This is a genomic window from Pseudomonas arvensis (assembly GCF_056688935.1).
On record NZ_CP162038.1, the window covers coordinates 286,958 to 344,628 of the forward strand.

35 protein-coding genes, 1 tRNA gene and 3 pseudogenes (2 of these 39 running past the window's edge) are annotated in these 57,671 nt (G+C 57.2%); 10 read left to right on the top strand and 29 right to left on the bottom strand.

Annotated elements, in window-relative coordinates; all coding sequences use genetic code 11:
- A protein-coding gene (locus AB3G88_RS01355) for an OprD family porin (RefSeq protein WP_099584434.1) crosses the window boundary here: on the top strand, positions 1-1,089 show its 3' portion. It extends 204 nt beyond the left edge of the window; the window shows 1,089 of its 1,293 coding nt (coding positions 205-1,293); its start codon lies off the left edge, out of view; the stop codon is at positions 1,087-1,089.
- 73 nt (positions 1,090-1,162) lie between these two features.
- Here AB3G88_RS01355 and AB3G88_RS01360 read toward each other — a convergent pair whose 3' ends face one another.
- From AB3G88_RS01360 to AB3G88_RS01390, 7 genes are all read right to left on the bottom strand, one after another.
- Positions 1,163-3,292, bottom strand: a complete 2,130-nt coding sequence (locus AB3G88_RS01360; protein ID WP_480452897.1) for a M48 family metalloprotease — start codon at positions 3,290-3,292, stop codon at positions 1,163-1,165.
- Positions 3,293-3,497: 205 nt separating this feature from the next.
- Positions 3,498-3,788 (bottom strand): type II toxin-antitoxin system RelE/ParE family toxin, encoded by a 291-nt coding sequence (locus AB3G88_RS01365; protein ID WP_480452899.1) that lies wholly within the window; start codon positions 3,786-3,788, stop codon positions 3,498-3,500.
- The gene (locus tag AB3G88_RS01370; protein WP_400527470.1) at positions 3,751-4,017 is read right to left on the bottom strand and encodes a CopG family ribbon-helix-helix protein; all 267 of its coding nucleotides are present in this window, start codon (positions 4,015-4,017) and stop codon (positions 3,751-3,753) included. Before AB3G88_RS01370 ends, AB3G88_RS01365 begins: the two co-directional genes overlap by 38 nt.
- Before the next feature lie 347 nt (positions 4,018-4,364).
- Positions 4,365-4,958 (bottom strand): LysE family translocator, encoded by a 594-nt coding sequence (locus tag AB3G88_RS01375; protein ID WP_480452901.1) that lies wholly within the window; start codon positions 4,956-4,958, stop codon positions 4,365-4,367.
- A 46-nt stretch (positions 4,959-5,004) separates the two neighbouring features.
- Positions 5,005-5,622: a LysE family translocator gene (locus AB3G88_RS01380; RefSeq protein ID WP_400527468.1), complete on the bottom strand. Its 618-nt coding sequence runs from the start codon at positions 5,620-5,622 to the stop codon at positions 5,005-5,007.
- 29 nt (positions 5,623-5,651) lie between these two features.
- The gene (locus tag AB3G88_RS01385; protein WP_480452904.1) at positions 5,652-6,968 is read right to left on the bottom strand and encodes a serine hydroxymethyltransferase; all 1,317 of its coding nucleotides are present in this window, start codon (positions 6,966-6,968) and stop codon (positions 5,652-5,654) included.
- A 46-nt stretch (positions 6,969-7,014) separates the two neighbouring features.
- Positions 7,015-7,779: a HalD/BesD family halogenase gene (locus tag AB3G88_RS01390; protein ID WP_480452906.1), complete on the bottom strand. Its 765-nt coding sequence runs from the start codon at positions 7,777-7,779 to the stop codon at positions 7,015-7,017.
- Positions 7,780-7,856: 77 nt separating this feature from the next.
- On the opposite strand from AB3G88_RS01390, the gene AB3G88_RS01395 reads away from it, so the two are divergent.
- Positions 7,857-8,429, top strand: a complete 573-nt coding sequence (locus tag AB3G88_RS01395; protein ID WP_250926120.1) for an Lrp/AsnC family transcriptional regulator — start codon at positions 7,857-7,859, stop codon at positions 8,427-8,429.
- 477 nt (positions 8,430-8,906) lie between these two features.
- Here AB3G88_RS01395 and AB3G88_RS01400 read toward each other — a convergent pair.
- The 14 genes and pseudogenes from AB3G88_RS01400 to AB3G88_RS01465 all read right to left on the bottom strand — a co-directional run.
- Positions 8,907-9,091: pseudogene (locus tag AB3G88_RS01400) on the bottom strand (integrase domain-containing protein); the annotation flags it as partial.
- A pseudogene (locus AB3G88_RS01405) lies at positions 9,091-9,207 on the bottom strand (integrase domain-containing protein); the annotation flags it as partial. The pseudogenes AB3G88_RS01405 and AB3G88_RS01400, both read right to left, overlap by 1 nt.
- Positions 9,208-9,301: 94 nt before the next feature.
- Positions 9,302-10,233: pseudogene (locus AB3G88_RS01410) on the bottom strand (ATP-binding protein); the annotation flags it as partial.
- Positions 10,234-10,667: 434 nt separating this feature from the next.
- Positions 10,668-10,937 carry a hypothetical protein gene (locus AB3G88_RS01415; protein ID WP_176152394.1) on the bottom strand — a complete coding sequence of 90 codons (270 nt, stop codon included), beginning with the start codon at positions 10,935-10,937 and terminating at the stop codon, positions 10,668-10,670.
- Positions 10,938-11,142: 205 nt separating this feature from the next.
- A complete protein-coding gene (locus tag AB3G88_RS01420; RefSeq protein WP_139372179.1) occupies positions 11,143-11,946 on the bottom strand; it encodes an HNH endonuclease in 804 nt (267 codons plus the stop codon).
- Positions 11,939-14,251 (bottom strand): AAA family ATPase, encoded by a 2,313-nt coding sequence (locus AB3G88_RS01425; RefSeq protein WP_176152395.1) that lies wholly within the window; start codon positions 14,249-14,251, stop codon positions 11,939-11,941. Before AB3G88_RS01425 ends, AB3G88_RS01420 begins: the two co-directional genes overlap by 8 nt.
- 622 nt (positions 14,252-14,873) lie before the next feature.
- Positions 14,874-16,304: an IS1182 family transposase gene (locus AB3G88_RS01430; RefSeq protein ID WP_078827614.1), complete on the bottom strand. Its 1,431-nt coding sequence runs from the start codon at positions 16,302-16,304 to the stop codon at positions 14,874-14,876.
- Between the two features lie 122 nt (positions 16,305-16,426).
- Positions 16,427-16,558: a hypothetical protein gene (locus AB3G88_RS01435; RefSeq protein WP_017337405.1), complete on the bottom strand. Its 132-nt coding sequence runs from the start codon at positions 16,556-16,558 to the stop codon at positions 16,427-16,429.
- 62 nt (positions 16,559-16,620) lie between these two features.
- Entirely contained in the window at positions 16,621-17,103 is a 483-nt protein-coding gene (locus tag AB3G88_RS01440) for a toll/interleukin-1 receptor domain-containing protein (protein ID WP_480452909.1), read from the bottom strand.
- Positions 17,104-18,466: 1,363 nt separating this feature from the next.
- Complete coding sequence (locus AB3G88_RS01445) at positions 18,467-19,795, bottom strand: tyrosine-type recombinase/integrase (protein ID WP_480452911.1); 1,329 nt, start codon at positions 19,793-19,795, stop codon at positions 18,467-18,469.
- 164 nt (positions 19,796-19,959) lie between these two features.
- Positions 19,960-20,035: transfer RNA gene (locus tag AB3G88_RS01450), tRNA-Thr, on the bottom strand.
- Positions 20,036-20,156: 121 nt separating this feature from the next.
- Positions 20,157-21,533, bottom strand: a complete 1,377-nt coding sequence (locus AB3G88_RS01455; RefSeq protein ID WP_480452913.1) for an HlyD family type I secretion periplasmic adaptor subunit — start codon at positions 21,531-21,533, stop codon at positions 20,157-20,159.
- Positions 21,523-23,676, bottom strand: a complete 2,154-nt coding sequence (locus AB3G88_RS01460) for a type I secretion system permease/ATPase (RefSeq protein WP_112193005.1) — start codon at positions 23,674-23,676, stop codon at positions 21,523-21,525. The genes AB3G88_RS01455 and AB3G88_RS01460 overlap by 11 nt, the downstream gene beginning before the upstream one ends.
- Positions 23,677-23,721: 45 nt before the next feature.
- Positions 23,722-25,074 carry a TolC family outer membrane protein gene (locus AB3G88_RS01465; RefSeq protein WP_480452916.1) on the bottom strand — a complete coding sequence of 451 codons (1,353 nt, stop codon included), beginning with the start codon at positions 25,072-25,074 and terminating at the stop codon, positions 23,722-23,724.
- Positions 25,075-25,421: 347 nt separating this feature from the next.
- Between AB3G88_RS01465 and AB3G88_RS01470 the strand changes: the two genes are divergently transcribed.
- Both AB3G88_RS01470 and AB3G88_RS01475 read left to right on the top strand, forming a co-directional pair.
- Positions 25,422-43,163 carry a retention module-containing protein gene (locus AB3G88_RS01470; protein ID WP_480452918.1) on the top strand — a complete coding sequence of 5,914 codons (17,742 nt, stop codon included), beginning with the start codon at positions 25,422-25,424 and terminating at the stop codon, positions 43,161-43,163.
- Between the two features lie 124 nt (positions 43,164-43,287).
- Positions 43,288-43,626, top strand: a complete 339-nt coding sequence (locus tag AB3G88_RS01475) for a tryptophan synthase subunit beta (RefSeq protein WP_158879018.1) — start codon at positions 43,288-43,290, stop codon at positions 43,624-43,626.
- A gap of 52 nt (positions 43,627-43,678) precedes the next feature.
- Here AB3G88_RS01475 and lapD read toward each other — a convergent pair whose 3' ends face one another.
- Both lapD and lapG read right to left on the bottom strand, forming a co-directional pair.
- Positions 43,679-45,625: a cyclic di-GMP receptor LapD gene (gene lapD / locus AB3G88_RS01480; protein WP_480452920.1), complete on the bottom strand. Its 1,947-nt coding sequence runs from the start codon at positions 45,623-45,625 to the stop codon at positions 43,679-43,681.
- Positions 45,626-45,636: 11 nt separating this feature from the next.
- Complete coding sequence (lapG, locus tag AB3G88_RS01485; RefSeq protein ID WP_099583885.1) at positions 45,637-46,353, bottom strand: cysteine protease LapG; 717 nt, start codon at positions 46,351-46,353, stop codon at positions 45,637-45,639.
- Between the two features lie 267 nt (positions 46,354-46,620).
- Here lapG and bcsQ point away from each other — a divergent pair, with 267 nt between their 5' ends.
- Complete coding sequence (gene bcsQ / locus AB3G88_RS01490) at positions 46,621-47,580, top strand: cellulose biosynthesis protein BcsQ (protein ID WP_099583884.1); 960 nt, start codon at positions 46,621-46,623, stop codon at positions 47,578-47,580.
- A 241-nt stretch (positions 47,581-47,821) separates the two neighbouring features.
- On the opposite strand, the gene AB3G88_RS01495 is transcribed toward bcsQ, so the two are convergent.
- From AB3G88_RS01495 to AB3G88_RS01515, 5 genes are all read right to left on the bottom strand, one after another.
- Positions 47,822-49,009, bottom strand: coding sequence for a methyltransferase (locus AB3G88_RS01495; protein WP_480452923.1), 1,188 nt, complete (start codon positions 49,007-49,009; stop codon positions 47,822-47,824).
- Positions 48,990-49,679: an ABC transporter permease gene (locus tag AB3G88_RS01500; RefSeq protein ID WP_099583882.1), complete on the bottom strand. Its 690-nt coding sequence runs from the start codon at positions 49,677-49,679 to the stop codon at positions 48,990-48,992. The genes AB3G88_RS01495 and AB3G88_RS01500 overlap by 20 nt, the downstream gene beginning before the upstream one ends.
- Positions 49,679-50,371, bottom strand: a complete 693-nt coding sequence (locus AB3G88_RS01505; protein ID WP_099583881.1) for an ABC transporter permease — start codon at positions 50,369-50,371, stop codon at positions 49,679-49,681. The genes AB3G88_RS01500 and AB3G88_RS01505 overlap by 1 nt, the downstream gene beginning before the upstream one ends.
- A gap of 74 nt (positions 50,372-50,445) precedes the next feature.
- Positions 50,446-51,198 (bottom strand): ABC transporter substrate-binding protein, encoded by a 753-nt coding sequence (locus tag AB3G88_RS01510; RefSeq protein ID WP_480452925.1) that lies wholly within the window; start codon positions 51,196-51,198, stop codon positions 50,446-50,448.
- A gap of 13 nt (positions 51,199-51,211) precedes the next feature.
- Entirely contained in the window at positions 51,212-51,985 is a 774-nt protein-coding gene (locus AB3G88_RS01515; protein WP_065925764.1) for an ABC transporter ATP-binding protein, read from the bottom strand.
- A 553-nt stretch (positions 51,986-52,538) separates the two neighbouring features.
- Between AB3G88_RS01515 and gabP the strand changes: the two genes are divergently transcribed.
- Positions 52,539-53,930, top strand: coding sequence for a GABA permease (gene gabP, locus AB3G88_RS01520; protein WP_112193011.1), 1,392 nt, complete (start codon positions 52,539-52,541; stop codon positions 53,928-53,930).
- A 72-nt stretch (positions 53,931-54,002) separates the two neighbouring features.
- Here the strand turns inward: gabP and AB3G88_RS01525 are convergent, their stop codons facing one another.
- Positions 54,003-54,416, bottom strand: a complete 414-nt coding sequence (locus tag AB3G88_RS01525) for a hypothetical protein (RefSeq protein ID WP_099583879.1) — start codon at positions 54,414-54,416, stop codon at positions 54,003-54,005.
- Between the two features lie 309 nt (positions 54,417-54,725).
- On the opposite strand from AB3G88_RS01525, the gene relB reads away from it, so the two are divergent.
- From relB to AB3G88_RS01545, 4 genes are all read left to right on the top strand, one after another.
- Positions 54,726-54,941: a type II toxin-antitoxin system RelB family antitoxin gene (relB, locus tag AB3G88_RS01530; protein ID WP_480452928.1), complete on the top strand. Its 216-nt coding sequence runs from the start codon at positions 54,726-54,728 to the stop codon at positions 54,939-54,941.
- On the top strand, positions 54,907-55,185 hold the full coding sequence (locus tag AB3G88_RS01535) for a type II toxin-antitoxin system RelE/ParE family toxin (protein ID WP_112193012.1): 279 nt from the start codon (positions 54,907-54,909) through the stop codon (positions 55,183-55,185). Before relB ends, AB3G88_RS01535 begins: the two co-directional genes overlap by 35 nt.
- A 50-nt stretch (positions 55,186-55,235) precedes the next feature.
- Complete coding sequence (locus AB3G88_RS01540) at positions 55,236-56,201, top strand: arsenic resistance protein (protein WP_480452931.1); 966 nt, start codon at positions 55,236-55,238, stop codon at positions 56,199-56,201.
- Positions 56,202-56,288: 87 nt separating this feature from the next.
- A protein-coding gene (locus AB3G88_RS01545) for an ArnT family glycosyltransferase (RefSeq protein WP_480452933.1) crosses the window boundary here: on the top strand, positions 56,289-57,671 show its 5' portion. Its footprint extends 222 nt past the window's final position; the window shows 1,383 of its 1,605 coding nt (coding positions 1-1,383); the start codon lies at positions 56,289-56,291; the stop codon falls past the right edge of the window.

The window sequence follows — 57,671 nt, forward strand, 5'->3', positions numbered from 1 at the left end:
TCCGGCTTCACCCAAGGCACCGTCGGTGTAGGTGTGGATGTGATCGGTCAATACGCGATTCGTCTGGACGGCGGCAAAGGCCGCAGCGGCGCGGGCGGTATCGACTTCTTCAAGAAAGGCGCCAGCGGCGCGGCAGCCGACGACCTGTCCAAAGGCGGCGCGGCGGTGAAGTTCCGCGTGTCGAACACCGTGCTCAAGTACGGCGATCAAATGCCGGCCGTGCCTGTGCTGCAGTACGACAACTCGCGTCTGTTGTCGGAAACCTACACCGGCACCTCGATCGTTTCCAAAGAGATCGAAGGTCTGCAACTGGATGCAGGTCGCTTCACCAAGGAAGCTCGCAAAAGTGCTGAAGGCACCGACAGCGGCAACCTGAAAAACATCAGCTACCTGGGCGGCAGCTACAAGTTCACCGAAAGCCTGTCCGCTGCGCTGTACGCGTCCGACATGGAAGACGTGCTGAAGAAGCAATACGTCAACGTGAACTACGTACTGGCCCTGCCAGAAAAGCAGTCGCTGACGTTTGACTTCAATGGCTACAAAACCAAGCTGGACAAGAGCTTTGCCTCGCAGCGCGGTGATGAAGACGCCCGCGACAACAAAATCTGGAGCCTCGGCGCCACCTGGGCTGTCGGCCCGCACACCTTCACCCTGGCCCACCAGCGCAGCACCGGCGACACCGGCTACCTGTACGGCGGCTATCGCGACAACACCCGCGACACCGGCATCGGCGACGGTGGCAACACCATCCTGCTGGCCAACTCCTACTGGTCCGACTTCAACGGCAAGGACGAGCGTTCGTGGCAAGCCGCGTACGGTATCGACTTCACCACCTTCGGTGTGCCTGGCTTGAGCTACAACGTGGCCTACGTGCGCGGTACCAACATTGACGACGGCAGCGGCCGCGGCAATGGCACCGAGCGTGAAATCTTCAACCAGTTCAAATACGTCGTTCAAAGCGGCCCGGCTAAAGACTTGAGCCTGCGTGCTCGCGCCTCGTGGTTGCGCGTTTCCAACAACGCCAGCAACTACAACGTTGGTGGTAACGAACTGCGTCTGTTCGCCGACTACCCGATCAACGTTTTCTAAGTGATCGCACGTCGCGCCTGATTCAAGGCGATAAAAAACCCCGACTGGTTCGGGGTTTTTTTATGGGCGCGGATCAGTCCTCGCGGCTCTGTAAAATACTGCGGGCCAGCGCCGCATTTTTGTAATCGAGCATCAAGGACAGCCCCTCGTAGGGCTCGATCTTTTTATTGTCGATACAAAGTTGTGCCATCAGCAGCAACACCTGGCGTTTCTTCTTATTGATGCGCACACCGGGTACGCCGAACGCCGCTTTGCGCGTCGCAGGTAAGGGCGCCTCAGGCGTCAATTGCAGCGTTATCCAAATACCCTGCACGAATTGCAGCGAGATCTCTTCGATATGTTCGATGGGCAGCGGCTGCGCCAGGTTATTGAACACAAAATGCTCAGGCGTCAGGCGCAATGCGGTCTGCGGCGCACGCTTGAATCGACGGATGCCCAGCCACAGGAGGCCCAGCCCGATAACACCCAGGCACGCACCTGCGCCGACCGCCGACAACGGCGTGCCTTTCAAACGCTCCGGTGCGAGCCAGACCCGGCTCAGGATAAACACCCCACCCAGCACAAAGGGCAGCCCCGCCAGCGCCATCAACGCGCCTCGCCATGCGCTGCCCTCATGCAATGCACGCTCGCCTTCGGCCGACGCGGCCAGGGTTTCCAGCAGGTGGGTATGCTCGGCGTTCTCCGACACTGCCACTTCCATCACATCGCCAGACAACTGCTCGCGCAGTGCCCGTGGTGCGCTGAAGCAGGCATCGATCTGCGCATTCGCCGCGTCGCTGTCCACCGTGCGGGTTGCGCTGCGCAGGGCATCGTCCAGCGACACGTTCAGCGCCTGCAGGCGTTCGCCGTTGGACGGATGGGAGTCGGTCGGATGGGGTTGATGAATCGCCAGGGCTTCGGGCGGCAGTTGCAATGGGCACTCACGCAAGGCCGCGAGCACGGCGTCGGGCAGATCTATTGCCGACCCGGCTTCACACACCGCCAACAATGACTCCTCAACGTGCGGCTGCAACACCGACACCCGCAACAGCGCCGACGCCGCCGCGGCATTGCCGACCAGCCGCGCACCGGCCGCATCCGCCAGCAATTCGCGCTCACGGCTCCAGTGGTTCACCGCGTCATCAAAGCGCTGCATGAAAAACACACCGAACATGAACGACGGCCGCATCAGCCGTCCCTGGACAAAATCGCTGGCCAGCATCGTGTCCAACAGCGCTTCCAGGCTGCGATTGACCCCGTCGTAGATTGGTAAAAAGCGCAGGCTGTAATCCGTGTCCTGCCCCGCAAAGTGCGCCAGCTCATGGCCGATCACCGCGCCGACTTCCTCGTGGCTCAACAGGCCCAGGTACAGCAGCGGCAGATGCAAGGTGCGCCCGCGCAGCGCCGTGTTCGCCGGTTGCACAGTGGCCTCGCTGGACGTCACGTAAAAGCTCTGGGCCAGGCTCACCACAATATGATCCGGCGGCAGCGCGCCGAGTTTGCCCGCCAGTTCATTCACATGGCGCCACAACCCTGGCGCCTGTTCGGGCGTGACCACCTGCCCGAACATCTCCAACGGTTCAGGCATGAACATCCCCAACATGTGACGCAACTGTTTAAGCAACTGCCAGATCGAGTACAAGCAAAACGCCGCAACCACCCCCAGCACCGCCATCAGTTTGACCTCGCCACTGCCCAGCCGGCCGATATGCCACATCGCCAGACCTTCGTAGCTCAACGCCAAAGCAACCGCTGCCGCCATTGCCACCACATGGCTGACCAGCACGTAAGGCAACAAACGGCTGCCCAGGGAGAACACGTGCAGCAACCTTTCCCGCGACTGCCGCGCCCGGCGTCCGGCCCAGTGCGTGCTGGCCAGCGCTGCCACACCGATCAATGCCGCCAGCAGGCCCAGGCCTATGACGCACGGTGCGACGGCGCGTAGCACGCGGTTGATCTTATGGGCCGTGGGCAGTTCGGATTCGATTTTTTCCAGGCGCGAGAGGGCCAGCTGTACGCTGATTTTTTCATGGGTCAGATCGAGCATGGTTGCCGGATCCTTGGCCGCCAGCGCCTGGAGTTGCTGTTTAGCGATGTCCACGGTGATGTGGTAATCGATCATTGCAGTGGTGGTTTCGTCAGCACGCTGACGCTCCCAGCCACCGAGGGCGGCCAGCAACAGCGGGAAAACGACCAGGAGGCAGATCAGTTTCAGGGCGTTCATGGGAGTCCGTTCACGACGCGGAGGGTGTTCAGGTTTATACCGAAAAAAGCGCCCCAAGCCGAGGCGCGCTTCTGTGGGATTGGGTATCTACACAACGCTCGAAGGCTGGCCCACAACTCTGTGGTGAGAGGGCAATACCATGGCTCGCCACCGAGCCGATGGACATGCGCGCCGAAGGCAGAAAAAGAGCATAACGGGGCAGAGATCACCAATCCTCACGACGCTCGGAATGCTGGTGAAGAATCCGAAAGACCATCACCCGGTCACCCTTCAAGCTATAGGTCGCTCGATACGCATACGTGGTGGTAATCAGCTCACGGCAGTCGGGCACTGGAGACGCTTTCCCTGCATTAGGAAAACGCTCCAGCATCTCCAGGCAGTGGAGGATGTGGAAGACGGCTGCCTCCCCCAATACCGCGCCGACTAAATCCTCGTAATGCTCGTAAATTCCATCCAGATCACTTTCCGCTTTGCTGCTTAACGCGATCTTCGGCACGTTTTGCCCACTTAGCCTTTACGGCATCCAAATCAGTGACGTTGCCGGCCTCAGCATCTGCAATGCCTTCCTGCACGGCTTTGAAATGCCAGGATTCATCGGCCACGTAGCGGCTCAAAGCCCGCTGCAGGTGATATTGACGATCTCGGTCGGTCGCCTTCGCCAGTTGATCCAACTCGTTGGCAAGTTCGGGCTTTACTCGGAAAGACAGAACGGGAGAGGCTGCCATAACGTTGCTCCGTACATTATCTGTATACGCTGTGTACACGGTATGCAGACGTTATGCTTCGGCTTATGGTGGGTCAATAGCGGTTTGTCGGTTTGGGGAAGGAGAAGGATTTACAGGCGAATGTCTGGGTTGTGTTGAACCAGAAACAACAAAGCCTCTGCATTTTTGCAGGGGCTTTGTCTTATATGATGCGGCACCAGGAGTCGAGGTTATTGATAATGATTTTTTAAAGTTTCTATATTTATTGAGGAGCTATCCTACCCCTATTCCTTATCCCTAATTGTATAATTGCCGGCGTTAGATATGCATCGTCGTACGGGTGGTTTGGGTATTTGTGAGAAAAAATACTAACTGAACGTTGAATCAGCTAGACGGCCAATTATAATCGAAGCAAAGCAGAAGATGGCGAGTGCCGTGACTCGATTTATCTTCAGTGCCGTACGTTGCGACTGTTTAGGGTCTTTGAATCGAGCTCCAAGATATATCCACGCAAATCCCACCGTAAAAGTCACAAACAAAAGCGCCACCATAAATTTTACGTAATTTCCCAGTTCAGTGAACGTACTGTCGTGTGCAATAAATGAAACAATCAGGAGGCCTTTGGGGTTGATCAGTGTAAGCAGAAAAAAGTGCTGCCAGGAAAATTGATCCTTGTCTTCTCCAAACGTAATATTTTTATTTCGCCATAGTGTATAGGATGTGAAAAAGAGATAGCCGGCTGCGCATACTTGTATAATTTTTATAGCCCAAGGGGCATATGCTGATACATAAAGTAATGCAACGCCCCATAGCGATACCTGAATCATATAAGCAATGGATTCGATAAAGGCAAGACGCCGAGACGAGCTGAATCCAAACATCATCCCCGCACGGAACAATAGGGTGTTAGTCGGTCCTGGTATTATTAGCAATAGCAAGAGTGCAGAGATAGTATCTAACATACGGGTAGTCCTCGGTTGGCCTATGCTTCTGATCTTATCGATAGATTTACACCGCCAGCATGAATGACCAAGCAACCGTCACTACCATTAAAGCTGCGAAGCTCACATTAAGTATTCGGCTCCAAGTGCGATGGACGAATAATTTGCGTAGCTTACTTCCGGCAAAAAGCCATAAGAAATCGAACACTACACAAACTGCCAGACAGATTGATGCTTTGGTAAACGGCTCCCATGTTGGCGTAATGCCTAGTGTAAAACTGCCTAGTAATGCGGCAAAGGCAGCATACGCTTTTATGTTCGCTACACCTAGCACGAAACCCGCACCAAGCCCCGGGCTTGTTGCTGTTTGCTCGTCATCGATTGGTGGCGCCGTAGCGATGGAATATGCTAGATAAAGAATATAAAGAATGGATACCCCTGTGAGCGTCACCCCCAGAAGAGGAAAGCTCTGAATAAAGATATATAAACCTGTAGTGACCAGTGCTAAGGCGATGATAAGTCCCACAGTAATGCCCGCGAAGAACAGGAGCGAGCGTCTCATGCCATATGCAGCGCCACTCGCTGCCAAGGCCAGTGTGGCCGGACCAGGACTGGCAAGTAGCGCGATGGCAGCAATGGTAAACGTGAACGTCGCTTGAAAAACAGACGGTAGGGTTTCGGACATGGTGCCTCCTTTGAACCACGAAAATACGGCTATTTGGGCAATCCATGTTCGTGGCAGTAGTACACGTTTCTATAGTTTTTCATGAAGTCGATCACCCCGTTGGCTACAGCCATCGGGTCCTCCCGGCGTAGCAATACCTTGGCAATTTGCTCGGCGATCCACCCCATCTCCATCTCTTTCATCCCTAGGCGGGTAATTTCAACCGTACCTAGACGAATACCTGTTTCTCTGTAAGGGTCGATATCCCAAGGCAATGGCATTTCGTTGGCAATAATGTTGGCGGCCTCCAGATGCTGGACCGCATCCCGGCCACACTCAAAGGGTTTTGAATCGATAACGATTTGATGAGTTTGGGTATAACCTTGCTCTCGATAAAATACCGTTACCCCTTGGTTCTCCAATGACCTAGCAAGCGCTTGGGCATTGAGAACCACTTGTGTCATGTAAGAGGTGCCGTACTCAAGCAATTCGGTTGTAGCTACTGCAAGCGCAGCCACGCGATTGATTTGGTGGCTGCCGGTCAATGTGGGGAAAATCGCTGTGTTGATGGGCACTGTTAATTCAGGATCGTTCCAGACAATGACTCCTCCTTGGGGGCCACTGAATGTTTTTCCCGAAGACCCGGTCATTAAGTCCGCCCCCTCTTTTAGTGGGTCTTGAAAAAGCCTGGCGGTAATCAACCCTAGCTGATGGGCAGCGTCGAAATAGACCTTCCCACCCCAGGGCGAAACGATATCCTTCATCTCCTTGATTGGAAGCGCAAATAGTGTGAGCGTCATTCCCAACCCGATTACCTCTGGTCTCAGGTCACAGGCGATCTCACTAAACCGATTAAGGTCTATCTCGCTTGTTTTGTGGATAAAAGGGATGTCCCAGACCTTCAGTCCTCTGACGCCAGGCGGTCCATTCGTCCTGTTGCTAGTGTCTCCGCCTCTGATTACCGGCACTGTCATGACGTTATCTTCAGGTCGAGCCAATGCAGTGTAGGCCGCTAGGACCGCGGCCATTCCACCCATTAATCTATGGTCGGCATACTTGGCATCAAATGCCATCTTCAGCAGTTCTACGCACAACGATTCCAGTTCGTCGATATTTTTCATGCCCGAGAAAAACCGGCTTTCACGACCGATATGCCCACCTGATGCGCGAGTACCCACTTCACTGGAAAGAAGTGCGCGCACGGATGGGCTAGTTGGGGACTCAGCCGCCACAAGATTGATGCACTGTTGCCCACGCCACTGTTCATTTCGTGTAACGGCAGCTCTTACTAGGTCGGCCATGGCGGAGTACGACTGAGCTTGTCTTAATAAATCGCTGGCGTTCTGGAGGCATTGGGCATCGTGCATGTTCTGAATCCCGTGAGGCCTATGGATAATGGGTAAGAGCCTTGCTTCAAGTCAGGCTTTTAGCGGCTTCAGCATGCTGGTTCTCCCACCAGCGATCATTGCCGTGCAGGTTCCGATCGAGATATTTTTCATCTGCCCATGTCATGTTCAGGATGATTCGAATAGCGTCTTCGTTGAGCGGAATCGTGCGATGGAGTGTCGTATCAGTACGAAGAAAATATATATCGCCAGTTTCAAACCCGTACGTTGCAATCGGGTTGTTGCACAGGATTTCATGGATTCGGGGGTTGGATTTATCCCAGGTAGTGTGAGGAACGCATTGCAGCATCCCGCCTTTGGATATCGGCGGCGTCTCGATTATCCAGATCAGTGCGAAACTGTAGTCGCCCCAATGCCAGCCATGAGTGTCACCTTTACGCTCCTGCTTCGTGATTAGGTATTCCTCGTCCTTGGAGACTGAAGCAATAATTTTGGTATCAGCGATCAGGGAAAGTATATCCAGCATGATTTCTGATTTGGATAATGTACTAATTAATTCGCTATTTTCCGCTATGAACTCGCTGCGCACGACGCTCATATATCGCGGCGTATTATCAGTGGTCGCCAGATGTAGATCTCTTCGCTCAATTTGGCGATCAATAAGCGCTTTTACCTCACCGGTAACTTGTTGGCGCAAGACGTCATCTACGACGTCACGCAATTTGATAAATCCATTTCGAGAGAACTCGTTACGCAGTGAAAATATCCTTTCTTCAGGGAAATTTTCTTTGTAATGCTTTTGCAGGATGGCCTTATCAAGTGTGTAATTCATTTCAATTCCTATAAAATAAACTGAAGCGGATATGGAAATGTTTAGATGCAAACTTTCATTTGAGCAGGTGGCGCTACGTGCGACCGCTCGAAAAAACAATAGGAGCCATTTTCGAAAAAATCTATGATTTTTTCATCGATCTATGGTATGTAAGTTTTTTAAGTGTTTTCTTCACTTTTCGTAAGGTTCGCCCGATGAAAAAGCTTACAAAAAGCGGTCAAAAGTTAGACTCTATTGATCGCGCCCTAATTTTGGCTCTCTACGAAAACTCCCGGACTTCCATCAGAGCGCTCAGCCGTCAAGTGGGGCTGTCAGCTCCAGGTTGCAGTGAGCGCATCAAGCGTTTGGAGATGGCAGGTGTAATTTCCGGATTTAGTTTGGAGTTAGACGCGCAAGCCCTAGGCTTTGCGCTGCAGGCACTGGTTCGGGTAAAGCCACTGCCAGGAAAGTTCCAAGAAGTTGAAGGGTTGATCAAGGTGCTTGAAGAATGTGTTATCTGCTACAAAATCACAGGTGACGATAGTTTTGTCTGCCATCTTTACATTGATTCTGTGCGTCATTTGGATGAAACCCTTCAGCAGATCACGCAATTAGCTGACACAAATACATCAATAATAAAAACAGTTGAGCGGAAGCTACCTGCGCTGTGATCATTAATTGAAGAGCGTAGGTGCGTAATATCGGTCCGCCCAGAATGTTGGGTGAACATTTAGTGTTGCGCTATGCGGCATGCGGTGTTTCTAATAGCAAGTACGTAGTAGTATCCAGCTCCTGAATATCCAAAGATGGTTTCCATACGTTCCTGTGTTGATTACTGTCGCTCATACATACAGTAACTTAGAATTAAAATGTGTTGCTTAGCTTAAACTGCCAAGGTTTTCCTCAGCGCTTTGGGAGTAAGCGCGTCGTCAGCAGATAGGGCTGGCATGTTGATTGGGAATGATCGTCCAGCTGACGATTTAGGAACCATACGAGATGTTTTCTCTGCCGAGTCCAAGGATTATTAACGTGCCAGCGTCCAAAAATAGCAATCTGAATAGCTTTAGCTTGGCGGCTGTGTCGCTGTCGAGTCGCGTGCGCGCCCGTCAGTATTCCGGCCATGAACACTTCCATATCAAATGTCTTAGTCATACGCGACTTCCAATGTAGGAAGCTACGACGTCGACTCTGCCATGCCCCAGTTCGTAGCTGATTTGCTAACGGCCACTTGATCAAGGTCTGGGTCAAGCCGACTGCAATTGCCACCGTTGACCGGGGCAGGATATTTGGTGAGCTGCTTGTAACGTTCACACGTGAATGCCGCACGTAGTTCGCTTTACTCGGACTCGGGACCTTCATGTACTGATCACCGCGAAGCGCTGCCATTGTCCGGTTAACGCTAGATAGCCGGTTCTGCGCGGTGGCGATGGCAAGGTCGCTTCGCTCGACCAAATTACAGTTGCGTGGGCTTTAGATTAGGTGAGGTCCATTCAGCATGGCGGCTTTGCAGCCCTGCTTGGATGGAGCCTCTTGGGCAAGCGGGTCAGCGAGATTTCGCATAAATCCCGCGCCCACGCCGCATGATGATGTTCTCCGCCACCAGCGCAATCGCCACGGGTTGAATTTCTTCAACCCGCACCTCGCGACCAACCGTCTTGGAATATTCCGCAGTTGCATCGGTAGAGAAAATCCCCGAGCATCGCCTTCCGTAGCCGCGATCCTGTTGAAAATCGCCTGAGCCAGGCTGGCCAGCTGTTCGACTTTTTCAAGCTCAATACTCGCCGCTGCCGAGCGTAAGGTGCTGGCGATTACGGGTAGGAAAACATCGGGTTCACCGTCCTGCTGCAAGAGTTGACGCAATGCCTTGAGCATTTCTTCAGGTCGATTGCCCAGGGTATTGAAGGTTTCGACTGCCGCCCCAAGTGAAGGGAGCTTTTCCTTCTTCACCGTCATTGCCAGTCGGTTGAGCAGGAATTCAACGTAATTCCCCTTTAGCAGCGGATACGCGGCTGATGTCGCGCTGGAAAACGCTTGGTTGCGTTTGGCGGTCAGCTCGCTGACCTGGGCTCTGTGGGAGCCTGTGCCGATGAAGAGGAAGTAGCCCGGCGTATTCGGGCGGGGGTTGATTGCGTCACGGGCAGCCTTGAGTGCCAGGAGCAGTTGGTTGCCATCGTCGGAGGAAATGGCCTGTTGCACCTCGTCGATGATCAGCACGAGATCGGTCTTGGCTTGGTCGACAATCTCTGTGAGTGCTTGCGCCAATGTGGTGCCGCCGGGGTTGCCGATTCTGTCGAGTTTGAAACCAAACTTGAATCCTGCTGCGCCTAGATCGACATTGCTGACGCGCTTGAGCGTTTCCAAGATTGAAGAGCCCGGCGTTTGCAGTTCTTTGAGGGTTTTGTGGATGGCGTTGTGCACGAGCGTCGCCGGGTTGGCCAGTGTGTCGCTCCAGAGGTCGACGTAAATGACCAGGGCGCTGAAATATGCGGCGCATGCAGTTATCCCTTTTTATGGATACCCCATAATTCTTGCCAATACATAATTCGGCATAAAGGATGAAATCTGGAGTTGTGGCCGAAAAGACGTGATTCAAAAGGAAACGAGGTGAAGCGGGAGGGGGGATCGAGGATGAATATCCCAGAAACAACAAAGCCCCTGCATTTCTGCAGGGGCTTCGTCTTATATGGTGCGGCACCAGACGAAGGGTATGTTTCTGCGGGGCTAGGTTTTTCGGGCGTCTGGAGTTCACTAGAAAATTCGGCGTACCCCAACTAGTAACTATAAATAAATCAGCTAGTTATGGCGCTTGGTGGAATCGAATTCGGGACTTTTAGATGTGAGCACATTGTCGGTCTGTAAGTAATTCAGAGCCGCATACGAATGGTAAACCCCCCTGAATTTGAACGTTGTCAATCATCTCTGTCGTAGAGAATAGGCAGAAATCCGCCAAAAGCTGTCGTGGCGACAGGCAGCAGACGGCCGATTCTGTTGAAAAAGTCGGCCATGATTTCCGCAGCTGAAAAGTACGCGTCCGAGATTGAAATCTTTACTTTCGGCAGAGGATGCCAGGCGCAGATTTCACGTAGCAGCGTGTAAAAAAGGCGTTTTCGCCGGTCAATGATCAGGCAGTTTTGGATAACCGACTTTTTCAACAGAATCGGCCAGAAGCGGTCATTCACTACTGAGGTGCTAAACCTTGATCAAACAAAGATAAGCAGACGACGACTTCGCGACCTCAGAAAGGAATTCGGTTTGGTTTTTAGCTTAAAAATTCGGCCCTTAATAGCAGATTAGCCACCGTCCCGAAGGCACTTATGTTTAATGTGTAAGTTACCGCTTATTTTCAATTGGTATGGTTTTAAATTTTGCGGGTTGTGCAAGAGATTAGACGCTCGCAGTCGTGAAGTTCAGCGATGTCGCTAAAGCCTTCTCAAATTGCTCCAACTCATCTCTACAAGATGCTCGGGCGTGGTCACTAACAGACTTTATTTCAGCAATGCTTTCAGCAAGACTTATATTATTTGTCAGCAGCATTTCTCTAGCAGCCACATGCGAGAGAAGATTTAAACATAAGCTTTTACCTTGATCGGTGACCCCTAAAAAAGTGACTGAATGATTTGTATTGTTTTGCTTGCGATCAAATATTATGTGTTCTTCGTAATAATGAAAGCTAGGGTGGAACATTTCTACAAAAGATTCGGGGCGGGGGTAATGTTTTTTCCCTGACTTTGAACTGTGCGCCCAACTGGTGGCGCTTTTTATATCATTGCAGCGATAACAGGCTACTGCCAAGTTAAAAAAGTGGAAAGTATACTGAACAAAGTGCTTTCTCGGTAATATGTGCTCAATAGGCTTTGCATGTGCGGTTCCAAGTAGTGGTGTTCTACAGTAGCAGCATTTCCCATGTTGGGCTTCTTCAAGTACAGCGCGAATTTTTTTTGTTATGAATTTTCCAGCAACACCTGAAGTGGCGTCCTTATTATAGTTTGAAAGCTCGCTCCACAAATCTCGTTTAGATGCGATTCGAGTGCTTGAACGGCTCTCGAACTCCTTAATCGCTAACCAGTACATGTCTTCTAGGAATTGAAGTGACGCTGCGCGGTGTTTTTGCACAGGGTGGCAAGTGCTTTTGTAAGACTTTAACCGATCGCGAAGATCCTTCCTGGTTCTGACGGTGTAGTTAGACATTGTGCATTGCTCTTTTCTCAGCTAGTGCCAAGATGGCAGCCATGGCCGTGCTAATCAATTGCTCATCACTTTCTTGACGTGCTTCAGCCTGTTTGTTGCCAGTAAGCTTGATAATCTCCTCTAATCTTTTGAGTTCTCGAATCGAGCTTGGAGCAATCGATTCGATACTTGATGGAACTTCGTTTGCCGCACGTATGGCTGAAGCAACAAGTTTTGCGCATTGCTCTTGAACTTGCTTGTTGCGCGGTGTATATGTTTCAAAGCCATCCATTAGAATTGTTTCGACGGACTGTTTGCTCTCAAGAGATATTTCTCTTAATTGCCCATTATTCATCCCAAAGCAAAGACTTGTATTTTTGCTATTTGCGATCAAGATAGGCGAGTGAGTGGCAACTATAAATGAGCAGCTTAACTCCTCAGAAAGACGACTCAGCATTTCTGGAAGTTTTTGTTGCCAGCGAACATGCAAGCTATTTTCGGGCTCGTCTATTAAATAGACTGTGTCCGGTTTGTGAGAGTCAATGATTTTAGTTGTAAGCATTATAATACTTTGCTCGCCAGAGCTTAGCTCAGAGAATATTGTTATTTTATGAGTGTCTTTGTTTTTTACTACCCCGAGCTGGTAGCCCACAGTGCGTATATTAATTAAGGATTCTTGGTTTTCTTTCGCAGTACTACTTAAAGGGATGAGGTGCCTTTTAGACGACTCGGCTTTAGACTGGTTTGGCGCAAGGAAGTAGCTAGTTCTGTATTCGAGGCAATCCATTGCTCGAAGAAAAGCATCTAGGAGCACTTGGTTTTTAAAAATATTAATGACCGATATGGATGCCTCTCTTTCAATTTTTTCCATGGTCACCGCCTTGTTTGAGGTTTTCAATCCCTTGTAAACAAAGCTTTTTGAGCTCGTTGACATTTCAAAGGGAAAGCGGTCATGTATAGAGGTAGATATGCCAACAACGGGATTTTCCAAAGTGCTAAGAGAGTTCGCTATATCTTTCAATAAAAGGCTCTTGCCAGCGCCATTATTGCCAATCACGTATATAATTTGTTTTCTTTGCTCCTTTAAAAGTGACGTAATTGGGGACGAATTTATTGAGATTGACGGTTGAGAGTCAAAGGGTGCGGGTGTGGGACGTTTCTTTTTAGTAAGAATGAGCAAAAGCTCTGATTTCGTATCGTAGTCGAATGATGTGCACAGATTAGCAACATTCTTGAAGCCGTATTCAAAAAGATTATCAGAAATTCGCTTAACGAGATCTGGAATTGGCTGCATAGCTTGTCTTCTGACGCCAAGCCATTTTTTATATATTAAACCCGCTAGAATAGAGCGTTCCAGAGCGTCAAGCCCCTCAATATTTTTGTTTTCACGGGTGATGTCAATGTCCAGAAAGTTATTCTTTTTAACAATATCGTCTGGCTGAATAAAGATCGCAATATACTTCTGAATTTTTTTGTCGTAATCGACGGATGTAAACGAGATTCGTGCCTGGATTGTGAGACTCGAATTAAGCAAAGCACGTATGTCAGCATTCTGCTGTCTTTGAGGAGAATCTTCATATTTATATATATATATATACGTGCCACTAGTGCTGTTGTTCGCAAACTGTTTTACAGCCGAAAATCCGGAGCGATTAGGTTTGCTGCTGGGAAGCTCTGTACTCAACAACTGCTCATCTGGAGGGTCAATAAGGTATATATTTGTCGCACTAGAGTTCAATCCAGTATGCTGTAGCCCCAAAAAATTTGCTTTTAGATTAAGCTCTTTAAACTTAAGCTCAAGGAGTGCTTTTTGAGGTTGCGTGTTGCCGTGAATCATTGGGAATGAGGAGCTATTGGTAGACATGCTTCGACTGACTGAAATTTCACCAGTATTAGGATAGGTATCAATCAGTTTGACGCGGCGCTCATAAATTATTTCACCAACAAGGGATGCCACAATTTTACAGTGCATGGGGTTGACTTTTATCGCATCCGCTATCATGTAGTCGATGTGCAATAGTAACGTGCTTGTTATATGACTATCACTAGTTTTCTTAAGGATGCTTGAAGCGTGCTGTTCGAAAAGTACAAGTTTAGGGATGTCTTTACTGCTAAACTTTTCAATATTATATGTTTCTGTAAGAAGCTTGACAGTGTCCGCAATTTTAAGATTTGGAGATTTTAAGTTTTTTTGATTGTAGGAATAAATTATTACGAATAAAGCCCAGTTTAACTTCTCCTCACTCCAGCGCGGCAGCTTTGATTTTATCTTTCGTATGGCTGTTAAAATTGAATTTGCCGTGACTTCCCGTTCATCATTATACATGTAGCGATTCCTAGCGTAGGCTCCATAATTTAGGAAGGCTATCAAAATGCCATCCCGCATGTCTAGATCTAGCCACTATAACTCGTAATTTCATTAGAGTAGTTAAGGTATTTTACCTCTCAATCCTTTGAATTTTGGGAGTCCTTGCGAGGCGAGGCTTGCGATCAGATTGAGCTGGGGGCATTTGTGGATCAGACACTGATAGATTTTGAGGCATGGATGGCTGAGACTGACCGTGAGGCCAGACGTTAGAACTTATATAACCTATTGTGAGCTATCAAAATCCGTGAATGAGTACGAAATATCCCCGCTCAGAAAATAATTTGATGAGCTCAATAACTCTAATTAGTTCTCAACCTCATCAATAGTTAACTTTACGTCTTATACGCTCTCATCAATTATTGGTAGGAGCAGTATTACTGCTCCTGCTCGAAAGCTACCGATCATGAACGGCAGCATGCGGCCCAGAGTGTGTAAAAACGCTTTGACCTCATCGTTTTGGATCATCGACCTTCGTTGGCTGAGCGATCGCACGGTCAATGCTACGGGTCGCATCGGTCGCGACCTGGAACACGTCAACGCTGTTTTTACAACCTCTGGGATGGGCCAAAATCAGCCTTTTTCAGGCCGTCAGCGCTTTTATCAAACCGTTGGCACCGATGATTTTCATAACCCGTTTCAAGTTGTAGGCGAGCACATTCAAGCTCATCTCCGCGCTCACCCCAGCTAGCTTTCGCGTCAGGAAGTGCGTTGCACCCATCCATTGTTTGAGCGTCCCGAAGGGATGCTCAACCGTCCGTTTTCTGACTCGCATCATCTCTGGTGCTTTGCTCAGCCGACGCTGCATTTCCTCCAATACGGCTTCATGCTCCCAGCGTCGAACTCGTCGCTCCGTGCTTGGTGTGCACTGTGCTTTTAACGCGCAGCCCTGGCATTTCGAACTCCAGTAGCGATGCAACTTCAAGCCTTTTTCAACGTTGGAATAGCGCCAGATCAGCGCCTCTCCGGCCGGGCAAATGTATTGGTTTTTTGCCGCGTCATAGATGAACGCATCGTTATTGAAACGCCCGTCAGCCTTGGCTCCAGAGGTCATCGGCTTGGGCACGTAGGCGGTGATGCCAGCATCGTGACAAGCCAGGATTTGTTCGCTTTTGAAGTAACCTCGGTCAGCCACTACCGACAACGTTTCTGACGCTATGGTCTCGCGGGCCTGCTTGGCCATTGAGCTGAGTTGATCGCGGTCGGAACCGACGTTGGAAACCTCATGTGCAACGATCAAATGGTGCTGCGTATCGACCGCTGTCTGCACGTTGTAGCCGACGATTCCCGTGCCGCGCGTCATCATGGAGCGGGCGTCTGGATCGGTCAGTGAGACCTGTTTATCCGGCGATTCATTGAGCTGGATTTCGATCGCCTGAAGCTCCTTCATTTGAGTTTTGAGCTTGGCGATTTTCTCTTCCAGCCGCATGGCACTGGGCTCTGAAGCTGTGGGTTCTTGCCGATCGGCAGCATCGAGTGCCGCCAGGTAACGGTTGATGCTCGATTCAATTTCTTCCATGCGCCGTTTCAGTTTGGCGCTGGTGAAATTGCGGTCGCGATTGTTGACTGCTTTGAATTTACTGCCGTCGATGGCGACCAGATTTTCTCCAAACAGTCCCAACTGCTGACACAGCACAACGAACTGGCGACAGACGCCTCGGATGGCCTTGCTGTTGTCTTTTCGGAAGCTGGCGATGGTCTTGAAATCCGGCATCAAACGTCCGGTCAACCACATCAGTTCGACGTTGCGTTGAGCTTCTCGCTCCAAACGGCGGCTTGACTGGATGCGGTTGAGATAGCCGTAGATGTAGATCTTCAGCAGGATCGCGGGGTGGTAAGCCGGCCGGCCAGTATCGGCGGGAATGGCACCTTCAAAACCCAGATTGACCAGGTCAAGTTCGTCGACAAAGACGTCGACTACGCGCACCGGATTGGTATCGCTGACGTAGTCGTCGAGGCTCTCGGGAAGTAAGGTGCCTTGGCCTCGATGTTCACCTTGGATAAAGCGCTTCATGGGCGATCCCTGCGATGACATCCTAAGAAATCATAGCAAGGGTTCGCGAAGGCGTTTTTACACACTCTGGACCAGAAGCGGCCTAACCTACGTGACTCGCCCCCCTCTCACTGCTTTTAAGGTCAGTCACCTTTTTTGTGTTTATGTACTTCCAGATCAGGATGTTTGGGTTTGTTTTCTTCAGTAACACGACGGCGCTGGTCCTTTTTGCCGGTGGATTCAGCGATCGGTTTGGGGCCGGGTTTAATACTCATGTGTTCAACTCCTTCGATTGATAACGGGTCTGTAAGTAAAGCCGTAAGCATGGACAGTGAAGCTACGGGGCGACCAACTCGGAAAGCTTGGCCGCGATATCTGCAAACGTATCTTCAGCAGTGCTCAGGCCGCTTCTCGAACCGAGTAGAGGACTGACTTCGCGCAGCGATTCGTATGTTGTGTCGTGAATGATGGGAACCAGCAGATCCCTTGCGAGGAGCGCGGAAAGCTCTTTGTCGGCGATGCCTTCGGCTGCTAGGCGGCGCAGCAAAGCAGGGGTGACCAGCACAATTCCTACTCGAGACTTCGCCAATCCCCTATCAATTTCACGCAGTAACGAAGAGCCTAGAAGGACATCTTTCTCGCTGAACCAAACGGAAACACCGAGCGATTCGAGTACATCATGCAGTTCCTTCGCGGATCCTTTCCGGTCGTCCCAGGCGTGACAAAGAAAGACGTCACGTAGATCAGGTACTGTCGCACGCCTCTCGACATTTTCGCGTACCGGCGTGAGCGTTCGTACCTCGGCGGAGGTGTAGGCCACAGAGGATCCGGGTTTCGACCAGCGCGGCTTTGCGCTGCTGGATGAACCGCCGCTACTGCGACCACCCCCGCCAAGAGACGGGGACGAATAGGATGGTGCGTAGGACGAGGATGAATACGATCGCGATCCGTACCCGCTATATCCGCTGCCACATGCGGGACACGCTGCCCTTGCGCTTGCCGAACGATGACCATGTACCGGTGCTGTACATCTAGACATGTCGTAAACCTTCCGTTTGTAGCTGCTCGCCCAAGAGATGATTAAGCAGCGGCTGTACCGAGCCATCAGCTTTTGAAAACACCGCAGCCCATCCTTATTGGCTCGAAATCACCTGCGCTTCAGATCGTGATTCCAATATGCTGGCACAAACGATAGCCCATAGCGCGAATTCCGCTAGCAGGCGTAGCGTGAATGTTCGCTAGCGGCTTCCGTTACAAATGCTCGCCTACCCACCAATCTCATGATCGAACTCCTCTTCAAGCCAAACCTCTTAAGTCTTTCCCCACGTCATCCCGCCAAGAATGCTGAGTGTTATCAGGGATCAAGGCCCCTGCGACCTGTGAGGGTTGTCCACTAACGCGGGACTGACGGCTCTTTACGACCGGGAGCTCGGGCATCTCATGATCTGGCCTCCTGAACACTTCCAAAGAAGTGGGCGGGTGGAGGCTGCACTGGCTGACGAGACCAGCGCCGCGAGATCCTGAGTCGGGTGAAGGCAGTGAGGCGATGACCGGGGCGTGCCTGACTGTCAGTCAGGTGCAGTCCATTCCTTGGACTGCGGCACCATCATCTGCATCGCTGTTGCTGGTGACTTCGATGTTTGTCACGCCGATTGTCACGAGGGGAAATGCCGCAATGCCTTGTACGAGGTGGGCTGCAGCAGTGGTAGGAGTGCCCGTCTCTTTCCGGAAGAAAGAGACGGGCGCAGGTTGGCGCAGTGGAATGGCCAAGCGGATAGGTTGCTGCAGGGCAGCTGGGGGATGTATTTGCCGCAATGGCAACGATCTGAAGTAGGCATCCATCACTCGGTGAGTGACTGTGCGAGCCGCCGGACACTAATCGCACTTTGGGAGAACCACCACGGTGTGGCGTAGCCTTAAAGGTTCTGGCTACCTGGGTTGCTGTCAACGACAGCGCTTTGCCCGATCTTTTCTACGCCTGTGGATAATTTGGGTCAAGGCTCGAATTTTCTGGAGTTCTGCGGCTGTGGATGAAATTATCCACCGGTGGAAATCTATGGTTTTCCACAGACAATTTGCGTGGGCTTTAGATTTTTTAAATGAGGTCCATCCAAGCAGGGCGGCTTTGCAGCCCCGCTTGGATGGACCCGCGTGGAAGGGCGGACAACGGTGATCTCACAGGCTTATCCACGTTTGGATGCGCCACGGCTATTTTGTAGGGCCGTGATGTTGTCGCCGACTGGGTGAGCGAATTCGTGAGGCGTTACATGGCCGCTACGATTGGCATCAATGTAGTTGCTCCACCACGCCATGATCAGCCGGCGCTGCTCCAGAAATTCAGCTTTGTGGATATACGCGGCGCGCACGCGGTTGCGTTCCTTATGACTCATTTGCCGTTCGATGGCTGCGTCGATCCATAACCCGGACTCCAGCAGGGCGCTACAGGCCATGGTCCTGAAGCCGTGGCCGCACACGTCCTTGCTGGTGTCATAGCCGACGTTGCGGAGCATGGTGTTCACCGTGTTCTCGGACATGGGCTTCCAGTACTTGTGGTCGCCCGGTAGCACCAACTCTGAAAAGCGACTGAGGCTGCGCAGGCGCTCCAGTATTTCGATGACCTGCGGTGATAGCGGAACCATTTGAATGTCGCCGTTCATCTTGGTCCCGCGTGTGGAGTTGCGTACCCCTTCAATCGGTGCGCGTGTATCGGGGATTTCCCACATGGCGCGTTGGAGGTCGAACTCACTCCATCGAGCGAAGCGCAACTCGCTGGAGCGGACGAACACATGGAGAGTCAGCAGCACGGCAAGGCGCGTCAGCTCGCGGCCGTTGTAGTTGTCGATACGGTGTAGCAGTTCGGGTAGGCGGTTGAGGGAGAGGGCCGGGCGATGGACTGTGCGCGGTGCGTGAATCGAGCCTGCCAGATCCAGTGCAGGATTCATGGTGATCTGCCGAGCCCTTTTGGCCCCGCGCATGATGGTGGATAAGTAGTTCTGTACCCGTAACGCCACATCCATGGTGCCGCGTTCCTTGATGCGCTGGGTGATCTCTAGCAGGTCATGGGTATCGAGTTCAGCGATGGGTCGTTGGCCGATCAGCGGGAAGACGTGAGTACGCAGTCGGCTCATCACGGTTTTTGCGTGTCCTTCGGTCCAGCGACGGGACATGTCGGCGTGCCACTCCAGAGCAACGGTTTCGAAAAGCAGTGCCGCTCGCTGGGCTACGATCTTGGCCTTCTTCTTTTCTTCCATTGGGTCGAGGTTGTCGAGCAGCAACGCCTTGGCTTCGTCTCGCTTACGTCGTGCGACGGAAAGGGTAACGATGGGGTAATTGCCGATGATGAGCGTACCTTCCTTGCCGTTGGGCTTGGTGTACTTCAAGCGCCAGGTCTTCACGCCATTGGGTTTGACGAAAAGGTACATGCCGCCACCGTCGAACAGCTTGTAGGCGCGCACGCGGGTTTTGGCCGTGCGGCATTGCAGGTCGCTGAGAGGGATCGCTAGACGTGGCATAGGGGTACGCGCTCCTGACCGGAAAATCGCAGTACCCCTAACATACCCTCGGGGAAGGGGGATTTTGTTGGATCCCGACAGAGGGTCCTGGAACGAAAAAACCCGCCAAAGGGCGGGTTTTCGGGGCTTCCAGAGCATTCAGTGGAATGCAATGGAGCCTAATGTGGTGCCGGCACCAGGAGTCGAACCCGGGACCTACTGATTACAAGTCAGTTGCTCTACCAACTGAGCTATACCGGCGTGTTAGGGCGACGATTATAGCGACTGCAAAGGTTCTGTAAACCCCTGAAATCTGACTATTTTTGCGAAAACCCAAGTTTTCGCAAATCTCCCCGCATTTATGCGCGTCACCCGCCCAAAATCAACGCTCGTGCATCGCCTCTGCGCGGGATTTGATGATGGGTTTGAGCAGGTAGCTCAGGATGCTTTTCTTGCCGGTGATGATGTCCACCGAGGCGACCATGCCGGGGATGATCAGCAGCGGCTTCTCATCGGTGCCCAGGTGGCTGCGGTCGGTGCGTAGTTTGATGATGTAGTAGGTGTTTTTCTTCTCTTCATCCATCACGGTGTCGGCGCCGATGGTTTCGAGTTTGCCTTTGAGGCCGCCGTAGATGGTGTAGTCGTAGGCGGTGAATTTGATCATGGCTTCCTGGCCGGGGTGCAGGAAGGCGATGTCTTGTGGGCGGATTTTTGCTTCGACCAGCAGGGTGTCGTCCAATGGGACGACTTCGGCCATGTCGCTGCCGGGCTGGATCACGCCGCCGACGGTGTTGACCAGCATCTGTTTGACGATGCCGCGTACGGGCGAGGTGACCATGGTGCGGCTGACGCGGTCTTCCAGGCCTTTGGACGTGGCCTGCGCCTTGCTCAGGTTGGTGCGGGCTTCGTTCAACTGGGCCAGGGCTTCGCTGCGGAATTTGCCGCGCGTTTCGTCGACTTTGCGCTGCACTTCGTTGATGGCGGCCTGGGCGCGGGGGATGGCCAGGGTGGTGCCGTCGAGCATGCCGCGGGTTTCAACTTCCGAGCGTTTGAGGCGCAGCACTTCGACCGGCGAGATGGCGCCCTGTTGCACCAGGGGTTCGGACATGCCGATCTCCTGGCGCAGCAGGTTCAGGCTGTTGCGGTACTGCTCCTGCTTGGAGCTGAACTCGCGCAACTCTTGCTGGCGTTGCAGCAGTTGTTGTTGCAGCCCGCCAATCTCGTCTGCCAGTTGCTGGCGGCGGCTGAGGTACAGCGATTCTTCGTTCGAGGCCTGGTTGGGCACGGCTTTGCGTGCGGCATCGGTGATGTTCAGTGGGCGGTTGTCGACTTCCGCACTGAGACGTTCCACGCGCAGTTCCATGGCCACGCGGTCGGCTTCGGTTTCGCCGACGTTGGAGGCAAACCGGGTGTCGTCCAGGCGGATCAGCGGCGCGCCGGCTTCGACGATCTGGCCTTCGTGCACATAGATCTGGGCGACGATGCCGCCCTCCAGGTTCTGGATCTTCTGGATGCGCGACGACGGGATGGCCTTGCCTTCGCCCTTGGTCACTTCGTCGATGATCGCGAAGTGCGCCCACAACACTAGGAATACGAAAAAGCCGATCACGGCCCAAATGGTCATGCGCACGATGCGGGGTGCGTCGTCGATCAGTGCCTTTTCGACTTCGGGCAGTGGCTGATCATCGAGCGAGTCGCTGCCCTTGAAGTAGCGGAAGATAACGTCTTTCCAACGGCCTGGGCCGGACTTAAGCAACACTGATCTGCCCCTTTTTCAGCGCTTCCATAACGGCCGCTTTTGGACCGTCTGCGAGGATCTGGCCACGGTCGATCACCAGCAGGCGATCAACCAGGCTCAACAGCGAAGCACGGTGGGTGACGAGAATCACCGTCTTGTTTTCGATCACCGACTGCAAGCGCTGCTTGAGGCGCTCTTCACCGGTGTTGTCCATGGCGCTGGTCGGTTCGTCCAGCAACAGAATCGGCGGGTTCAGCAGCAGCGCACGGGCCAGGGCGACGTTCTGGCGTTGACCGCCGGAGAGGTTCTGTCCGCGCTCGCCCACTTGCAGCTCGTAACCTTGCGGGTGCAGCCTGGCGAATTCATGCACGCCGGCGAGTTCTGCGGCTTGCAGCACCATCTCGTCGTCCACGTAGCGGGCGCCCGAGACCAGGTTGTCACGCAAGGTGCCGGCCAGCAGTTGGATGTCCTGGGCGACGTAGCCGATGTTATGGCGCAATTCGCTGACGTCGATCTGGCGGATGTCCACACCGTCCACCAGCAACGAGCCGGAGTCCGGTTGATACAGGCCCACCAGCAGCTTGGCCAGGGAGCTTTTGCCCGAGCCGCTGCGGCCGATGATGCCGATTTTTTCGCCAGGGCGGACATTCAGGTTGATGCCGCGCAGGGCCAGGTTTTGCTGGTTCGGGTAAGTGAAGTCGACCTCGCGGAACGTCATCGCGCCTTGCAGCGTTTTGCGGCTGAGCGGGCGTTCGTCGAAGTTGCGTTCCTGTGGCAGCTCCATCATCTGGTCCACCGAGACCATCGTCACCTTGGCTTGCTGGTAGCGTGTCAGCAGGCCCGACAGCTGGGCCAACGGGCCGAGTGCGCGACCGCTGAGCATGTAGCACGCCACCAGACCGCCCATGCTGAGGGTGCCGTCGATGATCTGGTACACGCCGAAGATAATCATCGCCACGCCCGCCACTTGCTGGATCAGCAAGGTGATGTTCATCGCCAGGCCGGACAGCACTTTGACCCGCAGTTCGAGGCGGCTGAGGGTGCCAATGGTTTGTTCCCACTGGTACTGGCGTTCGCTTTCGGCGTTGTTGACCTTCACCGCGTCCAGCCCGGCGAGGGTCTCGATCAGGCTCGACTGGCGCTCGGCGCCCAGGGCCATGGTGCGCTCAAGTGTCGCGGTCAGTGGCTTTTGCAGGAAATGGCCGATACCCAATGCCAGCGGGAAGGCGACGATGGGAATCCATACCAAGTGGCCCCCCAGCAGCGCGATCACGCCGAGGATAATCAGGGTAAAGGGCAGGTCGATCAGGCTGGTGAGGGTCAGGGAGGTGAGGAAGTCACGCATCCCCTGGAACTCGTGGATGTTGGAGGCGTAGCTGCCGACGCGCGCCGGGCGCATTTTCATCGACATGCCGACGATGCGCTCGAACAGCGTCGCGGAGATAATCAGGTCGGTTTTCTTGCCCGCAAGGTCCAGGCACAGGCTGCGCATCATCTTGAGCAGCAGATCGAACAGGTACGCGCCACAAATACCGATGGCCAGCACCCACAAGGTGGCGGTGGCCTGGTTCGGCACCACGCGGTCGTACACGTTCATGACAAACAACGGCGCAGCCAGGGCGATCAGGTTGATCACCAGGCTCGCAGCGATGGCGTCGGCGTACAGCCAGCGGGAGCGTTTGAGGGTGTCTTTGAACCACGAGCGTGCGCGGGGGATCAGCGTGCCGCTGGTGACGTCAAATTTATGCTGTGGTTGGGCGAAGAACACCCGACCGTTGTAATCCTGAGTCAGCGCCTCGCGGGTGACCTGGACTTCGCCGCCGTCGCTTTCGCTGAGCAGCAGGCGGGCGGTATCACCTTCCCATCCCAACAGCACCGCACTGCGTCCTTCCTTTAATAGCAGCAAGGCCGGCAATGCGATGGACGGGATCTGCTCCAGCTTGCGCTGCAGCAAACGCCCCTGCAAACCCGCCCGGGCTGCTGCGCGCGGCAGCAAGTCGGGGCTCAGGCGCTGCCCCGCCAAGGGCAGGCCGGTGGTCAGCATGGCTCGGCTGGCAGGCTTGTAATGCAGCGAGCAGAGAGCCAACAACCCATCTAGCAATGGGTCGTCATGCTGAGCGCGGGGGTCATGGTGAAGTGGCGCCAAACCTATTTCAGAATCCAAGCTGACTCTCTCTTAAACGGTTGTGTGGTCCAACGCCGTCAAGAATCAGTTCATCCCTGGCAGGTTTACCGACGGTTTAATATCGTTTTGCACAACTGATGCCATCGGAGCAACGACGCCCTGGCTTCTCAGCAGTTGGCCCATGTCAGCCTTGATACGGTACTGGGTGTAAACGTAGAGGCTTTTGATCTGTGCCAGACGCTGCTGAGCGGTGAACAGTTCGTTCTCGCTGTCGAGCAAGTCGAGCAGTGTACGCTCACCGAGGCTGAACTGCTGCTGATACGAGGTGCGCACTTTGGTGCTGCGGTCGACGTACTGCTGCGCGATGGGCACTTGCTGGCTGGCATTGTTGTAAGCGTTCCACGCCAGGCCCAGTTCTTCGTTCAACTGGCGCAGGGCGTTGTTGCGGATATCCAGCGCCTGGGTGGCTTGGGAAGCCTTGGACTGCAGGCTGGCCTTGTCGCTGCCGCCGTTGTACAGGTTGAACTGCATGTTCAGCATCGCGGAGTAGCCATTGTCATGGCCTTCTTCGCCGCCGATGTTGTTGTTGGCCGAACGTTGCAGCACCGCATCAAAACGCGGGTAGAAGGTCGACTTGGCAGCTTCGTACTGCTTCTCGGCAGCAGCGATGTCCGATTCGGCCGAGCGCAGTACCGGGCTGTCGGCAATCATCGCGCGGCGTGCTTCATCCAGGCTGCCGGGCAGGGCGGTCACGATGCCCATTGGCCTTTCCAACTGGTCGGGCTCTTTGCCGACAACGCTGAGGAAGTTGGTGTTGGCGTCTGCCAGGTTGGTCTGCTCGGTGATCAGGTTGTTCTGCGCCTGCGCCAGTCGGGCTTCGGCCTGGTCCATGTCCGCCATTCTTCCGACGCCACGGCTGGTGCGCAGTTTGATCTGGTCAAAAATGCGTTCGTGGCTCTTCAGGTTGTCTTCTGCCAGCTGCACCATCTCGCGACGGGTCAGGACATCCAGATAAACCTGGGCGACGGTCAGCGCGGTGCGCTCGGAAGTATTGAGCAGCGCATACCCACGGGAATTGGCGGTGGCTTGTTGGCGACCGACTTCATTGACGGTGCCAAAACCCTGGAACAAATTTTGTTGCAGGCGGATGGTCGACTCGCCGCGGTTCAGGGTTTTCCAGTCATGGCTGTTGCTGGCGGCACGGGTCGACGTGTTGTCCGAGCTTTCGCGGCCATAGCCGCCCAGCAGGTCGACTTTAGGCAGGTAGCCGCCCTGAGCCTCTCTGACCTGATAGTCAGCGGCAATGCGCGCATTGATTGCTGCCTGGATCTCCGGGTGGTTTTTCACCGCATCTTGCATGGCTTCGGGCAGGGTCTGAGCCTGGACGAAACTGGCGGCTAGAGCAAAAGGCACAGCTTTAAGAAGGTGCAAACGCATTCTGATGTTTCCCCGGGGATTGGTTGCCTGAAAAACCGCAACAAACTTGGAATATTGCATTGGAGTGGCAACTCGAAATGCCCGTTTTTCTAGGGCGCCGGAGGGCGCAAACAGAAAGTCGCGAGGCCGCATAAATATCAATGTGACATTACCTGGCGGATTGTTTAGGATGACGCCCAATAGGTCAATACCTTGACGGAAAAGTAATTTTTCTGACGAGACAACAAAATATTGACGCCAAGGTTTTTTCCAAGAAATTAAGTACTCCAGCTACTGAATCGGCACCAGCGAAAGGGCCGGTCTCCTTGATGGATACCCCCTGAACGGTAATACACGGAGAGTCTTTTATGAGCAGCGTTGCGGTCGTCAAAAGCATTGTCGGTCAAGTGTTCGCGGTTTCCCCGGAAGGGATTCGTCGCCTGCTTGTAGAAGGGGATCGCCTGTTCGCGGGTGAGCAAGTCGATACCGGCGCATCGGGCGCTGTCTCGCTGGAACTGGCCGACGGCCGGATCATCGATTTGGGTCGCGACACTCAGTGGAGCGCAAACGCTCCTGATTCTGTCACCGACCTGAGCGCCGCCACTGCTCAAGCCGCACCGTCCGTTGCCGAACTGCAGCAAGCCATCGCTGCCGGCGCCGACCCGACCCAAGACCTCGAAGCCACCGCTGCCGGCCCGGCCGCCGCAGGCGCAGACGGTGCCGTGGGTGGCGGCCACAGCTTTGTCGTGCTGGAAGCCACCGCAGGCGTGGTTGACCCGACCATCGGCTACCCCACGACCGGCTTGAATGCCGGTGACGCCGTAGGCACTACCCAAACCGGCGCCGACAATAACGGCGTCGATCCGCGCAACGTCACCATCACCCTGACCGCCACGCCGAGCATCACCGAAGCCGGTGGCGTCGTGGTTTACACCGTATTCATCACCCAGGCACCGACCAGCGACCTGACCGTCACCTTGTCCAACGGCCTCTCCGTTGTGATCGCCGCTGGCCAGACCTCGGGCGTGCTGAACGTCACCTTCGCCGGCAATGACACGCCTTACCTGGACGCCTCGTCGATCTCCGCCACCATCGCCGGCACCTCTGGCGGCGGCAACCTGATCATCACCACCGACCCGGCGGCAGCAGTCACGCAGATCGCGGACACCATCGACACCACCACCGTCACCCTGACCGCGACTCCGTCGGTGAACGAAGGCGGCCAGATCGTCTACACCGCCACCGTGACCAACGCGGCGCAGACCGACGTTGTGATCAAGCTGTCCAACGACCTGAGCATCACCATCGAGGCCGGTAAAACCACCGGCACGGTCACAGCCGACACACCTGCCAACCTGGCAGATGGCAAGGACCTGGCCGTCAGCGTCACGATCACCGAGGCGACCGGCGGTAACTACGAAAACCTGGCAATCAATCCCGCGCCAGCCACTTCCACTGTGGTTGCTGTGGATGATCCAAGCGTTTTGGTCGCCGATACCAACACTATTGCCGAAGATGGCGTCGCTACCGGCAACGTGCTGAGCAACGACAGCGACATCGATAACGTGCTGACTGTCGCCACCTTCACAGTAGGCAACACGACCTACAACGCGGGCCAGACGGCTGACATCGAAGGTATCGGTTCCGTCACCATCGGGACTGATGGCGCGTACGTGTTCACCCCGGTCAAGGATTACAGCGGCGAAGTGCCGCAGATCGGTTACACCACCAATACCGGGTCGAGCAGCACGCTGACGATCACCATCACGCCGGTCAACGATGCGCCGGTGATCGACGTGACGGGCACGACCCTGGTCGAAAACACCGCCGTCGCGGGCAGCGTGGCAGGCACGTTTGTTATCCGCGACGCTGAAACGCCGGCTGGCCAACTGACGGTCACGTTCACGGGCGACAACAACAAAGATGGCTACTACGCCATCGTCGACAACACCGTTGTACTGACGCAGAAGGGCGCTGACTTCGTCAACGCCGGCAATCAGCTGCCGCAGATCGACCTGACTGTTACCGACCCCGAAGGCCTAAACTCCAACGCAGCTGGCCAGCCGACCGTGACCCTGGTCAACGACGTGCCGGTGATTGAAATCACGGCTAACACCATTGTTGAAGAAACGGCGGTGGCGGGTACTGTTGCGGGCACTTTTGTTGCCACAGACGAAGAAACGCCGCGTGAAAACCTGACGATCAGCTTCACCGCTGGCACCAACGCTGACGGCTATTACAGCCTCTCCGGCAACAATGTCGTGCTGACCCAGAAAGGTGCTGATTTCGTCAATGCTGGTAATCAGTTGCCGAAGATCGACCTGACTGTCACTGACGCTGGTGGCCTCAGCTCCACCGGTGAAGGGCAGCCGACCGTAACTTTGGTCAACGACGTACCGTTGATTGATGTAACGCCGACCACCATCGTCGAAAACACCGCCGAAGCAGGTACCGTCGCCGGTACTTTCAACGCCCGTGACGAAGAAACCCCGCGCGAAAACCTGACCATTAGCTTCACCGCCGGCACCAACGCTGACGGCTATTACAGCCTCTCCGGCAACAATGTCGTGCTGACCCAAAAAGGCGCCGATTTCGTCAACGCTGGCAACCAGCTGCCGAAGATCGACCTGACTGTCACCGACGCCGGTGGCCTCAGCTCCACCGGCGAAGGCCAGCCGACTGTGACCCTGGTTAACGACGTTCCGTTGATCGACATCACACCGACCACCATCGTCGAAAACACCGCCGAAGCAGGCACCGTTGCCGGTACCTTCGTTGCTAAAGACGAAGAGACCCCACGCGAAAACCTGACCATCAGCTTCACCACCGGCACTAACGCTGACGGCTATTACAGCCTCTCCGGCAACAATGTCGTGCTGACCCAAAAAGGCGCCGATTTCGTCAACGCAGGTAATCAGTTGCCGAAGATCGACCTGACTGTCACTGACGCTGGTGGCCTCAGCTCCACCGGCGAAGGCCAGCCGACCGTAACTTTGGTCAACGACGTGCCGTTGATTGATGTAACGCCGACCACCATCGTCGAAAACACCGCCGAAGCAGGCACCGTCGCCGGTACCTTCAACGCACGTGACGAAGAAACCCCACGCGAAAACCTGACCATTAGCTTCACCACCGGCACCAATGCAGACGGCTACTACGCCATCTCCGGCAATAACGTGGTCCTGACTGCAAAAGGCGCCGAATTCGTCAACGCTGGCAACCAACTGCCGAAAATCGACCTGACTGTTACCGACGCCGGTGGCCTCAGCTCTACCGGCGAAGGCCAGCCGACTGTTACCTTGGTCAACGACGTTCCACTGATCGACATCACACCGACCACTATCGTCGAAAACGCCGCCGAAGCAGGCACCGTCGCCGGTACCTTCAACGCCCGTGACGAAGAAACGCCACGTGAAAACCTGACGATCAGCTTCACCGCTGGCACCAACGCAGACGGCTACTACGCCATCTCCGGCAATAACGTGGTCCTGACCGCTAAAGGCGCCGAATTCGTAAACGCGGGTAATCAGCTGCCGAAAATCGACCTGACTGTTACTGACGCTGGTGGCCTCAGCTCCACCGGCGAAGGTCAGCCGACCGTAACCCTGGTCAACGACGTTCCACTGATCGACATCACACCGACCACCATCGTCGAAAACACCGCCGAAGCAGGTACCGTCGCCGGTACTTTCAACGCCCGTGACGAAGAAACCCCACGCGAAAATCTGACGATCAGCTTCACCGCTGGTACCAACGCCGACGGCTACTACGCCATCTCTGGCAACAACGTCGTACTGACCGCCAAAGGCGCTGAATTCGTCAACGCGGGTAACCAACTGCCGAAGATCGACCTCACCGTCACCGACGCGGGTGGCCTCAGCTCCACCGGCGAAGGCCAGCCGACTGTGACCCTGGTTAACGACGTTCCGTTGATCGACATCACACCGACCACCATCGTCGAAAACACCGCCGAAGCAGGCACCATCGCCGGTACCTTCAACGCGCGTGACGAAGAAACCCCACGCGAAAACCTGACCATCAGCTTCACCGTCGGCACCAACGCCGACGGTTACTACGCCATCTCCGGCAATAATGTGGTCCTGACTGCAAAAGGCGCCGAATTCGTCAACGCCGGCAACCAACTGCCGAAGATCGACCTGACTGTCACTGACGCTGGTGGCCTCAGCTCCACCGGTGAAGGGCAGCCGACCGTAACTTTGGTCAACGACGTACCGTTGATTGATGTAACGCCGACCACCATCGTCGAAAACACCGCCGAAGCAGGTACCGTCGCCGGTACTTTCAACGCCCGTGACGAAGAAACCCCGCGCGAAAACCTGACGATCAGCTTCACTGCTAGCACCAACGCAGACGGCTACTACGCCATCTCCGGCAATAACGTGGTCCTGACCGCTAAAGGCGCCGAATTCGTCAACGCCGGCAACCAACTGCCGAAGATCGACCTGACTGTCACTGACGCTGGTGGCCTCAGCTCTACCGGCGAAGGGCAGCCAACCGTAACTCTGGTCAACGACGTTCCACTGATCGACATCACGCCGACCACCATCGTTGAGAACACCGCCGAAGCAGGCACCGTCGCCGGTACCTTCAACGCGCGTGACGAAGAAACCCCACGCGAAAATCTGACGATCAGCTTCACCGCTGGTACCAACGCAGACGGCTACTACGCCATCTCCGGCAACGACGTCGTCCTGACCGCCAAAGGCGCCGAATTCGTCAACGCTGGCAACCAGCTGCCGAAGATCGACCTGACCGTCACCGACGCCGGTGGCCTCAGCTCCACCGGCGAAGGCCAGCCGACTGTAACCCTGGTCAACGACGTACCACTGATCGACATCACGCCGACCACCATCGTTGAAAACACCGCCGAAGCAGGCACCGTCGCCGGTACCTTCAACGCCCGTGACGAAGAAACCCCGCGTGAAAATCTGACGATCAGCTTCACTGCTGGCACCAACGCAGACGGCTACTACGCCATCTCCGGCAACAACGTTGTCCTGACCGCGAAAGGTGCAGAGTTCGTCAACGCTGGCAACCAGCTGCCGAAGATCGACCTGACCGTCACCGACGCCGGTGGCCTCAGTTCTACTGGCGAAGGCCAGCCGACTGTGACCCTGGTTAACGACGTTCCACTGATCGACATCACGCCGACCACCATCGTTGAGAACACCGCCGAAGCAGGCACCGTCGCCGGTACCTTCAACGCGCGTGACGAAGAAACCCCACGCGAAAATCTGACGATCAGCTTCACCGCTGGTACCAACGCAGACGGTTACTACGCCATCTCCGGCAACGACGTCGTACTGACCGCCAAAGGCGCCGAATTCGTCAACGCGGGTAATCAGCTGCCGAAGATCGACCTGACCGTCACCGACGCCGGTGGCCTCAGCTCTACCGGCGAAGGCCAGCCGACCGTAACCCTGGTCAACGACGTACCACTGATCGACATCACACCGACCACCATCGTCGAAAACACCGCCGAAGCAGGCACCATCGCCGGTACCTTCAACGCACGTGACGAAGAAACTCCGCGTGAAAACCTGACCATCAACTTCACCACCGGCACCAACGCTGACGGCTATTACAGCCTCTCCGGCAACAATGTCGTGTTGACCCAAAAAGGCGCCGATTTCGTCAACGCCGGCAACCAACTGCCGAAGATCGACCTGACTGTCACCGACGCCGGTGGCCTCAGCTCCACCGGCGAAGGCCAGCCAACCGTAACCCTGGTCGATGACACCCCGACCGCCGTCGACGGCCGCATCGAGGGCAACGAAGACACCTCGATCGAGCTCACTTGGGCGACGTTCGGCGTCCAGGACGAGGATTCCACCAGCCCGGCAGTGGTGTTTACCAGCCTGCCGGCCGGTTCCATCGAATACAAAGTCGACGGCGAGTGGGTCAAGCTCACCACGGCCGATCTGAAAACCGACACCTCGGCGGGCAAGGCCTTCACTCAGGCTGACTTCGATGCCCACAACGTGCGTTACACCCCGGCAGACAACGAGTCGGGCGATAACAGCTTCGGCGGCACTGGCGTGGGTAACAAGCAAGGCGATTACACCGAGCTGAACTTCCAGGCGACTGACGGCAGCTCCTACAGCGACACTAAAACCATCACCGTGGATATCCACCCGGTGACGGATGTGCCGGTTTTGACCTTCGGTCAAGTGCCAACCGGTCTGACCATTCAAACCTGGACCGGCAGCAACCTGCCGGCTGAACTGGGCACCCACGGCCAAGGCGTTACCCAGTCGAGCACGCTGATCAATGTGATCAACGCCCAGACCGCTGACAGCGCAGCCTCCACTGGCGTGACCAGCAATGTGAGCAACGGCAACGTGGCCGAAGGCACCGCGACCAAAGTGTCGGGCCTGGTCTACTTGGAAGCCGGCAAGAGCTACACCTTCAGCGGTACTGCCGACGACAGTCTGGCAATCACCGTAGGCGGCAAGCTGGTTGCTTCCGAGACCTGGAGCCAGGGCAGCGGGATTGGCGGGTCGACCTACACGCCGACCGAGTCGGGTTACTACACCCTCGACGTCTACCACTACAACCAGAACGGCCCGGGCAACTACGACGTCAACGTATCGACCAACAACGGCCCGGCCGTGTCGTTGGGCAACAGCGGCCTGCAGACCTACACCAGTGTGGCCGCGCTTGAAGCCGCCGGCATGGTGCTCGGCGACAGCCACGTGGTGAACGGCGAAGGCTATTACACCGGCTCCGTCTACAACCACGGCCTGGAAGACACCGCGATCAAGATCGCGCCGATTACCGCCACGTTCGTCGACAACGACGGCTCGGAATCCCACAAGGTTGAAATCAGCGGCCTGCCGGAAGGCGCCGTGCTCACCGACGGCACCACTGGTCACAGCATCACCTCGACCGGCGCAAGCACGCTCTACGATGTGAGCACCTGGAACCTGAGCACCCTGACCGTTACCCCGTTCAAGGATTCGACCGCCAGTTTCGACCTGACCGTCAAAGCCACGGCCAAAGAGCTGAGCACCGGCGTTGAAGAAGTCACCAGCGGCAAGATCGGCATCGTAGTCACTGCGGTCAACGACGCGCCGGTGCTGGGCAACGGTTCGACCAACGCGTTCGGCGACACCTACATTGAAGGCAAGCCGGGCGGCTACGTTGCGGCAAACCTGACCATCGCCGACGTCGACAACAGCACCTTGCAAAGCGCCAAGGTCACGCTGGTCAACCACCTGACCGATGACGTGCTGATCGCGGATGTCAGCAACACCAAAATCACCGTCAGCTATGACAAGAACACCGGTGTGCTGAGCCTGTCCGGCGAAGCCACCAAGGCTGAGTACCAGGAAGTCCTGCGCTCGGTGCACTTCGCCAGCGAGAGCGAAGACCCGAGCCCGGTCAATCGCAACCTGACCATCACCGTCAACGACGGTCAGGCGGACTCCGCGCCAGTGACCTCGGTGGTCTACGTGGTTCCGGTCAACGATGTGCCAGTAGTCAGCTTCGACAGCACCACCTTCACCGAGCAGACCGCAGGCGGCGCGCTGGTCAAGAACCTGTCCATCAGCGACGTCGACAACTCCACCTTCAGCAAAGTGGTGGTCACGGTTGATCACCTGGTGTCTGGTGATCTGCTCAGCAATGCCGATGTACTCAAGGCCCTGGCCGTTGCCGGTATCACCATCACCGAAACCGGCAGCGCCGCAGATGGCAAAGTCGTCTACACCCTGACCAGCAATTCGCCAGCCGGCAGCAGCGCGGCGGACTTCATCAAGCTGGTTGAAGCGATTACCTTCCAAGCCCCGGGCAACAATCCGGCTGGCACTGATCGCACCGTCACCATCGACGTCACCGACATCGGCGGCGGCAACCTTGACCGCGAGCCACCGGAAACCGGCAGCGCCACCGGCAAGGTCACCATCGACCTGTTCAACGATGCCCCGACCGCCTCGGCTGACCCAGCCAGTGCCAACGAAGACCACGCCGCAACCATCGTCCTGAGTGGCGCCGACGTGGATGGCTCCGTTGCCAGCTTCGTCATCACCACCTTGCCGACCAACGGCACGCTCTACAGCGACTCGACGCTCACCATCGCCCTGAAAGTCGGCGACTCGGTACCGGCAGGTGCCGACGGCAAGGCTTCGGTGTACTTCTCGCCGACCGGCGACTGGAGCGGCAGCACTTCGCTGACCTTCACCGCCGTCGACAATGCCGGCAAACCAAGCGGCGACACCACCGCAGCAATCACCATCGCGCCAGTCACCGACACCCCGCACCTGGGCCTGCTCGGCGGCGGCGTGGTGAGCGCGATCAACTTCGACAGTGCCCCGATCAACGGCGCCTGGGGCACGGTCGCGGTTGGCGATGCCAATAACGCAGCCGGCACGGGCACCAATCCGAACACCCAATGGCTGACCGGCAACGCCGACGGCAAAGTGGAAATCGGCCAAGGCAGCGTCTACGGCGTAGAGACCCCAGGCAACAGCCCGGTCATCGAGCTGGAGAAAAACGCCGGCGATGACGCCAGCCTGTACACCATCATCAAGGCTGAAAGCGGCACTGCTTACACCATCTCGGTCGACTACTCGCCGCGTGCGGGCGCCGAGAACAACTCGGTGATCGACGTGTTCTGGGGCGGCGTCAAAGTCGGCACCCTGGACGCCACCGTCGTGGGCATGAAGACCTACACCTTCACCGTGCCCGTCACCGCTGACGGCGACGCCAAACTCGAATTCAAGGCCCCGGCCGGCGACACCAACAACTCGCTTGGCGGCGTGCTGGACAACATCAGCGTTACCCAAGTGCTGAACACCGGCCTGGAAGATCACGCGATCAAGTTGTCCGCGATCGACGCCTATGCCACTGACACAGATGGTTCCGAGACCCTCAAGCTGGAAATCAGCGGCATTCCGGAAGGCGCGACCATTTCCGATGGCACGCCGGGCCACAGCTTCACGGCCACGGCTGACGTGCAAAGCATCGATATCAGCAGCTGGAACAAGGCCACACTGGTCTACAACCCGGTGCCAAACGCCAACGGCCTGGTGAACCTCACCGTTACCGCCACTGCGCAAGATGGCGATGCGACGCCGAAGTCCGAGTCGATTACGCTGCCGATCAATGTGATTGCGGTCAACGACCTGCCAGTGATTGAAGTCGTCGCGAACGACCTGGTGGAAAAACAGGTCGGCGAAGGCACCGTCGCCGGTACCTTTACCGTGAGCGACGTCGAGACTCCGATTGCCGATCTGAAAGTCACCTTCACCGGCGACACCAACAAAAACGGCTACTACACCCTCGTGGGCAACGCCGTGGTGTTGACCCTGGCGGGCGCGAACTTCGTCAACGCGGGTAACAAACTGCCGGCCATTGACCTGACCGTCACCGACGCCGACAAGGGCAGCTCCCACGATGCGGCTACGCCGGGTGTGACGCTGGTCAACGATGTGCCGCTGATTGATATCACGCCGACCACTATTGTCGAGAACACTGCCGAAGCTGGCACCGTTGCTGGCACGTTCAACGCACGTGACGAAGAAACGCCGCGCGATGGTCTGACTGTTAGCTTCACCGCAGGCACCAACGCAGACGGCTACTACGCCATCTCGGGCAACAACGTTGTGCTGACCGCGAAAGGTGCCGAATTCGTCAACGCGGGTAACCCGCTGCCGAAAATCGACCTGACCGTCACCGACGCTGGTGGCCTCAGCTCCACTGGCGAAGGCCAGCCGACCGTAACTTTGGTCAACGACGTTCCGGTGATTGATGTAACGCCGACCACTATCGTGGAAAACACCGCCGAAGCTGGCACCATCGCCGGTACTTTCAACGCACGTGATGAAGAGACACCGCGTGAAGGTCTGACCGTTAGCTTCACTGCTGGTACTAACGCAGACGGTTACTACGCTATTTCTGGCAACAACGTTGTCCTGACCGCGAAAGGTGCCGAATTCGTCAACGCGGGTAACCCGCTGCCGAAGATCGACCTGACCGTCACTGACGCTGGTGGCCTCAGCTCTACCGGCGAAGGCCAGCCGACCGTAACGCTGGTCAACGACGTACCGTTGATTGATGTAACGCCGACCACCATCGTCGAAAACACCGCCGAAGCAGGCACCGTCGCCGGTACCTTCAACGCACGTGACGAAGAAACTCCGCGTGATGGTCTGAGCGTTACCTTCACTGCCGGTACTAACACCGACGGCTACTACGCCATCTCTGGCAACAACGTGGTCCTGACGGCTAAAGGCGCCGAATTCGTCAACGCGGGTAACGCGCTGCCGAAGATCGACTTGACCGTCACCGACGCTGGTGGCCTCAGCTCTACTGGCGAAGGCCAGCCGACTGTGACCTTGGTTAACGACGTTCCGCTGATTGACGTTACGCCGACCACTATCGTTGAGAACGCTGCTGAAGCAGGCACCGTCGCCGGTACTTTCAACGCACGTGACGAAGAAACACCGCGTGATGGTCTGAGCGTTACCTTCACTGCCGGTACTAACACTGACGGCTACTACGCTATTTCTGGCAATAACGTTGTCCTGACGGCCAAAGGTGCCGAATTCGTCAACGCGGGTAACCCGCTGCCGAAAATCGATCTGACTGTCACCGACGCCGGTGGTCTCAGCTCTACTGGCGAAGCTCAGCCTACCGTGACCCTGGTCAACGACGTTCCGGTGATTGATGTAACACCGACCACCATCGTTGAGAACGCTGCTGAAGCTGGCACCGTTGCTGGCACGTTCAACGCACGTGACGAAGAAACTCCGCGTGATGGTCTGACCGTGAGCTTCACTGCTGGTACTAACGCAGACGGCTACTACGCCATCTCCGGCAACAACGTTGTGCTGACGGCCAAAGGTGCCGAATTCGTCAACGCGGGCAACCCGCTGCCGAAGATCGACCTGACCGTCACCGACGCCGGTGGTCTCAGCTCTACTGGCGAAGGCCAGCCGACTGTGACCTTGGTTAACGACGTTCCGCTGATTGACGTTACGCCGACCACTATCGTGGAAAACACCGCCGAAGCTGGCACCATCGCCGGTAGCTTCAACGCGCGTGACGAAGAAACTCCGCGTGAAGGTCTGACTGTTAGCTTCACGGCAGGCACCAACGCCGATGGCTACTACGCTATCTCGGGCAACAACGTTGTCCTGACGGCCAAAGGCGCTGAATTCGTCAACGCGGGCAACCCGTTGCCGAAGATCGACCTGACCGTCACCGACGCTGGTGGCCTCAGCTCTACTGGCGAAGGTCAGCCGACCGTAACTTTGGTCAACGACGTTCCGGTGATTGATGTAACGCCGACCACCATCGTCGAGAACGCTGCTGAAGCTGGCACCGTTGCTGGCACGTTCAACGCACGTGACGAAGAAACTCCGCGTGATGGTCTGACCGTGAGCTTCACTGCTGGTACTAACGCAGACGGCTACTACGCCATCTCGGGCAACAACGTTGTGCTGACCGCGAAAGGCGCCGAATTCGTCAACGCGGGTAACCCGTTGCCGAAGATCGACCTGACCGTCACTGACGCTGGTGGCCTCAGCTCTACTGGCGAAGGTCAGCCGACTGTGACCTTGGTTAACGACGTTCCGCTGATTGACGTTACGCCGACCACTATCGTGGAAAACACCGCCGAAGCTGGCACCATCGCCGGTAGCTTCAACGCGCGTGACGAAGAAACTCCGCGCGATGGTTTGACTGTTAGCTTCACTGCCGGCACCAACGCAGACGGCTACTACGCCATCTCGGGCAACAACGTGGTCCTGACCGCCAAAGGTGCTGAATTCGTCAACGCGGGTAACCCGCTGCCGAAGATCGACCTGACCGTCACCGACGCAGATGGCCTCAGCTCTACCGGCGAAGGTCAGCCAACCGTAACGCTGGTCAACGACGTTCCGCTGATCGACGTCACGCCGACCACTATCGTTGAGAACGCTGCTGAAGCTGGCACCGTCGCCGGTACCTTCAACGCCCGTGACGAAGAAACTCCGCGCGATGGTTTGACTGTTAGCTTCACTGCCGGCACCAACGCAGACGGCTACTACGCCATCTCGGGCAACAACGTGGTCCTGACCGCCAAAGGTGCCGAATTCGTCAACGCGGGTAACCCGCTGCCGAAGATCGACCTGACTGTTACTGACGCTGGTGGCCTCAGTTCCACTGGCGAAGGCCAGCCGACTGTGACCTTGGTTAACGACGTACCGTTGATCGACATCACGCCGACCACCATCGTTGAGAACGCTGCTGAAGCGGGCACCGTTGCCGGTACTTTCAACGCACGTGATGAAGAGACACCGCGTGATGGTCTGAGCGTTACCTTCACTGCCGGTACTAACACCGACGGCTACTACGCCATCTCGGGCAACAACGTGGTCCTGACGGCTAAAGGTGCTGAATTCGTCAACGCGGGTAACCCGTTGCCGAAGATCGACCTGACCGTCACCGACGCCGGTGGTCTCAGCTCTACTGGCGAAGGCCAGCCGACTGTGACGCTGGTCAACGACGTTCCAGAAATTGCAGTTACGCCGACCATCATCGTTGAGAACACTGCTGGAGCAGGCACCGTTGCCGGCACTTTCGTTGCTAAAGACGAAGAGACCCCACGCGATGGTCTGACTGTTAGCTTCACTGCCGGCACCAACGCAGACGGCTACTACGCCATCTCGGGCAACAACGTGGTGCTGACGGCCAAAGGCGCCGAATTCGTCAACGCGGGTAACCCGCTGCCGAAGATCGATCTGACTGTCACCGACGCTGGTGGCCTCAGTTCCACTGGCGAAGGCCAGCCGACTGTGACCTTGGTTAACGACGTACCGTTGATCGACATCACGCCGACCACCATCGTTGAGAACGCTGCTGAAGCAGGCACCGTTGCCGGTACTTTCAACGCACGTGATGAAGAGACACCGCGTGATGGTCTGAGCGTTACCTTCACTGCCGGTACTAACACCGACGGCTACTACGCCATCTCGGGCAACAACGTTGTGCTGACGGCCAAAGGTGCCGAATTCGTCAACGCGGGCAACCCGCTGCCGAAGATCGACCTGACCGTCACCGACGCCGGTGGTCTCAGCTCTACTGGCGAAGGCCAGCCGACTGTGACCTTGGTTAACGACGTTCCGCTGATTGACGTTACGCCGACCACTATCGTGGAAAACACCGCCGAAGCTGGCACCATCGCCGGTAGCTTCAACGCGCGTGACGAAGAAACTCCGCGTGATGGCCTGACCATCACCTTCACGGGCACCAGCAACGCCAATGGCTACTACAGCATCTCCGGCAACAACGTTGTGCTGACCCAAAAGGGCGCTGATTTCGTTAACGCCGGCAACCAGTTGCCGAAGATTGACCTGACTGTTACCGATCCATCGGGCGCGAACTCCAGCAACAGCGGCCAACCGACCGTCAACCTGCACAACGATGTGCCGGTGATCACGGTTGCAGCTAACACCCTGGAAGAAAACTCGGCTGCTGCGGGCACCGTCGCTGGTACCTTCACCGCGACCGACGAAGAAACCCCACGTTCGGGCCTGACGATCACCTTCACCGGCACCAGCAACGTTGATGGCTACTACAGCATCTCCGGCAACAACGTTGTGCTGACCCAAAAAGGTGCTGACTTCGTTAACGCCGGCAACCAGTTGCCGAAGATCGATCTGACTGTTACCGATCCATCAGGCGCGAACTCCAGCAACAGCGGCCAACCGACCGTCAATCTACATAACGACGTGCCGGTCATCACGGTTGCTGCTAACACCCTGGAAGAGAACTCGGCTGCTGCGGGCACCGTCGCTGGTACCTTCACCGCGACCGACGAAGAAACCCCACGTTCGGGCCTGACCATCACCTTCACCGGTACCAGCAACGCCGATGGCTACTACAGCATCTCCGGCAACAACGTTGTGCTGACCCAAAAGGGCGCTGATTTCGTTAACGCCGGCAACCAGTTGCCGAAGATTGACCTGACTGTTACCGATCCATCGGGCGCCAACTCCAGCAACAGCGGCCAACCGACCGTCAATCTGCACAACGACGTGCCGGTGATCACGGTTGCAGCTAACACCCTGGAAGAGAACTCTGCGACTGCGGGCACCGTCGCCGGTACCTTCGTTGCCAAAGACGAAGAAACCCCACGTTCGGGCCTGACGGTCACCTTCACCGGCACCAGCAACGCGGATGGCTACTACAGCATCTCCGGCAACAACGTTGTGCTGACCCAGAAAGGTGCTGATTTCGTTAACGCGGGCAATCAACTGCCGAAGATCGACCTGACCGTCACCGATCCTGATGGCGCGCACTCCAACAACAGTGGCCAACCGACCGTCAACTTGCATAACGACGTGCCAGTGATTGCAATCACGCCTGCCACAATTGTTGAGGACACCGCCAAAGTCGGCACCGTGGCCGGTACCTTCACGGCAAGCGACGAAGAAACCCCGGCCGCCCAACTGAAGATCACCTTCACCACCGGCACCAATGCGGATGGCTACTACAGCTTGTCCGGCAATAGCGTTGTGCTGACGCAGAAGGGCGCGGACTACGTCAACTCCGGTCATCAATTGCCGAAGATTGACCTGACCGTCACCGACGCTGACGGCGCCTACTCACACAGCATTGGCCAGCCGACCGTGACGTTGGTCGACGACACCCCTATCGCCAACAATGGCTACATCCAAGGCAACGAAGACACTTCGATCGAATTGATCTGGGCGAACTTCGGCGTCAGCGATGAAGACTCCGCAAACCCTAAAGTGGTGTTCACCAACCTGCCGGCCGGTTCGATCGAGTACAACGTCAACGGCGTGTGGGTTGCGCTGACCGCGTCTGACCTGAAAACCGCCACCTCGGCCGGCAAGTCGTTCAGCCAGGCTGATTTCGACAGTCACAACGTGCGTTACACCCCGGCGGCCAACGAGTCGGGCGATAACAGCTTCAGCGGCACAGGCGTGGGCAACAAGCAGAGCGATTACACCCAGCTGAAATTCCAGGCTACCGACGGTAATTCCTACAGCGACACCAAGATCATCACCGTGGATATCCACCCGGTGGCGGACGTGCCTGTCGTGGCGGTTGGTGCGTTTGGCGCTGTGCCGACAGGCCTGGTGATCCAGACCTGGACCGGCGGCACCCTGCGCAATGATTTGGGGACCAACGGTAACGGTGTGGCCAATTCCAGCGATCTGATCCGTGTGATCGACGCCAAGACAGCCGCCAGTGCGGCTTCCACCGGTGTGACCAACAACGTCAGCAACAGCAATGTGGTCGATGGCACCGCGACCAAGGTCTCCGGCCTGATCTACCTGGAAGCCGGCAAGAGCTACACCTTCACCGGTACGGCCGACGACAGCCTGGCCATTACCGTGGGCGGCAAGTTGGTTGCCACCGAGACCTGGAGCAAGGGCAGCGCGATTAGCGGGTCGAGCTACACGCCGACCGAGTCGGGTTACTACACCCTCGACATCTACCACTACAACCAGGCCGGCGGGGGCAACTACGACGTCAACGTGTCGATTAACAACGGCGTGTCGATGTCCCTGGGCAACAGCGGCCTGCAGACCTACACCAGCGTGGAAGCGTTGAAAGCCGCAGGTGCAGTGCTCGGCGATAGCCACGTGGTCAATGGCGAAGGCTATTACACCGGCTACGTCTACAACCGTGGCCTGGAAGACACCGCGATCAAGGTCAGCCCGATTACCACCACGTTTGTCGACAACGATGGCTCGGAGTCGCACAAGGTGCAAATCAGCGGCTTGCCTGCCGGTACGGTGATCACCGATGGCACCACGAGCATCACCTCCAATGGCAGCGGCACGCTCTACGATGTCAGCACCTGGAACCTGAAGACCCTGACAGTTACGCCGGCCAAGGATTCGACCGCCAGCTTCGACATCATCGTGAAAGCCACGGCCACCGAGTTGAGCACCGGCGCTTCGGCGGTGACGACCGGCAAAGTGAGCATCGTGATCACGGCGGTCAACGACGCCCCAACCCTGGACCTGAGCACTGCCGACGGTTCGGTCGCTACTGGCTTCAGCACCTCGTACACCGAACGTAGCACCAGCGGTGTTGCGATTACCGGCAGCGTGGCCATCGCTGACGTCGACAGCACCCAAATGCAAAGCGCCACCATCACCCTGAAAAACGCCAGTTCGGGCGATGTACTGAGCTCCAACCTGGTAGCCGTCGGGGGTACGTACAAAGGCATCACCGTGACCAGCGTCGGGACTGACGTCAGCGGCAAGATCGTGCTGACCCTGTCGGGCACGGCGGACGCGGCGACTTACAAGACGCTGCTTGAATCGTTCCAGTACTCCAGCACCAGCAAGTACCCGACGCTGGGCGATCGCACCATTGATGTCTCGGTGACTGACAATGAGGGGGGCAACAGCCTGAGTTCGTTGGCGGCAACGACCACCATCACGGTCAAGCCTCAGGTCTACAGCCCCGTCACGGAAGGCGGCGCGGCAGCGGATACCATTGACCTGGGCTCCAGCTCGACCCACAACATCGTGGTAAGCGACAAGGGCGGTATCACCACGCCGGGCTCCAACTACAACATCGCGTTTATCGTCGACACCTCGGGCAGTATCGGCCCCAGCGCGATGACGTCGATCAAGTCCCAGTTGTCGACCATCTTCGATACCTTGATCGCCAACGCCAAGTTGACCGGTTCGGGTGTGGTGAAAGTGTTGTTGGTGGACTTCGATACCAAGGTCGAATCGCAAGTGTCGGTCAACCTGGCTGACCAGGCGGCAGCCAAGGATGCGTTGCAGGCTGTGTTGAACAACATGAGCTCCAACTCGACTGACGTGACCAACTACCAGGACGCCTTCAACACCGCGACGGCCTGGTTCAAGAGCTCTGAAGCGACCAGCAACGCCAGTGCGAAAAACCTGACGTATTTCATCACCGATGGTGCGCCGAACGTCTACAACTACACATACAACGACATCACTCTTGGCGCGACCAGCCGCTACGGTGACACGGTTTACTTCGACAGCAAGGTCAACAGCAAAACCTACACCCTGGGCCAGTCCGCTGCGGTCACCGCAACGGTCTACGGCAAGACCCAGGTCATTGTCGACAGCGACGGCAAGGTCTACTCGTACAGCTCGTCCGGCACCAAGACCTTTGAAGGTTATGTCGTGTCCGACGGCCGTGGCGGTTTCGACGTGGCGGGGGCTGTCGGCAACAGCAGCTACTACTCCGACTATCCGTTGGAAGCGGCCAAGGCCGCTTATGCTGCGCTGACCACTGCGGTCAAGGGCGGGGTTGAGGTGCAGGCCATCGGTCTTGGCAGCGACATTGATAGCACCGTGCTCAAACAGTTTGATACCGACAAGACGGTCTCCACCATCGACACCGCGAAGCTGGCGGATACCATCACCGGCCACACTGCCGATACCGGTGCCGACAACGTTTCCGGCGGTTCGGGCAACGACATCATCTTCGGCGACCTGATCAGCTACAAAGGCCAGGAAGGCAGCGCGGCGCTCAAGGCATTCGCTGCCGAGAAGCTGGCGACCACCGTCGATCAGATCGACGACCGCACCTTGCATCAGTACATCACTGAGCATGTGCAGGACGTCGGTGCCCTGGCCAACGCGTCGAACATCTACGGCACCAGCGATGGTGGCGACAACCTGATCGGCAACGCCGGCGATGACATCCTGTTCGGCCAGGGCGGTAACGACACGCTCTCCGGCGGTGCAGGCAATGACATCCTGGTGGGTGGCAAGGGTAACGATATCCTCACCGGCGGCGCGGGTGCCGATACCTTTGTGTGGCTCAAAGGCGACACCAACACCAGCGGTGGCTTTGATCGCATCACTGACTTCAAGCACGGCGAAGGCGACAAGCTGGACCTGTCCGACTTGCTGCAAGGCAATAACGACACCAACCTGTCGAGCTACCTGAGGTTGACCACCGACTCGGCGGGCAACTCGACGCTGAGCGTGAGCAGCAACGGGTCGTTCACCGGCACCAACGGCGGCACGGCAGATGTGACGATCAAGGTGGACGGCGCGAGCTGGGGCAGTGGCGCCGCCGCGATCAATAGCCTGATCGCCGGTGGCGACTTGACCGTCAAGCACCACGACTGATCACCAGCGGGGCGTCAATCTTTCGGGATTGGCGCCCCTTTGGCATGCGCTTTGGGGAAATGTGTGTAATCTCTGTGGGAGCCGTGTGCGGCGCCTGCAGGGATTTTTTATTGGGAGAGGGCTGATGTTCTACGTGCAACGCGATCAATACAACGCTTTGGTGCGTGTCGAGGCGCAGGCCTTCGCAGAAGCCACTGAGACGCTACCGGCTGACCATCATGAGATCCAGGCGTGGTTTGCCGACGATGAGATTGAGAACAGCCTAAAGCAGCTCAAGAGCAGTGACCTTGAGATGATCCGCGTACTGGACGACTTGATCCAGGTGCTGATCACCAAGAACGTGATGAGCATCACCGACTTGCCGCCGGCGGCGCAGACCAAGTTCCTGGAGCGTACCCATGCCCGGGCGGCGCTGGGTGGCTTGAGCGAGCTGATCAATGACGAAGAAACCGGCCTGATCTGACGCGCACCTCCTTCACGGCGTGAGCGTCAAGGAAGCGTGATTATTCTGAGCTTCACTTCCAGGGCGCCGGTTCACCGACCAGTTGGCCTTGCACCCCTTCAATCCCCATCTCGCGGATCACCCGCAACTCTCCCTCGGTTTCCACGCGCTCGGCAATCAACGGCAGGTCAATGCTGTGGGCTGCACGCTGGATGGCTTCGATAAAGAAGCGTTTGTGGCTTTCCTGATCAATATCGCGGATGTAACTGCCGTCGATCTTGAGGTAGGCCAGGCCCAGGTGCGCGAGGTTGCCGATCATGCTGAAGCGCCCGCCGAAGCGTTGCAGGCCAAGGCTGTAGCCGAGGCCGCGCATGCGCCGGATCAAACGCTCCAGCTGCGTCTGTTCGGGCACTTGTTCTTCACCGATTTCCAGGGTCAGGCGTTCGCCCAACAGCGGGTGTTGGGCCAGGCGTTCGAACATGTGCTCCAGGGCTTGCGGGTCGTTCAGGGTGGCTGCCGACAGGTTCAGCGCGACCGATTGGTTGTGCTGGCCCAAGTGGGCGATCACCAGATCGAGCATTACCTGGTCGAGGCGCGCGGTCCAGCCGAAGCGCTCCAGCCATGGCAGGAAATGCCCGGCGGCAATGGTCTGGTCCTGGCTGTCGAGCAGGCGCGACAGCACTTTGTAATGCAGGACCTGGCGGATATCGTTGCTGCTCACCACCGGCTGGAAGAACAGGCGGAAGCGACCCTGGCTCAGGGCGGTGTCGAGCAGGGTGTGCCAGCTGTGCGGGTCGTCACTGACGGTGTCGAGGGTTTGATGGGTCAGGCACACCCAGCTTTGCAGGCTGTTGGCTTCGGCCTGCGTGAGCGCCTGGTCAGCCAGCATCAGCAGGTCTGCCGAGGCGTCGCCGGGGTTGTAAGGGGCCAGGCCGATGTAGGCCACGGTGGGCATGTCGGTGGCGCCGGTTTCGTGCAGGCTCTGCAAGGTGGCTTCCAGTTCCTGGGCCAACTGCACGGCCTCGTCACGTACCAGGCCCGGCGCGAGCACGGCAAACTCGCCACCTCGGCTGCGCGTGATCAGGTTGTGGGTTTCCGGGTATTTGGCGCAGGTGCGCACCAGTTGCTGGCTGACGGCTTGCAGCAACTGGTCGGTGCGCTGCCCGCCCAGACGCTGATTGAGGCCACCCAGGTCGTTGACCCGCAGCATCAGCAGGTAGCCTGAGCTGGACTCCTCCAGGGTGCTGACCCGCGATTGCAGCTGCATCTCGAAATAGCGACGGTTGGCCAGCCCGGTCAGGCTGTCCTGGTAGGACTCCACCCGTAGCTTCTCGCTGCGCTCGGTCTGCTCGTGGAACAGCGCCTTGAGCTTCTCCACCATCTGGTTCATGGCCTGCACCACGCGGCGCAGTTCCGGGGTGCGGGGCAGGTCGGGCAAGCTGAGGAACTCTCGACGCGCGATAGCGTGGGACTGCTCCACCATATAGTCCAAAGGCCTGAGCTGACGACGCAGCAACAGCGCGCCCAGTACCGCACTCACCGCGCCACAGACCAGCAGCCAAACCAGGCTGCCCAGCGCGCTTTGCCAGAGTTTGGCCAGGGCAAACATCGGGTGACTGACCACTTCGACCCGCGCTGCCTGCTGCCAGCCACGGCTGACGATGGCATCGCCGCCGGCCGGCGCCAGGCCGATCATCTTGACGAACCAGGCCGGCACGCTGCTGGCATCCGGCTCGGCGGCACGCTCCACCAGCACCTGGTCATTGCTCAGGTCCACCACGCGAATGCTCGCGTAGTAGCCGCTGTCGAAGATCGAGCTGACCATCAGTTCGGTCATTGCCGGGTCATCGATGTTCGGCGTCAACGACAGGGCCAGCGCTGTGGCCGCGTCCTGGGCGTGGGAGCGCAACTGGTTGACGTACTGGGTACGCGAACTTTCCAGGCTGACGAAGAAGCTACCGCTGAACGCGACCACCAGGAACACGCAGATAGCGATCAGCAATTGTTTGAACAGTGACATCGTAGCTCCTGTTAATTATCCGAACTGGCCGGAAACCCTTCAGCGGTCATTTTTTTCAAGACGTCCAACCAGCGTGATAGACGCTTGGTGTCACCGACTTTTTTGTTCCCGCCTGCGCCGGTCAGCCACAGCCCTTCACCGTTGAACGCGTAGACCGGCAGCAGGTCTGCACGCTGGCTGGCGGGCAAAATGGCGTCCATCAGGCTGTCCAGCACCAGGGGCATGGCTTCGGGGCTGGCGTAGTACGTCAGCACCATGTGCGCGCGATTCTGGCGTAAGGCTTTAACGTAGGTAATGCGCAGTTTTTCGGCGGGCACCCCCAAGTGGCGCAGGCTGAAGTACTTGGCGATGGCGTAGTCTTCGCAATCGCCAGCGCCTTTCCACAGGGATTGAATAGGGGTCGCCCAATAATCAATTTCGTGCCACAGGTCGATGTCTTCTTCGTAGCGCAACTGGCGGTTGAAGAACAGATTCACCACGTTGAGCTGCTCTGCCTCACTCACCTGCTTCTGCGTCGCCAGCAATTGTTGCCAGGCATCAATGCGCTGGCGCCCCGGCCCCAGCGGCCCATAAAGCGACTCGGCGCGGCGGCTGATCTGGCTGAAATCCCAATCGGCGAGCAAATCGCCCAGCAGGCCGCCACCCAGCAACAGCGTGATGGCGAGGCCGTACAGAATCCGAGGGAGTTTAAAGCGTATCGCCACTGCGATTACCCAAGCTTGCAGCATTGAAGGTGCGGCAATGGTGCGGTGATATAGGGTAAAAAACAATGGCACGATGAAATCACCGCCATTGAATTGTAGTAATAGTCCGTCAGTAAATTGGCTAATTTCCGCTCGTCTGAAAGGCTTGCTCGACTTTCATCAAAATAATGACACTTCCCTAGCGCTGTCACAGAATGAAGCAATGAAAACGCCTACAAAAAGACCTGCGGTGAAGCCGTACCTTGCTGATCTTTCCACGTCTTTATATGGCGCCGTGAAGGAGCTCCGGCCATGAGCCGCACTGATGATCTATTTGCCCTGTTCGGCAAGAGCGTTTCCCGCGACCCCACGGGAAAAAACGCCCGCCTGCATTTTTTTGGCAGCATTCCTTTCGACGATGGCACACGGGTGAATCAGAAAGAGGGTTCGCGCTTCGGGGCCCATGCCTCCCACGCCAATGAACATCACCACCATGAGTCATTGACCGCGCTGCGCCCGACGGTAGTCGCGCTGGTGTCCGTCAATGGCGGCGTTGGCCGCAGTACGCTGGCCACGGCGCTGAGCAGCGGTCTGCAGCGTCTTGGTGAGTCGGTCGTGGCGCTGGACCTGGATCCTCAGAACGCTTTGCGCCAGCACTTCGGTGTGGACCATGAGCTTCCCGGCCTCGCCCGCAGCAGCCTGCTCAACACGCCATGGAACACCATCCTGCAATCGGGTTTTGCCGGTTGCCAGGTGATTCCCTTCGGCGACGCGGACACCCAGCAGCAGGAAAACCTGCAACGCTGGTTGACGCGGGAGCCGAAGTGGCTGGCCCAGCGCCTGGCGGCATTGGACCTGAGCGAACGGCACACCGTGATCATCGATACTCCCGCCGGCAACAACGTCTACCTCCATCAAGCGTTGAGCGTGGCCGATATCGTGCTGGTCGTCGCCCAACCGAACGCCGCCTGTCTCGGCACGCTGGATCAATTGGATGCGCTGCTGGCCCCCCACCTTGAGCGTGCACGTCCACCGCGTTGCCACTTGGTGATCAACCAACTGGATGAAAACTCGGCGTTCAACCTGGACATGCTTGATGCGTTCAAGCTGCGTCGCAGTGATTACCCTTTGGAAGTCATACACCGCGATCCGGCGATCAGCGAAGGCCTGGCCTTTTCTACCGACCCTCTGGACAACGCGGTTACAAGTCTGGCGGGTGATGACATCAACGACCTTTGCCGGTTACTGATCGCTCGCAAAAAACGCCTGTAAAGCGCGGGTTATACGCTTGACGCCAGATGCTTATGCACAATCGGTCGGATGCAGTTGTCATGAAATAGCCGTTTTGTGGAGCGGTTCTCAACACACTGCAACTGCCTGTTTTACGTGCGTTTTATGGTGTGAGTAAAAAATGAACATCGTGGCTTTTGGCCTGTAGCGTAGACGGCTACAGGCTCTGTAAAGAATTCATCAACAGAGTTATCCACAGGCTGGGGTGCGACAATTTCGCCCTTTAATCGCGCTCGGCAAGCACCAACAAGTTGCGCGGTGTCAACGCCGGGTCGCAGAAGCTGCCTACTTCAACCCTGTAGCCACGCTCGCTGAGAAACAGTGCCCGATCCAGCACCAGCCACACTTCCAGCGGGCGCCGAAACAGACCGCGCACCAATTCCAGATTCCTGACCTCAGCCAAACGCTGCCAACCGTGCGCCTCCAGTGCCGCCCAATCCTGTTTGCCTGTGGATAACCCTTTGAGGCGGGCCAGCTCGTGGCAGTAGTCGGCGAAGGGTTTGTCCAGCCAGTGGGCGGGCAGGGACGGCGTGGGCAGGTAGTCGTCGCAGCCGCGTAACTGGCGTTGCAACTGATCGAAACCGAGGCGCCGGGCCATGGACGTGTCCCGTTGCAGGCGCACGCGTTTGCCGGCGGTGACGGTTTCGCTGAGGGGCAGGCCGAGGTCGTCGACCGACAACTGCAAGGTGGAAGCGCGGGCGGCTACGGACAGCGGCTGGTAAGTGTGTGCATGGGTTCGGTTATAGCAGCACGGCGCCAATGCCAGTTGCTTGCAGCCGGCGGCGCTGGCCACTTGCAGCAGGCGTACGTGCAAATCGCCGCAGGCATGCAGGGCGACGGGGGTGTGTTCGGCGCTGATGGCGACATCGGCCATCACGTCTTGCAAACGATGGGTGACGGGCAGGCCGTGGTGCTCGCTCAAGGCTTGGCCGGACGCGACCAGGGCCGGGTCGTATTCCAGGCAGGTCAGCTGTTGGTCTGTGTGCAGCAGGCGGCGACCAAGGTGGCCTTTGCCGGCGCACCAGTCCAGCCAATGCTGGGGTGTTTGCGCAAAGTGCAGCGCCGCGCCGAAGGCTTCGATCTGTTGCCATTTGCGGCCGGGTACATCGACATTCAGGCGATGCGCGGCGGGATGCAGGGGCTGCGTCGGTAACTTATCCACAGTGCCGAGTTGCAGCGCTTGCAAGGCAATCTGTGGAAACGGCGCGGGAGCGGGCAGCTCATGGGGCTGGTTGTGGCTGGCTTCAGCCTCGGCCAACGAGCGTTGGCGCAGCCACTGGGCCAGCTCGGGGTGTTCGCGTTCCCAGGGCAGTTGGCGATGCGTAAAGGGCCGTGGTCGCCACAGCCCTTGATGCTCGATCAGAAACGCATCCAGCGCCCGGAAGCGCGCTTCAACGTCCCTGGCAGGCATCGACGCGCAGCCAGCGTTCCAGCAGTTTGAAGCCGCGTACCAGCAGGAACGAGATCAACAGGTAGAACACGCCGGCGGTGAAGAACATTTCTACCGTCAGGTAGTTGCGCGCAATGATCGTGCGGGCCATACCGGTCAGTTCCAGCAGGGTCACGGTGCTCGCCAGTGAACTGGCCTTGAGCATCAGGATCACTTCGTTGCTATAGGCCGGCAAGCCGATGCGCGCCGCACGCGGCAAGATGATGTAGAACAGCGTCTTGGGCCTGGACATGCCCAGCGCCCGGGCGGCTTCGATTTCTCCAGGCGGAATGGCCTGGATGGCGCCACGCAGGATCTCGGCGATATAGGCCGCAGTGTGCAGCGTCATGGTGGCGGTGGCACACCAGAACGGGTCGCGCAGGTATTTCCACATGAAGCTTGAGCGGATGCTGTCGAATTGAGCCAGGCCGTAATAGACCAGGAACAACTGCACCAGCAGCGGCGTGCCCCGGAAGAAGAAAATGTAGGCGTAGGGCAGCGAGCGCACATACCAGCGCTTGGACGAACGTGCGATGCCCAGCGGGATGGCCAGGATCAAACCCAGGATCACGGCGATGCTGACGAGTTCCAGGGTCAGGATGGCGCCCTGGATAAACTTCGGCAGCCACTTGATGATGACTTCCCATTCCATTACGTCGTCCTCACGAAGCCGCGGGCGGCGCGTTTTTCCAGGTAGTGCATGGCGACCATCGACAGTGAGGTCAGGCCCAGGTAGATGAGCGCGGCGACCATGTAGAAAGTGAACGGCTGTTTGGTGACGGTGACGGCGATCTGCGCGTGGCGCATGATTTCTTCGAGGCCGATGACCGTGACCAGCGCGGTGTCTTTCATCAGGATCAGGAACAGGTTGCCCAGCCCCGGCAGGGCGATGCGCCACATCTGCGGCATGATCAAGCGGGTAAAGATGCGGAACTTCGACAGGCCCAGCGCCACGCCGGCTTCGCGGTGGCCCTTGGGAATGGAGATGATTGCGCCGCGCAGTACTTCGGTGGCGTAGGCGCCGAAACACAACCCCAGCGCAATGACGCCGGCGGCGAAGGCGCTCAGGGACAGGTCGGGGATGTTGAACAGCTCACCCAGTTCGCGCATGGCGTTGATGGTGCCGAAGTAAATCAGCAACACCCACAACAGTTCCGGCACGCCGCGAACGATGGTCGAGTAAGTCCCGCCCAGCCATTGCAGAGGCTTGTACGCGGAAGTCTTGGCCAAGGCCCCGGCCAGGCCGAGGACCAGCCCCAGGCATAAGGCCGTGAGCGCCAGTTTGACGGTCATCAGCGCGCCGGCAGCGAGCGCGGGGCCGAATCCGTAGAGATCGAAATTCATGGTGTTTTCATATCGCGGCAGGCATTGCTGGAAGCCGACGCGCTCAGGTGAGCGCGCCGGTCAGGCCGTTCAGGTCATTCGATGCTGAACGGGAAGTACTTGTCGTTGATCTTCTTGTAGGTGCCGTCTGCCTTGATCTCTGCCAGGGCTTTGTTCAGGCGCTCGCGCAGTGGGTCGCCCTTGCGTACGGCGATACCGATTTTGTCGCTTTCTACAACTGGGTCACCCTTGAACTCGTAGGCCGAACCGTCTTTGCTCTTGAGCCATTCGTACTGCACGTACTTGTCGGCGAGAATCCCGTCCAGGCGACCAGAAGTCAGGTCGAGGTAGGCGTTTTCCTGGGTGTCGTAGAGCTTGGCTTCGGTATCCGGCAGCTTGTCTTCCAGGTAGGTACCGGCCAGCGTTGCGCGCTGGGCGCCGATGACCTTGCCCTTCAGGTAAGCGGCGTCGGTCTTGAAGTCTGCAGTGGCTTTAGGGGCGATGAACTGCAGTTTGTTGGAGTAGTACGGGTCGGTGAAGTCGACGGCTTGCTTGCGTTCATCGGTGATGGACAGCGAGGACACCAGGAAGTCGAACTTCTTGGCATTCAGGGCCGGGATGATGCCGTCCCAGTCGGACACGTACACTTCGCACTTTTCGACTTTCATCTTGGCGCACAGGGCGTCGCCGATGTCCTTGTCGAAGCCGACGACGTTGCCGCTGGCGTCTTTATTGTTGAAGGGCGGGTAGGCCGCTTCGATCCCCATTTTCAAGGTCTCTGCCATGGCCGTGGCGCTGAACGCCATCGAGATGGCCGCGGCCAGAAGGAATTTTTTATAGTTCTGCATGCATGTTGCTCCGTTAGCGGTTGCTGGACATGAATTGTTTGCAGCGCGCCGAAAGCGGGTTTTCAAACACCTGCTGTGGCGATCCTTGCTCTTCGATCAGGCCTTGGTGCAGAAACACCACTTCACTGGATACCTGACGGGCGAAGCCCATTTCATGGGTGACCAGCAGCATGGTGCGACCTTCCTCGGCCAGCGCGCGGATCACATTAAGTACTTCCTGGACCATTTCCGGGTCAAGGGCAGAAGTGGGCTCGTCAAACAGGATGACTTTAGGCTGCATCGCCAGGGTGCGCGCAATGGCGGCCCGTTGTTGCTGGCCGCCGGACAATTGCGCGGGGTAGGCGTGGCGCTTGTCGGCGATGCCGACCTTGTCCAGCAGGGCTTCGGCCACTTCTATGGCTTCGGCCTTGCTCTGGCCGAGCACACGGCGGGGCGCCTCGATGATGTTGTCGAGGATGCTCATGTGCGGCCACAGGTTAAAGTTTTGAAACACAAAACCGATTTCGCTGCGCAGGCGGTTGATCTGCTTGCCGTCGGCGGCCATCAACTCACCGTTTTTCGCGGCCTTTAGCTTGAGTTCTTCGCCGGCCACCAGGATCTGGCCCTGATGTGGGTTTTCCAGCAGGTTGATGCAACGCAGGAACGTGGACTTGCCGGAACCGGAGGAACCCAGGATCGAGATCACATCGCCGTCGCGAGCGGTCAGCGAGATACCTTTGAGTACCTCCAGCTCACCATAGCGTTTATGCAAGTTGCGGATTTCAAGCGCGGGCGTGGCCTCGGCCATGTGCGGTCCTCATTGTGTTCGTTGCGATCCTGCTGTTGGGACGCCTTCCTGGCGAGGCGCCAAGCTAGCATAGCGCCCGGACGACACCAACAGCCCCGCGGAGGGTAAACAGACGGTGTGCGGCAGGGTGTCGCATCGGCACAGCAGCGTGTCGCGCCATCAACAACCGAACAACCGTTTGATCCCGGTAAACCGCAGGCTTCGCGTAAAAAAGGGCGCGATGGTGCCAGCTTTGGCCGGGTGTTGGAAGGGTTAAACGGGCAAACGGTAGCTATCAGCCCCTTTATGGCGCGCCACGTACTTTTTGTGTGTGTTTTTGGTGCGCTGGTTCGTCTTGAATGTGAGTCGCGCGGTAACGCTATAGCGGAATGCCATTATTATCAATGAGTTGCAATGGCTGGCGAATCGTCCTACAGCCCGCGTCAATCGCGACTTCGTAACATTTTGGCGCAGATCTTGCGTAAAAAATAAAGAACGCCCTGTTGGTTTCTTTTCACGAGGAAGATCCCAGGCCGGGCGAACCGTTTTCGCAATTCCTCGCAAAGGTGTGTCAATGAGTAGTACGCAAAGCTCCAATGACCTCGAACAGGGGCTCAAACCGCGTCACGTCACCATGCTGTCGATTGCCGGCGTTATTGGTGCCGGTCTGTTTGTTGGCTCCGGTCACGCGATTGCTGCCGCCGGCCCCGCTGTCCTGTTGGCGTATGCCGCTGCGGGTACGCTGGTGGTATTGGTGATGCGTATGTTGGCCGAGATGGCCGTGGCGTCGCCGGATACCGGTTCGTTTTCCACCTATGCCGACCGTGCAATCGGTCACTGGGCCGGTTTCACCATTGGCTGGCTGTATTGGTGGTTCTGGGTGCTGGTGATTCCGTTGGAAGCCAACGCCGCCGCGACCATCCTCCACGCGTGGTTCCCGGATGTGGCCATCTGGGCCTTTACCCTGATCATCACGTTGTTGCTCACGGCGACCAACCTGTTCAGCGTGAAGAACTACGGCGAGTTCGAGTTCTGGTTTGCGCTGATCAAGGTCGTGGCGATTGTGGGCTTTGTGATCCTCGGCCTGGCCGCGATTTTCGGCTTCCTGCCGACCAGCCAGGTCAGTGGCGTGTCGCACCTGTTCGACACCCAAGGCTTTATGCCGAACGGCATGGGCGCCGTATTGGCTGCGATCCTGACCACCATGTTCTCGTTCATGGGCACCGAGATCGTCACCATTGCAGCGGCTGAATCGAAGAACCCGGGCCAGCAAATCACCAAGGCCACCAATTCGGTGATCTGGCGGATTGGCTTGTTCTACCTGCTGTCGATCTTCATCGTCGTGTCCCTGGTGCCGTGGAACGATCCGACCCTGGCGGCGGTAGGTTCCTACCAGACTGTGCTGGAACGCATGGGTATTCCGAATGCCAAGCTGATCGTCGACCTGGTGGTATTGGTTGCCGTGACCAGTTGCCTGAACTCGGCGCTGTACACCGCTTCGCGCATGCTGTTCTCCTTGGGCCGTCGCGGTGATGCACCGGCCGTGGCCAAGCGCACCAACAAGAGCGGCACGCCTTACTGGGCGGTGTTGCTGTCCACCGGTGCTGCGTTCCTGGCGGTGTTTGCCAACTATGTGGCGCCGGCGGCGGTGTTCGAATTCCTGCTGGCCAGCTCCGGCGCCATCGCATTGCTGGTGTACCTGGTGATCGCGGTGTCGCAACTGCGCATGCGTCAGAAGCGTACGGCGGCGGGCGAGAAAATCGTCTTCAAGATGTGGCTGTTCCCTGGCCTGACCTATGCGGTGATGGTGTTTATCGTGGGTACGCTGACCATCATGCTGTTCCAGGAAGCGCACCGGGTCGAGATTATCGCGACGGGGGTTTTGAGCTTGCTGGTCGTGGTGGCGGGGTTGGTTGTGGCGAGCCGTCGCAAGGCGCAGAGAGCCGGCGCTGCGGTGCTTAACTGACGAAATGCGGTAAAAAATGTGGGAGGGGCGGTGCGACGATTCGACCTGCCCCCTCCCACATTGGGTTCTGCGTCAGTCTTGCGAGTTGGTCAGCGCTTGGGACGCCGCCAGGTAATCCGCCTGGAACTCTGGCGACTCGATCCACGCCAGTGCCGCCGCTTCATCGTCACTGTCCGTGGCCCACTGCCGATACTCGATCAGCGCCGCCAGGATAAAGTCCGTGGCTTCTTCTTCGCCTTCCTGTTCCAGCACCAGCGCCAGCAGCGGGTGTGCCAGGAATGCTGCGCACAATGCCTGTTGGCTGGTCTCGCCAGCGGTGCGCATCTCCACAAACAGCTCGGTCAAGTCCACCGACTCAAGGTCAATGCGGCTGTCATCGCCTGCAAACGCATCCGGCTTGGTCGCCACGGCGCGTTGAGTACGGTTTTGCTTGGCCTTGGTCTTTGCGCGCTGGGCACGTTTTTGCTGCTTGTTCGGCGAGGCCATGGGCTCAACGTCCTAAGGTTCTGGGTCTGGGTGGGTATTGAAGCGCAGGTTGGGGCAAATCCCAAGGGTTGCGGGTGTGTTTCGTCACGCGCAGCCCTGTGCTCCAGTTTTATTTTTTAGTAACCGTTAACCGATTTGCCAGCACTTGTCTGAGCTTTTGCTGGGTCATTAACCTCCGACGCTCGCGCCACTCGTTGGACGGACCGTGGATCGTTTCGGCGTGCGGCTTTGGAAAAACCACACATCTGAGAGAGACGACAGCGAACCATGCGCAGATTAGACTGGCAGGCATCCATTACGGAGGTCTCTATGAGCATCCCACTTTCTCCTATCGTTTCGGAGTTTGAAACAGAAGAGCAGGCCGCGAGCTACGACCGTTGGTTTCGGGCCAAGGTGCAGGCTTCAATTGATGATCCTCGTCCGAGTATTCCGCATGATCAGGTTATGGCTGAGATGCGCGCGCTGATCGAGTCCAAGCGTAAAGAGCGTGATGCAAGTGGATTGGCGGCCCGAGGCGCGGGCTGAGCTCAGGGAGATTCTTGAATACATCGTCGGTCGCAATCTTGTAGCGGCCAGCGATTTGAATGAAGCAATTGAGGCCGTAACTACCGCGCTTCCCCAGCACCCTTATCTGTATCGGTTGGGTCGAATTCCGGGTATTCGTGAAATTGTTGTGCGCCGAGTTACCGACCGCATCGAGATACTGACTGTGCTTCATGCTCGCCAAGAATATCCTTCTGGCTCGGTCGACTATTTCGCTCGACCTTAAGTCAGTAGGCACATAGCCTCGCACTTTTGCGATACGCCAGAGCCTATTCCATGACCCGCGACACCCTCGAACACCACCAGATCCCCCTCTATTTCCTCACCGTTCTCCTGGCTGCAGTCGTTGGCCTGCTCGCGCCTTTATCGGCTCACACTCTCAGCGTATGGATCACGCCCGTCATCGCGATACTGATGTACGCAATGTTCCTGCAAATCCCCTTTCTGGACCCGCGTACAGGCTTGGGCAACAAGCGCTTCCTATCGGCGTTGTTGCTGGCCAATTTCATTCTGGTGCCGGTGCTGGTGTGGGTATTGACCCGTGGCCTGGCGGAGCGCCCGGCGTTGCTGGTGGGAGCGTTGCTGGTGTTGCTGACACCGTGCATCGATTACGTGGTGGTGTTCACTCACATCGGTAAGGGCGACTCGCGATTAATGCTGGCGGCCACGCCGCTGCTGTTGTTACTGCAGTTGGCGCTGTTGCCGGTGTACCTGGGTTTGATGTTGGGCACGCAGTCGCAGTTAGTGGTGCAGGCGGGGCCGTTTATCGAGGCGTTCGTGTTGCTGATTGTGCTGCCGATGGTGCTCGCGGTGCTGACGACTGCGCTCGCGCGGCGCTCGACGGTTATCAGCGTTTGGAATGACGCATGGGCTTGGTTGCCCGTGCCTGCGATGGCGATGGTGCTGTTTGTGGTGATCGGCTCGCAAATCACCTCGGTGGTGCGTGATATAGGCCTGCTGATGCCGGTGATCCCGATTTATGTGGCCTTTGTGTTGCTGGCGCCGCTGATGGGGATGCTGGCGGCGCGGCTGTTCGCGCTGCCTGCGGTCACGGCGCGGGCGGTGACGTTCAGCGCCTCCACGCGCAATTCGTTGGTGGTTTTGCCGCTGGCCCTGGCCCTGCCCGAAGACGTGCGTGGGTTGGCCGCCACGGCGGTGATCCTGCAGACCTTGGTCGAGTTGGTGGCCGAGTTGATCTATGTGCGCCTTATTCCTCGGTTGGTGTGGCCCGCAGGTCGGTAACCGGGTGAATGTTCAGGTCTGTTCAGGCGCTATTCAGGGGTGTGCTCGGCAACATAAGTCGGCGCTCCCCACCTGACAGGTCTACCGATGGATCACCGCAACCGTTTTCGCCTGGAATCCCTGGGCATTTTCCTGTTTGCCCTAGTGCTGTTCACCTTTGGAATCTGGGATCAGCAGCCCCAGGGATTTGACGGGCGCTGGGCGCTATTCCTGCAGGAAATGTTTCGCCATGGCGCGAGCCTTTTCCCCACCACCTACGGCCAGCCCTACGCGGACTACCCTGGCACCGCGACCTTCTTCAGCTTTGTGTTTGCCCGGTTATTCGGTGCGCCCAATCACTTGGCGAATGTACTGCCCACCGCAATGGCGTCCGCTGGGGTGGTTGCGCTGCTGTATCGCTTGCTGGTCCCTGCGAGTCGACAGTGGGCGCTGCTCGCCGTTTTGTTGACCTTGCTCACCACTCAACTGCTGGAGAAGTCCCGTTCGGTGTGCCTGGACCAGATGGTCGCGTTGCTTTGCGTGGGCAGCTTCTACCTGCTGCACAGCGGCGAGCGCGTGGGTTCGCGACTGAGGCGGTTGGCGGTGTTTCCGTTGTTCGTCCTCGGCTTTGCCGTGCGTGGGCCATTGGGCTTGATTGAGGTCTGCGGCGTGGTCTGTGTGTATTGGGCGCTTGGCAATCCTGGGGCGCGGGTCAGGCAAGTGCTGGTTCACGGCCTGGTTGGTCTGGTGTTGTTGGCGGCCTGTTGGTGGTTGCTGATAAAGCTGGCGCGCATCAGTGGGGGCGATGCATTTGCCGATGCGGTGTTCAAGATGCAAGTGGGCGGGCGCCTGGATGAAAGTGGCGAGCCGTTCTATTTCTATCTTCAATTGAGTTTGTATCGCTACTTCCCTGTGGTGCCGCTGGCGCTGGCCACGTTGGTTGCGTTGCGTCATCGCTGGCATGAACGGTTTGATGGGCGCGTGCAATTGGTTGTGCGGCTCGGTGCCTGCGGGTTGATGATTCTGCTCGGGTTGTCGCTGCCGCACTTCAAACGCGCCTATTACATCTTGCCGATGGTGCCGATGTTTGCCGCTGTCGCTGCCTATGGGCTCCTTCAGGCGCAAGGGTGGCTTGCGGGCGTGCGCCGATGCTACGAAGGGCTTGTCGCAGCGCTACCGGCGTTGTGCGTGGTTGTAGTCTTTGTCTGCCGGCATGGGTGGCAGAAGCACGGTTACTGGCCAGACGTTTCGCTGCCGTTACTGGTCGGCGTGCTGGTGGTGCTGCAAGTCGCTGCGTTGATTGCCTGGCGGCGTTTGGGGCGGCTGGTGTCGCTCAGCTTGATTGCACTGGCGGCGCAGTGGTTACTGCTGGTGGCTGTGGTGGAGCCGGCCAAGGACTTGCAGTTCGATACCCGGCAGTTTGTCAGCCAGGTTGAAGCGCTGCGTGCAACGCAGCCGGGCCCTCTGGTGTTTATCGACCTCGGCCGGGAT

Bases quoted from the DNA above. Each gene is read 5' to 3' on its own strand.
- AB3G88_RS01360 (WP_480452897.1), bottom strand. From the start codon at position 3,292: ATGAACGCCCTGAAACTGATCTGCCTCCTGGTCGTTTTCCCGCTGTTG.
- AB3G88_RS01370 (WP_400527470.1), bottom strand. From the start codon at position 4,017: ATGGCAGCCTCTCCCGTTCTGTCTTTCCGAGTAAAGCCCGAACTTGCC.
- AB3G88_RS01375 (WP_480452901.1), bottom strand. From the start codon at position 4,958: ATGTTAGATACTATCTCTGCACTCTTGCTATTGCTAATAATACCAGGA.
- AB3G88_RS01380 (WP_400527468.1), bottom strand. From the start codon at position 5,622: ATGTCCGAAACCCTACCGTCTGTTTTTCAAGCGACGTTCACGTTTACC.
- AB3G88_RS01385 (WP_480452904.1), bottom strand. From the start codon at position 6,968: ATGCACGATGCCCAATGCCTCCAGAACGCCAGCGATTTATTAAGACAA.
- AB3G88_RS01390 (WP_480452906.1), bottom strand. From the start codon at position 7,779: ATGAATTACACACTTGATAAGGCCATCCTGCAAAAGCATTACAAAGAA.
- AB3G88_RS01420 (WP_139372179.1), bottom strand. From the start codon at position 11,946: ATGTCTAACTACACCGTCAGAACCAGGAAGGATCTTCGCGATCGGTTA.
- AB3G88_RS01425 (WP_176152395.1), bottom strand. From the start codon at position 14,251: ATGTATAATGATGAACGGGAAGTCACGGCAAATTCAATTTTAACAGCC.
- AB3G88_RS01430 (WP_078827614.1), bottom strand. From the start codon at position 16,304: ATGAAGCGCTTTATCCAAGGTGAACATCGAGGCCAAGGCACCTTACTT.
- AB3G88_RS01435 (WP_017337405.1), bottom strand. From the start codon at position 16,558: ATGAGTATTAAACCCGGCCCCAAACCGATCGCTGAATCCACCGGCAAA.
- AB3G88_RS01445 (WP_480452911.1), bottom strand. From the start codon at position 19,795: ATGCCACGTCTAGCGATCCCTCTCAGCGACCTGCAATGCCGCACGGCC.
- AB3G88_RS01465 (WP_480452916.1), bottom strand. From the start codon at position 25,074: ATGCGTTTGCACCTTCTTAAAGCTGTGCCTTTTGCTCTAGCCGCCAGT.
- AB3G88_RS01470 (WP_480452918.1), top strand. From the start codon at position 25,422: ATGAGCAGCGTTGCGGTCGTCAAAAGCATTGTCGGTCAAGTGTTCGCG.
- AB3G88_RS01475 (WP_158879018.1), top strand. From the start codon at position 43,288: ATGTTCTACGTGCAACGCGATCAATACAACGCTTTGGTGCGTGTCGAG.
- lapD (WP_480452920.1), bottom strand. From the start codon at position 45,625: ATGTCACTGTTCAAACAATTGCTGATCGCTATCTGCGTGTTCCTGGTG.
- lapG (WP_099583885.1), bottom strand. From the start codon at position 46,353: ATGCTGCAAGCTTGGGTAATCGCAGTGGCGATACGCTTTAAACTCCCT.
- bcsQ (WP_099583884.1), top strand. From the start codon at position 46,621: ATGAGCCGCACTGATGATCTATTTGCCCTGTTCGGCAAGAGCGTTTCC.
- AB3G88_RS01495 (WP_480452923.1), bottom strand. From the start codon at position 49,009: ATGCCTGCCAGGGACGTTGAAGCGCGCTTCCGGGCGCTGGATGCGTTT.
- AB3G88_RS01500 (WP_099583882.1), bottom strand. From the start codon at position 49,679: ATGGAATGGGAAGTCATCATCAAGTGGCTGCCGAAGTTTATCCAGGGC.
- AB3G88_RS01505 (WP_099583881.1), bottom strand. From the start codon at position 50,371: ATGAATTTCGATCTCTACGGATTCGGCCCCGCGCTCGCTGCCGGCGCG.
- AB3G88_RS01510 (WP_480452925.1), bottom strand. From the start codon at position 51,198: ATGCAGAACTATAAAAAATTCCTTCTGGCCGCGGCCATCTCGATGGCG.
- AB3G88_RS01515 (WP_065925764.1), bottom strand. From the start codon at position 51,985: ATGGCCGAGGCCACGCCCGCGCTTGAAATCCGCAACTTGCATAAACGC.
- gabP (WP_112193011.1), top strand. From the start codon at position 52,539: ATGAGTAGTACGCAAAGCTCCAATGACCTCGAACAGGGGCTCAAACCG.
- AB3G88_RS01525 (WP_099583879.1), bottom strand. From the start codon at position 54,416: ATGGCCTCGCCGAACAAGCAGCAAAAACGTGCCCAGCGCGCAAAGACC.
- relB (WP_480452928.1), top strand. From the start codon at position 54,726: ATGAGCATCCCACTTTCTCCTATCGTTTCGGAGTTTGAAACAGAAGAG.
- AB3G88_RS01535 (WP_112193012.1), top strand. From the start codon at position 54,907: ATGCAAGTGGATTGGCGGCCCGAGGCGCGGGCTGAGCTCAGGGAGATT.
- AB3G88_RS01540 (WP_480452931.1), top strand. From the start codon at position 55,236: ATGACCCGCGACACCCTCGAACACCACCAGATCCCCCTCTATTTCCTC.